58 protein-coding genes (1 of these 58 only partly in view) are annotated in these 54,971 nt (G+C 65.7%); 9 read left to right on the top strand and 49 right to left on the bottom strand.

Going from position 1 to position 54,971, the window contains the following annotated elements; all coding sequences use genetic code 11:
- Positions 1–235 precede the first annotated feature (235 nt).
- Genes BMW90_RS14675 through BMW90_RS14660 form a run of 4 tightly spaced genes read right to left on the bottom strand, consistent with a single transcriptional unit; the run spans position 236 to position 2,735 of the window.
- Entirely contained in the window at positions 236–1,075 is an 840-nt protein-coding gene (locus BMW90_RS14675) for an ATP-binding protein (protein ID WP_074837237.1), read from the bottom strand.
- On the bottom strand, positions 1,075–1,995 hold the full coding sequence (gene tatC / locus BMW90_RS14670) for a twin-arginine translocase subunit TatC (protein ID WP_048532270.1): 921 nt from the start codon (positions 1,993–1,995) through the stop codon (positions 1,075–1,077). Before tatC ends, BMW90_RS14675 begins: the two co-directional genes overlap by 1 nt.
- Positions 1,995–2,504, bottom strand: coding sequence for a Sec-independent protein translocase protein TatB (tatB, locus tag BMW90_RS14665; protein WP_048532271.1), 510 nt, complete (start codon positions 2,502–2,504; stop codon positions 1,995–1,997). The genes tatC and tatB overlap by 1 nt, the downstream gene beginning before the upstream one ends.
- A gap of 6 nt (positions 2,505–2,510) precedes the next feature.
- Positions 2,511–2,735, bottom strand: a complete 225-nt coding sequence (locus tag BMW90_RS14660) for a twin-arginine translocase TatA/TatE family subunit (RefSeq protein ID WP_048532272.1) — start codon at positions 2,733–2,735, stop codon at positions 2,511–2,513.
- A 202-nt stretch (positions 2,736–2,937) separates the two neighbouring features.
- Here BMW90_RS14660 and BMW90_RS14655 point away from each other — a divergent pair, with 202 nt between their 5' ends.
- Complete coding sequence (locus BMW90_RS14655) at positions 2,938–3,600, top strand: helix-turn-helix transcriptional regulator (protein ID WP_048532273.1); 663 nt, start codon at positions 2,938–2,940, stop codon at positions 3,598–3,600.
- Here the strand turns inward: BMW90_RS14655 and BMW90_RS14650 are convergent.
- The 4 genes from BMW90_RS14650 to BMW90_RS14635 form a co-directional block, all read right to left on the bottom strand.
- Positions 3,597–5,660: a DEAD/DEAH box helicase gene (locus BMW90_RS14650; protein ID WP_074837236.1), complete on the bottom strand. Its 2,064-nt coding sequence runs from the start codon at positions 5,658–5,660 to the stop codon at positions 3,597–3,599. The two genes, BMW90_RS14655 and BMW90_RS14650, sit on opposite strands and share 4 nt — an antisense overlap.
- Before the next feature lie 141 nt (positions 5,661–5,801).
- Complete coding sequence (locus BMW90_RS14645; RefSeq protein ID WP_048532275.1) at positions 5,802–6,905, bottom strand: ABC transporter ATP-binding protein; 1,104 nt, start codon at positions 6,903–6,905, stop codon at positions 5,802–5,804.
- A 75-nt stretch (positions 6,906–6,980) separates the two neighbouring features.
- On the bottom strand, positions 6,981–8,102 hold the full coding sequence (locus tag BMW90_RS14640) for a hypothetical protein (RefSeq protein ID WP_074837235.1): 1,122 nt from the start codon (positions 8,100–8,102) through the stop codon (positions 6,981–6,983).
- Entirely contained in the window at positions 8,099–8,878 is a 780-nt protein-coding gene (locus tag BMW90_RS14635; RefSeq protein WP_074837234.1) for an SDR family oxidoreductase, read from the bottom strand. Before BMW90_RS14635 ends, BMW90_RS14640 begins: the two co-directional genes overlap by 4 nt.
- Before the next feature lie 171 nt (positions 8,879–9,049).
- On the opposite strand from BMW90_RS14635, the gene BMW90_RS14630 reads away from it, so the two are divergent.
- Positions 9,050–10,054 (top strand): Hint domain-containing protein, encoded by a 1,005-nt coding sequence (locus tag BMW90_RS14630; protein ID WP_048532278.1) that lies wholly within the window; start codon positions 9,050–9,052, stop codon positions 10,052–10,054.
- Between the two features lie 46 nt (positions 10,055–10,100).
- Here BMW90_RS14630 and BMW90_RS14625 read toward each other — a convergent pair whose 3' ends face one another.
- A complete protein-coding gene (locus BMW90_RS14625; RefSeq protein WP_074837233.1) occupies positions 10,101–10,352 on the bottom strand; it encodes a Rho termination factor N-terminal domain-containing protein in 252 nt (83 codons plus the stop codon).
- 98 nt (positions 10,353–10,450) lie between these two features.
- On the opposite strand from BMW90_RS14625, the gene BMW90_RS14620 reads away from it, so the two are divergent.
- The 4 genes from BMW90_RS14620 (at position 10,451) to BMW90_RS14605 (ending at position 16,579) form a co-directional block, all read left to right on the top strand.
- Positions 10,451–12,058 carry a peptide chain release factor 3 gene (locus BMW90_RS14620; RefSeq protein WP_074837292.1) on the top strand — a complete coding sequence of 536 codons (1,608 nt, stop codon included), beginning with the start codon at positions 10,451–10,453 and terminating at the stop codon, positions 12,056–12,058.
- A gap of 145 nt (positions 12,059–12,203) precedes the next feature.
- Positions 12,204–13,994, top strand: a complete 1,791-nt coding sequence (locus tag BMW90_RS14615; protein WP_074837232.1) for a glycosyltransferase family 2 protein — start codon at positions 12,204–12,206, stop codon at positions 13,992–13,994.
- Positions 13,991–14,935, top strand: coding sequence for a glycosyltransferase family 2 protein (locus BMW90_RS14610; protein ID WP_074837231.1), 945 nt, complete (start codon positions 13,991–13,993; stop codon positions 14,933–14,935). Before BMW90_RS14615 ends, BMW90_RS14610 begins: the two co-directional genes overlap by 4 nt.
- Before the next feature lie 207 nt (positions 14,936–15,142).
- On the top strand, positions 15,143–16,579 hold the full coding sequence (locus BMW90_RS14605; protein ID WP_074837230.1) for a DEAD/DEAH box helicase: 1,437 nt from the start codon (positions 15,143–15,145) through the stop codon (positions 16,577–16,579).
- Between the two features lie 57 nt (positions 16,580–16,636).
- On the opposite strand, the gene BMW90_RS14600 is transcribed toward BMW90_RS14605, so the two are convergent.
- The 38 genes from BMW90_RS14600 to BMW90_RS14420 all read right to left on the bottom strand — a co-directional run bounded on the left by BMW90_RS14600 (position 16,637) and on the right by BMW90_RS14420 (position 49,493).
- Complete coding sequence (locus BMW90_RS14600; protein ID WP_048532283.1) at positions 16,637–17,062, bottom strand: OsmC family protein; 426 nt, start codon at positions 17,060–17,062, stop codon at positions 16,637–16,639.
- 206 nt (positions 17,063–17,268) lie between these two features.
- Complete coding sequence (locus BMW90_RS14595) at positions 17,269–18,936, bottom strand: ribonuclease J (RefSeq protein ID WP_048532284.1); 1,668 nt, start codon at positions 18,934–18,936, stop codon at positions 17,269–17,271.
- A complete protein-coding gene (locus BMW90_RS14590) occupies positions 18,926–19,714 on the bottom strand; it encodes a type III pantothenate kinase (protein WP_048532285.1) in 789 nt (262 codons plus the stop codon). Before BMW90_RS14590 ends, BMW90_RS14595 begins: the two co-directional genes overlap by 11 nt.
- Before the next feature lie 14 nt (positions 19,715–19,728).
- Positions 19,729–20,463 carry a biotin--[acetyl-CoA-carboxylase] ligase gene (locus BMW90_RS14585; protein WP_074837229.1) on the bottom strand — a complete coding sequence of 245 codons (735 nt, stop codon included), beginning with the start codon at positions 20,461–20,463 and terminating at the stop codon, positions 19,729–19,731.
- A 93-nt stretch (positions 20,464–20,556) separates the two neighbouring features.
- A complete protein-coding gene (nuoN, locus tag BMW90_RS14580) occupies positions 20,557–21,996 on the bottom strand; it encodes an NADH-quinone oxidoreductase subunit NuoN (RefSeq protein WP_074837228.1) in 1,440 nt (479 codons plus the stop codon).
- 11 nt (positions 21,997–22,007) lie between these two features.
- Positions 22,008–23,549, bottom strand: a complete 1,542-nt coding sequence (locus BMW90_RS14575) for an NADH-quinone oxidoreductase subunit M (protein ID WP_074837227.1) — start codon at positions 23,547–23,549, stop codon at positions 22,008–22,010.
- Positions 23,549–25,621 (bottom strand): NADH-quinone oxidoreductase subunit L, encoded by a 2,073-nt coding sequence (nuoL, locus tag BMW90_RS14570; protein ID WP_074837226.1) that lies wholly within the window; start codon positions 25,619–25,621, stop codon positions 23,549–23,551. The genes BMW90_RS14575 and nuoL overlap by 1 nt, the downstream gene beginning before the upstream one ends.
- Before the next feature lie 4 nt (positions 25,622–25,625).
- Positions 25,626–25,931, bottom strand: a complete 306-nt coding sequence (gene nuoK, locus BMW90_RS14565; protein ID WP_048532290.1) for an NADH-quinone oxidoreductase subunit NuoK — start codon at positions 25,929–25,931, stop codon at positions 25,626–25,628.
- Between the two features lie 171 nt (positions 25,932–26,102).
- Positions 26,103–26,705 (bottom strand): NADH-quinone oxidoreductase subunit J, encoded by a 603-nt coding sequence (locus BMW90_RS14560; RefSeq protein WP_048532291.1) that lies wholly within the window; start codon positions 26,703–26,705, stop codon positions 26,103–26,105.
- On the bottom strand, positions 26,702–27,109 hold the full coding sequence (locus BMW90_RS14555; RefSeq protein WP_048532292.1) for a carboxymuconolactone decarboxylase family protein: 408 nt from the start codon (positions 27,107–27,109) through the stop codon (positions 26,702–26,704). The genes BMW90_RS14560 and BMW90_RS14555 overlap by 4 nt, the downstream gene beginning before the upstream one ends.
- Entirely contained in the window at positions 27,106–27,600 is a 495-nt protein-coding gene (nuoI, locus tag BMW90_RS14550) for an NADH-quinone oxidoreductase subunit NuoI (RefSeq protein ID WP_048532293.1), read from the bottom strand. Before nuoI ends, BMW90_RS14555 begins: the two co-directional genes overlap by 4 nt.
- Positions 27,600–27,875, bottom strand: a complete 276-nt coding sequence (locus BMW90_RS14545) for a hypothetical protein (RefSeq protein ID WP_074837225.1) — start codon at positions 27,873–27,875, stop codon at positions 27,600–27,602. The genes nuoI and BMW90_RS14545 overlap by 1 nt, the downstream gene beginning before the upstream one ends.
- A gap of 1 nt (position 27,876) precedes the next feature.
- Positions 27,877–28,914, bottom strand: a complete 1,038-nt coding sequence (gene nuoH, locus BMW90_RS14540; protein ID WP_048532295.1) for an NADH-quinone oxidoreductase subunit NuoH — start codon at positions 28,912–28,914, stop codon at positions 27,877–27,879.
- Positions 28,915–28,920: 6 nt separating this feature from the next.
- A complete protein-coding gene (locus BMW90_RS14535; protein WP_048532296.1) occupies positions 28,921–29,328 on the bottom strand; it encodes a hypothetical protein in 408 nt (135 codons plus the stop codon).
- A complete protein-coding gene (gene nuoG, locus BMW90_RS14530) occupies positions 29,325–31,346 on the bottom strand; it encodes an NADH-quinone oxidoreductase subunit NuoG (RefSeq protein WP_074837224.1) in 2,022 nt (673 codons plus the stop codon). Before nuoG ends, BMW90_RS14535 begins: the two co-directional genes overlap by 4 nt.
- 5 nt (positions 31,347–31,351) lie before the next feature.
- Positions 31,352–31,747, bottom strand: a complete 396-nt coding sequence (locus BMW90_RS14525) for a DUF5333 domain-containing protein (protein WP_048532298.1) — start codon at positions 31,745–31,747, stop codon at positions 31,352–31,354.
- Positions 31,744–32,082 (bottom strand): hypothetical protein, encoded by a 339-nt coding sequence (locus tag BMW90_RS14520; protein WP_048532299.1) that lies wholly within the window; start codon positions 32,080–32,082, stop codon positions 31,744–31,746. The genes BMW90_RS14525 and BMW90_RS14520 overlap by 4 nt, the downstream gene beginning before the upstream one ends.
- A gap of 5 nt (positions 32,083–32,087) precedes the next feature.
- Positions 32,088–33,386 carry an NADH-quinone oxidoreductase subunit NuoF gene (nuoF, locus tag BMW90_RS14515; RefSeq protein ID WP_074837223.1) on the bottom strand — a complete coding sequence of 433 codons (1,299 nt, stop codon included), beginning with the start codon at positions 33,384–33,386 and terminating at the stop codon, positions 32,088–32,090.
- Between the two features lie 15 nt (positions 33,387–33,401).
- Complete coding sequence (locus BMW90_RS14510) at positions 33,402–33,620, bottom strand: DUF5337 domain-containing protein (protein ID WP_048532301.1); 219 nt, start codon at positions 33,618–33,620, stop codon at positions 33,402–33,404.
- 16 nt (positions 33,621–33,636) lie between these two features.
- Positions 33,637–34,107 (bottom strand): hypothetical protein, encoded by a 471-nt coding sequence (locus BMW90_RS14505; RefSeq protein ID WP_074837222.1) that lies wholly within the window; start codon positions 34,105–34,107, stop codon positions 33,637–33,639.
- Positions 34,108–34,150: 43 nt separating this feature from the next.
- Positions 34,151–35,458 (bottom strand): NADH-quinone oxidoreductase subunit E, encoded by a 1,308-nt coding sequence (locus tag BMW90_RS14500; RefSeq protein ID WP_074837221.1) that lies wholly within the window; start codon positions 35,456–35,458, stop codon positions 34,151–34,153.
- Positions 35,458–36,012 carry a hypothetical protein gene (locus tag BMW90_RS14495; protein ID WP_048532304.1) on the bottom strand — a complete coding sequence of 185 codons (555 nt, stop codon included), beginning with the start codon at positions 36,010–36,012 and terminating at the stop codon, positions 35,458–35,460. Before BMW90_RS14495 ends, BMW90_RS14500 begins: the two co-directional genes overlap by 1 nt.
- Positions 36,013–36,052: 40 nt before the next feature.
- Positions 36,053–36,343 (bottom strand): hypothetical protein, encoded by a 291-nt coding sequence (locus BMW90_RS14490; RefSeq protein ID WP_244526522.1) that lies wholly within the window; start codon positions 36,341–36,343, stop codon positions 36,053–36,055.
- Positions 36,340–37,569: an NADH-quinone oxidoreductase subunit D gene (locus BMW90_RS14485; RefSeq protein WP_170850553.1), complete on the bottom strand. Its 1,230-nt coding sequence runs from the start codon at positions 37,567–37,569 to the stop codon at positions 36,340–36,342. Before BMW90_RS14485 ends, BMW90_RS14490 begins: the two co-directional genes overlap by 4 nt.
- Positions 37,570–37,571: 2 nt before the next feature.
- The gene (locus BMW90_RS26690; RefSeq protein WP_048532307.1) at positions 37,572–37,745 is read right to left on the bottom strand and encodes a hypothetical protein; all 174 of its coding nucleotides are present in this window, start codon (positions 37,743–37,745) and stop codon (positions 37,572–37,574) included.
- On the bottom strand, positions 37,745–38,356 hold the full coding sequence (locus BMW90_RS14480) for an NADH-quinone oxidoreductase subunit C (protein WP_048532308.1): 612 nt from the start codon (positions 38,354–38,356) through the stop codon (positions 37,745–37,747). The genes BMW90_RS26690 and BMW90_RS14480 overlap by 1 nt, the downstream gene beginning before the upstream one ends.
- A gap of 11 nt (positions 38,357–38,367) precedes the next feature.
- Entirely contained in the window at positions 38,368–38,976 is a 609-nt protein-coding gene (locus BMW90_RS14475) for a NuoB/complex I 20 kDa subunit family protein (RefSeq protein WP_244526521.1), read from the bottom strand.
- Positions 38,967–39,332, bottom strand: a complete 366-nt coding sequence (locus BMW90_RS14470; RefSeq protein WP_048533867.1) for an NADH-quinone oxidoreductase subunit A — start codon at positions 39,330–39,332, stop codon at positions 38,967–38,969. Before BMW90_RS14470 ends, BMW90_RS14475 begins: the two co-directional genes overlap by 10 nt.
- A gap of 297 nt (positions 39,333–39,629) precedes the next feature.
- Positions 39,630–40,409 (bottom strand): crotonase/enoyl-CoA hydratase family protein, encoded by a 780-nt coding sequence (locus BMW90_RS14465; protein ID WP_074837218.1) that lies wholly within the window; start codon positions 40,407–40,409, stop codon positions 39,630–39,632.
- Positions 40,402–41,274, bottom strand: a complete 873-nt coding sequence (locus tag BMW90_RS14460) for a hydroxymethylglutaryl-CoA lyase (RefSeq protein ID WP_074837217.1) — start codon at positions 41,272–41,274, stop codon at positions 40,402–40,404. Before BMW90_RS14460 ends, BMW90_RS14465 begins: the two co-directional genes overlap by 8 nt.
- On the bottom strand, positions 41,271–41,933 hold the full coding sequence (locus BMW90_RS14455; protein WP_074837216.1) for a glutathione S-transferase family protein: 663 nt from the start codon (positions 41,931–41,933) through the stop codon (positions 41,271–41,273). The genes BMW90_RS14460 and BMW90_RS14455 overlap by 4 nt, the downstream gene beginning before the upstream one ends.
- Positions 41,930–43,873 carry an acetyl/propionyl/methylcrotonyl-CoA carboxylase subunit alpha gene (locus tag BMW90_RS14450; protein ID WP_074837215.1) on the bottom strand — a complete coding sequence of 648 codons (1,944 nt, stop codon included), beginning with the start codon at positions 43,871–43,873 and terminating at the stop codon, positions 41,930–41,932. The genes BMW90_RS14455 and BMW90_RS14450 overlap by 4 nt, the downstream gene beginning before the upstream one ends.
- A 66-nt stretch (positions 43,874–43,939) precedes the next feature.
- A complete protein-coding gene (locus tag BMW90_RS14445; protein WP_074837214.1) occupies positions 43,940–45,547 on the bottom strand; it encodes a carboxyl transferase domain-containing protein in 1,608 nt (535 codons plus the stop codon).
- Positions 45,548–45,638: 91 nt separating this feature from the next.
- Positions 45,639–46,235 carry a hypothetical protein gene (locus BMW90_RS26380; protein ID WP_048532314.1) on the bottom strand — a complete coding sequence of 199 codons (597 nt, stop codon included), beginning with the start codon at positions 46,233–46,235 and terminating at the stop codon, positions 45,639–45,641.
- A gap of 1 nt (position 46,236) precedes the next feature.
- Positions 46,237–46,968 (bottom strand): flavodoxin family protein, encoded by a 732-nt coding sequence (locus BMW90_RS14435; RefSeq protein WP_074837213.1) that lies wholly within the window; start codon positions 46,966–46,968, stop codon positions 46,237–46,239.
- Between the two features lie 49 nt (positions 46,969–47,017).
- Positions 47,018–47,422: a DUF1622 domain-containing protein gene (locus tag BMW90_RS14430; RefSeq protein WP_244526520.1), complete on the bottom strand. Its 405-nt coding sequence runs from the start codon at positions 47,420–47,422 to the stop codon at positions 47,018–47,020.
- 61 nt (positions 47,423–47,483) lie between these two features.
- Positions 47,484–48,647: an isovaleryl-CoA dehydrogenase gene (locus tag BMW90_RS14425; RefSeq protein ID WP_074837212.1), complete on the bottom strand. Its 1,164-nt coding sequence runs from the start codon at positions 48,645–48,647 to the stop codon at positions 47,484–47,486.
- 198 nt (positions 48,648–48,845) lie between these two features.
- On the bottom strand, positions 48,846–49,493 hold the full coding sequence (locus tag BMW90_RS14420; RefSeq protein ID WP_048532317.1) for a DUF1236 domain-containing protein: 648 nt from the start codon (positions 49,491–49,493) through the stop codon (positions 48,846–48,848).
- Positions 49,494–49,836: 343 nt separating this feature from the next.
- Here BMW90_RS14420 and BMW90_RS14415 point away from each other — a divergent pair, with 343 nt between their 5' ends.
- The gene (locus tag BMW90_RS14415; RefSeq protein ID WP_048532318.1) at positions 49,837–50,313 is read left to right on the top strand and encodes a CreA family protein; all 477 of its coding nucleotides are present in this window, start codon (positions 49,837–49,839) and stop codon (positions 50,311–50,313) included.
- Here BMW90_RS14415 and BMW90_RS14410 read toward each other — a convergent pair.
- Complete coding sequence (locus BMW90_RS14410; protein WP_074837211.1) at positions 50,289–51,494, bottom strand: DegT/DnrJ/EryC1/StrS family aminotransferase; 1,206 nt, start codon at positions 51,492–51,494, stop codon at positions 50,289–50,291. The two genes, BMW90_RS14415 and BMW90_RS14410, sit on opposite strands and share 25 nt — an antisense overlap.
- Positions 51,495–51,548: 54 nt before the next feature.
- Positions 51,549–52,223, bottom strand: a complete 675-nt coding sequence (locus BMW90_RS14405) for an HAD-IA family hydrolase (protein ID WP_074837210.1) — start codon at positions 52,221–52,223, stop codon at positions 51,549–51,551.
- 109 nt (positions 52,224–52,332) lie between these two features.
- On the opposite strand from BMW90_RS14405, the gene glmU reads away from it, so the two are divergent.
- The gene (gene glmU, locus BMW90_RS14400) at positions 52,333–53,688 is read left to right on the top strand and encodes a bifunctional UDP-N-acetylglucosamine diphosphorylase/glucosamine-1-phosphate N-acetyltransferase GlmU (RefSeq protein WP_074837209.1); all 1,356 of its coding nucleotides are present in this window, start codon (positions 52,333–52,335) and stop codon (positions 53,686–53,688) included.
- Positions 53,688–54,971, top strand: partial view of a glutamine--fructose-6-phosphate transaminase (isomerizing) gene (glmS, locus tag BMW90_RS14395; protein ID WP_074837208.1) — the 5' portion only. 540 nt of this gene lie beyond the right edge of the window; only the first 1,284 of its 1,824 coding nucleotides appear in the window; the start codon lies at positions 53,688–53,690; the stop codon falls past the right edge of the window. The genes glmU and glmS overlap by 1 nt, the downstream gene beginning before the upstream one ends.

Below are 54,971 nucleotides of genomic sequence, written 5' to 3'. Positions count from 1 at the left end.
CCCGCGGGATGCCGCTGCGACGCTGGCAATGGCCACGCTTTATGGCAGCCCAGCCCGTAGAACACCTGATCAATGCACTTGGAGCGGCCAAAGCGGCAGCCCGATGGGGCGGGCCGCCGCTGACCCGGCGGGCTGCGCCCTTGTTCCGGGCCCGGCAGGATGCGAGCGTGTCGAATAGGACTTTGCCGCGCGGTGGTGCCGCCCAATCGGATCCGGCCCAGGCGAGCCGCCAGCCTCAGCTCAGCGCCACACCCCTGCGGCCTGCGAGGTCGGTAAAGAACTGCCAGGCCACCCGGCCGGACCGACCGCCGCGGGTCGCCTGCCATTCGACCGCCTCGGCGCGCAGCTCCGCGCTGTCCATCTCCAGACCATAGGCCGCGCAATAGCCGCCGATCATCGTCAGGTATTCGTCCTGGGTACAGGGATGGAACCCCAGCCAGAGACCAAAGCGGTCCGACAGCGAAACCTTTTCCTCGGTCGCCTCCGACGGGCTGATCGCCGACGACCGTTCGTTCTCGATCATGTCGCGCGGCATCAGGTGGCGGCGGTTCGAGGTGGCGTAGAACACCACATTGTCGGGCCGGCCCTCGATGCCGCCGTCCAGCACCGCCTTGAGCGACTTGTAGTGCTGGTCGTCATGGCTGAACGACAGGTCGTCGCAGAACAGCACAAAGCGCTCCTTGCGGCCGCGCAGGAGCCCCAGCAACCGCCCCACCGACGGCAGGTCCTCGCGTTGCAGCTCGACGATCTTGAGCCCCTCGCCCTGGCGCAGAACCTCGGCGTGCACCGCCTTGACCAGCGAGGATTTCCCCATGCCCCGCGCGCCCCAGAGCAGCGCATTGTTGGCCGGCAGGCCGCGCGCGAACTGCAAGGTATTGGCCAGCAGGGTGTCCCGCGCCCGGTCGACACCGATCAAAAGCGCGATGTCCACCCGGCTGACCTCTGGCACCGGTTGCAGCCGATCCGGCTCCACATGCCAGAGAAAGGCCTCGGCGGCGGTGAAATCAGGCGCGTCCAGAGGTGCGGGCGCCATCCGCTCCAGCGCGGCGGCGATACGTTTCAAAGCTTTACTCATTAACTCTTGTCCGGTTTTCCAAGATCATCTTCGTCCTCGTCGAATTCCGACATCAGCGGATCATCGGCAAGGTCTTCGCTCTCTTCTTCATCCTCGAACCACAGGCCCTGTGCGCGCAGATCGGCCTCGCGCTTGCGGTCGACCCGGCGCACCAGGAAGATCGACACCTCGTAGAGCCCGTACACCACCACGAAAAGGATCACCTGGGTGATCACATCGGGCGGTGTCACCAGCGCTGCCAGCACCAGGATGCCGACAACCGCATATTTGCGCACCGCGCCCAGGCCCTCGGCATTGACCAGCCCGGCCTTGCCCATCAGCGTCAGCAGGACCGGGAGTTGAAAGCAGAGGCCGAAAGCGACGATGAACTTGATCGTCAGGTTCAGGTACTCCTGTGCCGAGCCCTGGAAGACCACCGACAGCCCCTGCTCGATCTCTTCGCCGACCACCGCCTCGCCTTCGGCGCCGAACTGCTGGAAGCCGAGGAAGAAGTCATAGGCCAGCGGCGTCACCACGTAGAAGGCAAAGGCGGCGCCGAGGAAGAACATGAACGGCGAGGCGATCAGGAATGGCAGGAAGGCGCCTTTTTCCGACTTGTAGAGCCCCGGCGCAACAAAGCGCCACAACTGGTTGGCAATAAAGGGAAACCCCAGGATGAAGCCCCCCAGGAACGAGACCTTGATCGCCACGAAGAAACCTTCCTGCGGCGAAATGAAGATCAGGTCGCAATCCTGCCCGCGCTCGGCCAGCACCTGGCAGAGCGGATCGGTCAGGAAGTTGAAGATCGGCGTGGCCACGGTGAAACAGATCACCATGCCGATCAGAAAATAGACCACGCAGCGGATCAGCCGCGTGCGCAGTTCCGCCAGATGCTCGATCAGCGGGGCCGAGCTGTCTTCGATCTCGTCGCTATGGCTCATCAAAGGTCTTTCGTGTCCTTGGCCGGCTGGTCGGCCGCCGCTTCCGCTGCCTCGGCGGCCTTGATCGCCTCATCCGCCTCGCGCCGCTTGCGTTCCGCCGCGGCCCGCGCGGTGGCGGCCTGGATCTTTCTGGCCTGTGCGTCGCGCTTGGCGCTTTCGGCGTCGTCGGGCTTGGGCGCGCTGGACGTATTGTCGCCCTTGGAGCCGCCGGTCTTCTTGCCGTTTTCCAGATCGCCCAGCGGATCGGCCACCTGCCGCGCCGCATCCTTGACCCCGTCCATCGCCGATTTCATCGGGTTGGTCGCGGTGTGGATGGTCTTCTTGATGTCGCTCACCCCGGCTTCGTCGGCGGCCTCGTTCATGGCGCGGCTGAATTCGCGCGCCATGCCGCGGGCGCGGCCCACGAACTCTCCCGCGCGGCGGAACAGCACGGGCAGGTCCTTAGGGCCGACGACGATCAGCGCCACCACCCCGATGACCAGAAGCTCGGTCCAGCCAAGGTCGAACATCTGCGGTTAAACCTTGTCTTTTTCGTCGTTCGGGGTGACGTCCTTGGCGCTGTCGCCGGTCTTGTCATCGAGTTCGTCACTCTCTTCGCTGCCGTCCTTCACGCCTTTCTTGAACGCGGTGATGCCTTTGCCCACCTCGCCCATCAGCGACGAAATCTTGCCGCGCCCGAAAAGCACCAGCACCACGACGGCAATCAGAAGAAGGCCGGGAAGGCCGATATTGTTCAGCATGGGTTCTGTCTCCACATCTCGCGCCCGCGCCAGCCGCGCGGCCTCTCGCTGCCTTGCATAAAGCCTTCGCCCCCGCCCTGAAAGTGGCAAAACACCCTATTCCGGGGCGCGGGGCGTGGCAATTTCGGGCGCATTTTGACATAGGATTGTCAAGTGACAGATTATTGTCAGTAATGGGCAAAAACTGGGGGCGAATCACGCGATGAAACGGGCCGACCGGCTGTACCGGCTGATGGAGCGTCTGAAGGATGGCTCGCTGCACCGCGCCGAAGATCTGGCGCGCGAACTCGGGGTCTCGGTGCGCACGATCTACCGCGACATGGACACGCTGATCGAAAGCGGAGTGCCGGTGATCGGCGAGCGGGGCCTGGGCTATTCGGCGCAGGCGGCGATCACCCTGCCGCCGATCAACCTCACCGATGCCGAGCTCGAGGCGCTTCATCTGGGGCTGGCGGTTGTCGCGCGCTCCGGCGGGGACGGGATGGAAGAGGCCGCCCGCGCGCTGATGGCCAAGATCGACGCGCTGCTGCCCGAGGATCACGCCGCACCGACGCAATTTGCCTTTGCCGCCTACCCCTTCGAGGCGGCGGCGCGCGGCTTTCGCCACATGCCGGCCTTTCGGGCGGCGATCCGCGCCCGGCAGAAGCTGCGGATCACGCTGAGCGACGGCACGCGGCACGACCTGCGGCCGCTGGAGCTGCGTTATTGGGGGCGGATCTGGGCCTGCGTCGGATGGAGCGAGAGCGCAGGTGATTTCACCAGTTTCCGCATCGACCAGATCGAGGCGCTGGCGCCCCTGCCCGGCCTCTTTGTCGAGGAGCCGGGCAAGAGGCTACAGGATTATCACGCGCGTCCGGGCCGTTAGGGCTTGCGACGCGGCGGCTGGTTGCCGCCCTTGCGAGGGCCTGCGGATTTGCCCGGCGGGGTGAAGCGCTTGGAGGTGTCCGAGGCATTGGCGCGCGGCTTGGCCGGCTTGCCCGGCCCTTTGCCGCCGGGAACACGGCCCGCCAAGGCCTTGCCCGGCGCCGGTTTTCCGGCCGGTTTGCCGCCGGGCTTGCCGCCCGGCTTGAACGGTTTTCCCGGCTTGTCGCCACGGTGTTTCGGCGCCTTGTCGAAATCGCGCGGCTTGTCGTCACGGCGCGGCGCATCCGCCGATTTGCCGCGTTTCTTCGCCGGGGCATGGGTTTCGGGATCGACGGGTTTGTAGGGTTTCGGCGCCGGGCGCGGCTTCGGTGCCTCGTCCCGCGTCGGGCGCGGCGCGTCGAAGTCGCGCTTTGGGCGCGGCCCGTCGAAATCGCGTTTCGGGCGCGGTTTGCCCGACCCGCGGTCATCGCGTGGCGGGCGCGGACCTTGCGGCGGCGCCTCGGCCGGACGCACGGTGATATTCTCGTCAAGCACGTTGCCCGCGCCGAGATTGGTCAGGAAGCCGGGTGCCACGGCTTCGGTCAGCTCGACGAAGGTCTCGTTCTGCTGCACCCGGATGGCGCCGATCGCGTCCTTGTCGAGCCCGCCGGCGCGGCAAAGCAGCGGCAGAATCCAGCGCGCCTCGGCCCGGTCATCGCGGCCCACCGAGAGCGCGACCCAGGTGCTGGGACCGAAGGGCTTGCGCTCCTTGCGCTCGGGGCGGGTGTTGGGATCGGAAAGGTCTTCGGGCGCGGAATAGCGCGACCGCGCCAGCCGCAGATAGGCGGCGGCGATCACTTCGGGACTGTGCAGATCCAGCAGGCGGGCGGCGAAATCAGCCTCGTCGGGCTTGATCTCCTCGGCCCAGGTCGGATCGGCCAGAAGCCGCTCTTCGTCGCGGCGCAGGATCTCGTCGGCGCCAGGGGCCTCGGTCCATTCGGCGGTGACCTTGGCCATCTTGAGCAGACGCTCGGCCTTCTTCGTCACCTTCGGCGGCACGATCAGCGCCGAGACGCCCTTGCGCCCGGCGCGGCCGGTGCGGCCCGAGCGGTGCAGCAGGTTTTCGTAGTTCGACGGCAGCTCGGCATGCACCACCAGTTCGAGATTGGGCAGGTCGATGCCGCGCGCCGCCACGTCGGTGGCGACGCAGACCCGGGCCCGCCCGTCCCGCATCGCCTGAAGCGCATGGGTGCGCTCGCTCTGGCTCAGCTCGCCCGACAGGCAGACCACGGAAAAGCCGCGGTTGGCAAAGCGCGCGGTCAGCCGGTTCACCGTGGCGCGGGTATTGGCAAAGACGATGGCGTTCTGGGCGTCGTGATAGCGCAGCACGTTGATGATGGCGTTTTCCGCATCCTGCGGCGCCACCCGCAGCGCCTGATAGGCGATATCGGCGTGCTGGCCCTTTTCCGCCAGGGTGGTGACGCGCACGGCGTCGCGCTGGTAATTCTGCGCCAGCTTGACGATCATCGGCGGCACCGTGGCCGAGAACAGCAACGTGCGGCGCTCTTCCGGCGCCTCGCCCAGCATGAATTCGAGATCCTCGCGGAAGCCGAGGTCGAGCATCTCGTCGGCCTCGTCCAGAACCACCGCGCGCAGGTCGCCCATCTCGAGCGAGCCGCGCTGGATGTGGTCGCGCAGCCGGCCCGGGGTGCCGACGACGATATGCGCGCCGCGCTCCAGCGTGCGGCGTTCGTCGCGCATGTCCATGCCGCCGACACAGGTTGCCATCCGCACACCGGCCTTTTCATACAGCCAGGTCAGCTCGCGGCTGACCTGAAAGGCCAATTCGCGGGTCGGCGCGATGATCAGCGCCAACGGCGCCGCGGCGGGACCAAAGCGGCCCGTCTCGTCCAGCAGCGTCGGACCGATGGCGAGGCCGAAGCCCACCGTCTTGCCCGAGCCGGTCTGGGCCGAAACGAGAAGGTCGGAACTGGCCAGCTCCGGGTCGGTGACTGCCGTCTGCACCGGGGTCAACGTGTCATAGCCACGCTCGGCAAGCGCATCGGACAGGGTCTGGATCATGTGGAAAACCGTTCTGAGTGGCGGGCGGCAGGGTGCCAGCCCATCTGCCCCGAAGGACAGGTTGCGAAGCCGCCCGCCTAGCGCAAAGCGCGGCGGATGTACATGGTCAATTGCCCCTGGCGCGATCTGTCGCAGCGGGGGTCAGCCGACGCGGGGAAAGACGAAACAGCGGTCGCGGCGGATCGTGAGCCAGAGCGGCGTGCCTTTCTTGGGCAGAAAGACATTGGGCACCGTGGCGCGCAGGCTGGTGTCGTCGTGGTCCATGCGGAACTCGACAAGGCTTTCCTTGCCCATGAAGCGGGCGCGTTCCACCACGCCGCGCGCCGCCACGCCCCGTTCGGCGGTGGGATGCGGGCCCTGGCCCGCGCGATCAAAGTCGATGCCGACGTGCTGCGGCCGAAAGACGATCTCGACCTGGGCGCCGTCCGGCAGGCCGGGCGCCAGGAAATCGCCGAACGGCGTATCCACCAAAGCTCCGTGAACTTCGCTCTCGATCACGTTGACATCGCTAAAGAAAGCCACCGCTGCCTTGTCCTTGGGCGCGCGGTAGATATTGTAGGGCGCGCCCTGCTGCACGATCCTGCCGTCGCGCATCAGCGCGATCTCGTCGGCCATGCGCATCGCCTCTTCCGGCTCATGGGTGACCAGCAGGACGGCAGTATCCTCTTCCTTGAGCACCGCCAGGGTTTCGTCGCGGATGCCGTCGCGCAACCGGTTGTCGAGGCCGGAAAACGGCTCGTCCATCAGCATGATCTTGGGCTGCGGGGCCAGCGCGCGGGCCAGCGCCACGCGCTGCTGTTCGCCGCCCGAAAGCTCATGCGGATAGCTGTCGATGAACCGCTCCAGACCGACCTTGGCCAGCATCTCTTCGGCCCGTGCGCGCGCCACCGCGCCGCGCTCGGTCAGGCCGAAAGACACGTTGCGCCCCACCGTCAGATGCGGAAACAGCGCGAAATCCTGAAACATCAGCCCGATCGAGCGGCGTTCGGGCGGCACCCGGAACAGGGTGTCGCAGATCAGCTCGCCGTCGACATAGATCTCGCCCGCGTCCTGCATGTCGACCCCGGCGATCATCCGCAGTGTCGTCGATTTTCCGCAGCCCGACGGCCCGAGCAGGCAGGTCACCTGCCCCGGCTGGATCGAGAGCGAAACATCGTCGACCACCCGGCGCCCCTCGAAATTGCGGACGAGGTTGCGGATTTCCAGGCGCGGCGGAGGGAGGGTCTGCTTGGTCTCGGGCGGCAAGGGGGCCTCTCGCGTTTCCCGATCAAAACAATCGGCTTCGGCGTGAGATAACAACCCCGGCCCCGCCCTGCAAGGTCAGTCCAGCAAGGTGAATTCGGCCTCGGCCACCAGACGGCCATTGACCTGAAGCCCGAGCCGCTGCCCCCCGGGAAAGAGCCGGAAGGTGGTGGCATCCCATTTCAGCCGGTGCCGCTTGCGCAGGGTCAGCGGCGCGCCGGCGGAAAGCGCGGCCTGTTTCAGCTTGAACACCTTGGGCGCGAGCCGGCCATCGGCCTTGCGAAACGAGATCACGTAATCGACCAGCACCGGCACGTCCTCGGGCGCGGTCAGCGAGACGTCGAACTCCAGCGGATCGCCCCGGGCAATCCGCTGGGCCGCCAGCGACAACTGCGCCGTGACCGGCGCATCGGCGCGGTAGCCCAGCAGCTCCAGCGCGCCGGGATGGCCCTGCTTGATCAGCGTGCGCAGGGCATGGCGGGTGATCCAGGTCAGCTCTTTCGGGGTTTGCCGGGCCTCGGCCCGCCAGGCGGCAAGCCGCGCGATCACCACCTCGGGCGCGAGTTTGGCGATGTCGTTCATGTGGTTGGCCACCGAGCGGGTGACATAGCGCGCGGGATCAGCGTGCAGCCTGTCCAGCAGCGGCAGCGGCGCCAGCGGATCGAGCGTGATCGCCCGCGCCCAGGGCAGCCGGGCGCGCGTGCCTTCGCTGACCAGGCGGCGCACATGATAATTGTCGTCCTCCGCCCAGAGCGCGAGCTGCGCCATGGTCTCTTCCGGCCAGCGGTTGAGAAAGGGGCGGATGTAGAACTCCATCGAGAACCGCTGCGTCGCCGCGTAAAGCAGATCAAGCGCGCGGTCGCGGTGATCCTCGAGCCCGTGGCGCACTGCCAGGATGCCGGGAACCGCGTGGATGAAGCGGCCGAAATCGTCATCGCGCAACGCCGGGTCGAGCGGTGGCGGCATGGCGGCGGTGAGCTGATCGGCCATGGTGGGAAAATCGCCGGCGAGCTGCGCCTCGATCCCGTCGGCCAAGGCCTCGAGCCGATGCAGCAGCCCCAGCTCGGGCAGTTGCGGCAGCACCGTCGCCAGAAACCGCTCCGCGTCAAAGCCCGGAACCCCGACGGCGAACTCCTCGGCCAATTGGCCGAGGGTCGCCGCGTTGAACAGATGATCGCGGAGCGAGAAGGCCTCGCTCATAGCGTGGCGTTGACCCCGCCACCGTCGAGCAGCAGGTTCTGGCCAACGATAAAGCCGGCATGGGTCGAGCAGAGGAAGGCGCAGGCGGCGCCGAATTCCTCGGCGGTGCCGTAGCGGCCGGCCGGAATGGTCTTGCAGCGCTGCGCCTTGGCCTCGTCGGTCGAGATGCCCTGTTGCTTGGAAACGCCCTCGTCCAGCGCCTTGGCGCGGTCGGTGGCGTGGATGCCCGGCAGAAGGTTGTTGATCGTCACGCCGCTGCCCGCCACCTGCCGCGAGGTGCCGGCGACAAAACCGGTCAGCCCGGCCCGGGCCGAATTCGACAGCCCCAGCACCGGGATCGGCGCCTTGACCGATTGCGAGGTGATGTTGACGACGCGGCCCCAGCCGCGATCCATCATGCCCGGCACCAGCGCCTGGATCATCGCGATCGGCGCCAGCATGTTGCCGTCGAGCGCCTTGATGAAATCCTCGCGGTCCCAGTCCTGCCACATGCCCGGCGGCGGGCCGCCGGCATTGTTGACCAGGATGTCGGTGTCGCCCGCCGCGTCGAGCACCTTGGCCCGGCCCTCTTCGGTGGTGATGTCGGCGGCCACCGCGGTGACATCGACGCCATGCGCCGCGCGGATCGCCTCGGCGGTGTCCTCCAGCGCCTCCGCGCCCCGTGCGTTGATCACCAGATGCGCGCCCGCCTCGGCCAGCGCCATGGCGCAACCGCGCCCAAGGCCCTTTGAGGCGGCGCAAACCACTGCACGTTTGCCGGCAATGCCCAGATCCATGATATATCTCCTTGTTCTGCTTCGCTTCTGTCCCGGGTTGCCCTAGTATCCTCGATCAGGGGCCCGTGCCGGGAAATCGCCCGCCACTTTTCCCAGTGGTGCCACAATCGGCGGCCAGAGTAAGCCCCAGAACTGGATTTTTCCGCCCGAAACGGGCAATCGGAGAGTGGCATGGCACGCGGCACGACCCAGACGCTATCGGTGTATCAGGCCGGCGACCTGACGGTCGTCGACGGCGCCAATCTGGGCGACGATCTGGGATGTGCCGAGGATCTTCAGCATGACGATGTCTATCACCTGCGCGAAGGGGCCCTGCGATCCGATCTGCGGCTTCGCCAGAGCGGGCCCCGCAGCCTGCAACTGGCCGAAGGCAGCCGACTGGGCCGGGCCGGGTGCAATGTCTTTGTCGATTGCTGCATCACCTTCATGTGCAACGATGGCGACACGCTCGATCTGATCGTGCTGGTCGAGGTGGATGCCGAGGGGCTGGTTGCCGCGACCTATGGCTTGCCGCTGGGCCAGCTCCGCGCCAAGACCGATTACCGCATCATCGGCCTCGATTTCACCACGCCCGAGCGGCGCTTTGCCGAAGTCGCCTGCGTGTCCTTCACCCATGGCACGATGATCACCATGGCCAGCGGCGCCCAGAAGCCGGTCGAGGAGCTGGCCGAGGGCGACATGGTTCTGACCCGCGATGACGGCGCGCAGCCGCTGCGCTGGGTCGGCCAGTCCACCACGCGCGCCACCGGCGAAGGGGCCCCGATCCTGATCCGGGCGGGCACGCTCAACAATGCCGGCGATCTGCTGGTCAGCCCCGATCACCGGCTGTTTGTCTACCAGCGCCACGATCACATGGGTGCCGGCCGCTCCGAGGTTCTGGTCAAGGCGCGCCATCTGATCAATGGCGACAGCGTGCGCCGGATCGAAGGCGGATTTGTCGAGTATTTCCAGCTTTTGTTCGACGATCACCAGATCATCTATGCCGAGGGCATCGCCGCCGAGACGCTGCTGGTCGACACCCGCACCCGCGCCGCGCTGCCGCAGGCGCTGGACGACAAGCTGCGCTCTGCCCTGCCCGCCCACGACAGCCGGCTGCGCAGCGAGTTCGAGCTAAGCGAAAACCTGGCCTGCCGGCCCGACGCTGCCGAACTTCTGCGCCGCGCCTCGACCCGGTAGCCGCAGAAACTATCGCGGCCCGGACTTGATCCGGGGCGCGCGCCGCTTACTTGCGCAGCGCTTCGATCAATTCATCCTTGGTCATGTCGCTGCGACCGTCGATCTCGAGCTCCTGCGCGCGGTCATAGAGCTCTGCCTTGGTCCAGTCCTCGTAGGGCGGCTGCTGGCCGCCTTTCTTCGATGGGTCCTGCTTGTCATTGGCCTGGGCATTGGCGATCCGCGCTGCCTTTTCCTTGGAATGGCCGTCGTCGCGCAGACTTTGATAGGTCTCTTCATCCTTGATGCTCGGGTTGGGCATGATCACGCTCCTTTCACTGGTACAAGTTGACGCGAGGCCAGGGGCCGGGCCGGTTGCGCCATATTGCGCCGGAACCGGCCAGGCTCTATACGCGCGCCATGCTTGACGTGACGCCAAACCGCCCTGACCTGCCCCCGGAAATAGCCCGGCGGCGCACCTTTGCCATCATTTCGCACCCCGATGCCGGCAAGACCACGCTGACGGAAAAATTCCTGCTCTACGGCGGTGCGATCCAGATGGCCGGACAGGTGCGCGCCAAGGGCGAGGCGCGGCGCACGCGCTCGGACTTCATGCAGATGGAAAAGGACCGGGGCATCTCCGTCTCGGCCTCGGCAATGTCGTTCGATTACAAGGACTTCCGCTTCAATCTCGTCGACACCCCCGGGCACTCGGATTTCTCCGAGGACACCTATCGCACGCTCACGGCGGTGGATGCGGCGGTGATGGTGATCGATGGCGCCAAAGGGGTCGAGAGCCAGACCCAGAAGCTATTCGAGGTCTGCCGGCTGCGCGACCTGCCGATCCTGACCTTCTGCAACAAGATGGACCGCGAGAGCCGCGAGACCTTCGAGATCATCGACGAGATCCAGGAAAACCTGGCGATCGACGTGACACCGGCCTCCTGGCCGATCGGCGTTGGCCGCGATTTCATCGGCTGCTACGACCTGATCAACGACCGGCTGGAACTGATGGACCGCGCCGACCGCAACAAGGTGGCGGAATCGATCGAGATCAAGGGCCTGGACGATCCGCTGCTGGCCAAACACGTGCCGGCGGAGCTGCTCGAGCCGTTTCTCGAAGAGGTCGAGATGGCGCGCGAACTGCTGCCCAAACTCGACCCGCAGGCGGTGCTCGAAGGCCATATGACACCGATCTGGTTCGGCTCTGCCATCAACTCCTTTGGCGTCAAGGAGCTGATGGAAGGCATTGGCCACTACGGGCCGGAACCGCAGCCGCAACGCGCCCAGCCGAGAGAAATTTCGCCCGAGGAAACAAAGGTTTCCGGCTTCGTCTTCAAGGTTCAGGCGAACATGGACCCCAAGCACCGCGACCGGGTGGCCTTTCTGCGCATGGCCAGCGGCCATTTCAAGCGCGGCATGAAGCTGACCCATGTGCGCACCAAGAAACCGATGGCGGTGTCGAACCCGGTGCTGTTTCTCGCCTCGGACCGCGAACTGGCCGAAGAGGCCTGGGCCGGCGACATCATCGGCATCCCCAACCACGGCCAGCTGCGCATCGGCGACACGCTGACCGAGGGCGAGGCCTTGCGCGTCTCGGGCATTCCCTCCTTCGCGCCGGAACTGTTGCAGACCTGCCGCGCCGGCGATCCGATGAAGGCCAAACACCTGGAAAAGGCGCTGATGCAGTTTGCCGAGGAAGGCGCGGCCAAGGTGTTCAAACCCTCCTTCGGCTCAGGCTTCATCGTCGGCGTCGTGGGCGCGCTGCAATTCGAGGTTCTGGCCAGCCGGATCGAGCTGGAATACGGGTTGCCGGTGCGCTTTGAGCCGTCGCAATTCACCTCGGCCCGCTGGGTCCAGGGCGACAAGGTGGCGGTGGACAAGTTCATCAATGCCAACAAGCAGCACATCGCCCATGACAACGACGGCGACATTGTCTATCTGACCCGGCTGCAATGGGATATCGACCGGATCGAGCGCGACTATCCCGACGTCAAGCTCACGTCGACCAAGGAAATGATGGTCTGAGCCCGGGCCCGGGTGTCGGCCAGGAGGCCCCGGGTCGCGCCCGGGGCGCGGATCACTTCGGGGTGCCGCGCGGGCGTCGCTTCAAGGGCGTCCGCGCGCGCAGCCGGCAATTGCATTGCCAGCGGGAACGCGGCAAAGTCGCGGCATGACCGATACGCCCAGCCGCCCCGACCGCACATCCACCTATGACAATGGAATCACGGGCGTTCTGTCCCAGATGGAGGCGCGGCGCGAGCCCTTGAGCTTTGCCGCCAATGAGGCGCTGCCGCCGCCGGATGTGGATTTCGGCCCGCTCAAGGCGCATATCGTGCCGCCGCAGGACGACGACCCCCTGCGCCATGCGCCGGTGCGCTCGTCCAATCGCCGCAAGCTGCTGGAAATTCGCGAGGAAATGGCCGGCCGGAGCGAGTTCTGCGCCTTGCACGGGCTGCTTATCGCGCATCTGCGCAAATCGGCGCAACCGGCCCATACCGCCGCGCTGTTTCATCGGATGTGGGCCGAGGAAAGCGACCACCTGCTGGCGCGGCTCGATCCGCGCTGGCTGGTATCGGCGCTCACGACCTTCGGCGATCACGGCCAGACCGAGGTGCAACGCCGGGTCGGTCAGGCGATGACGGTGCTGTTCGGCACGATGAAACTCTACGAGAGCGAACGGCGCTATTCCGGTTTCGCGGCCGACCGGCCGTTTGCCCTGAAAGGCAAGGATCGCGGGCCGCTGCCGCTGGAAATGGATGCCTTTCACCTGCCCGCCGGCGGGCTCGACGTTAATATGCTCGGCCGGCTCTGGGTCGATGCCGAAGAGGACGTGGTGCTGCGCCCCCTGGCGCATCACCTGCTCGACCTGCTGATCCACGATCCGCGCACCGTCTTTCGCCGGCTGCGCATCATGCGCCAGCGCAAGGCCCGCCGCGACGCGGCACAGGCGGCCGAAACCGACACCCCTGAGGAGCCGAAGGTCACCGCCCCCGTCCGCCACGTGCCGCCCCGGCGCGGGCCGCTGCCAAGGTGGGGCGTGGTCTGCACCACCCATGCGCCGCTGGCCGACATCCAGCGCTTTGCCGCGCATTACCTGACCCTCGGCGCCAGCCGCATCACACTCTACCTCGACAATCCCGCGCCCGAGGTCAGCGCCTTTTTCGCCGGGCATGCCGCAGTCGAGGTCATCGCCTGCGACGCGGCCTACTGGCAGGACGCCGGCAAGCCGCGCCCCGCCGCGCATCAATTGCGCCAGGCGCATAATGCGACCCGCGCCTACCGCGCCAGCGATCTCGATTTCCTCGGACATTTTGACACCGACGAATTCCTTCTGCCACAGGTCGAGGTGGCGCGTGGCCTGCGCTTTGTCTCGGAGGACTGCGCCCAGGCCCGCGTGCGCCCGGTCGAGCTTCTGGCGCCGCAGGACGGTCTGCCCCGCCATTTCAAGCGCACCCACCGCCAGGTCGGCGCGAAACGCGGCGTGCTCTCCGAGATCTACCCGCATTACGGCAGCTATCTCACCGGCGGCTTCATCAGCCACACCAGCGGCAAGGTCTTTGCCCGCACCCGGCTCTCGGATGTGCGTTTCGGCATTCACGGGCTGCGGCTGGTTGGCAAGGCGGTGGGCAACGAGGGCGCGCTGCCGCGCATGATGTTGGCGCATTGCCACGCCGCCAGTTTCGAACATTTCCGCGACCGGGTGACATTTCGCCTGACCCGCGGCTCTTATCGCAAGCCCGAGGATGACGATGCCATGCGCCTGGGCGATGTGCTGGATTTCGTGCTGGACACCGAGGGCGAGGCCGGTCTGCGGCATTTCTTCGACGAGGTCTGCACCGACAGCGCCCCGCTGCGCGACAGGCTGGCGCGCCACGACATGCTGGTGACGCAAGAGCTCGATCTCGATGCCCAGGTCCGGACCGTCTTTGGCCCGCGCGCGGCGGATGCGGGCGCCGCATGACCCGCTGGGGCATCGTCTCGACTGTCAAGGCAGACGCGCGCGACATCCTGAACTTTGCCGCCTATCACCTCGAGCGCGGCGCGCATCGGCTTTATCTCTATCTCGACGCGCCCGACCCCGCGGTGTTCGACCGGCTTGCGGCGCATCCCAAGATCAAGGTGGTGGCCTGCGACGACAACTGGTGGGCCAAACGCCGGGGCCGACCCGAGAAACACCAGTCGCGACAGTTCCTCAACGCCCGCCACGCCTATAACCGCAGGGTCGAGGTCGACTGGCTGGCGCATATCGACGTCGACGAATTCCTCTGGCCCGCCCGCCCCCTGGCCGCGCAGCTGGCCGACCTGCCCCAGGACTGCCTCTGCGCCCGCGTCCGCCCGATCGAGGCACTGGCCCCCGCCCCGGGCAGCAGCGGCCCCGAAACCACCTTCAAGGCCTTTCACCTGGCCCCGGCAGAGCGCCAGCGCGCCGCCGAGCGGGTGTTTCCCACCTATGGCCGGCATCTCAGCGGCGGCTTTCTCAGCCATGTGGCGGGCAAGCTTGTCTACCGCACTGGCATCGACGGGCTGCGGGCAAAAATCCACAATATCGAGGTCGACGGCCGCCAGAACCCCGGCGAACAGCCCCTGCCCGAGACCGAGCTTTGCCACATGCATGCGCAAAGCTGGGAAGACTGGCAAAGCAGCTATCGCTATCGCATGGCCAGAGGCTCCTACCGCCCGGACCTCAAGCCGCAGGTCAACCGGCACTCCGGCGGGCTGAGCCTGCACGAGCTGTTTTCGCGACTCGAATCCGAGGCGGGCGTCGCCGGCCTGCGCCGGTTTTACGACGAGATCTGCCTCGCCACCCCGGCGCTTTGCGACCGTCTCGCCGCCGAGGGCCTGCTGCGCCGGCACGACCTGAACCTCGACGCAGCCCGCGTCAGGCAGTTTCCCGGCACTTGAAACGCCGGAAATGCTTCCCATTTGTCACAATACAGCGACAAACGGTCAGATTCAGGCCGTTTGTTTACGCTGCAATGCAGCATGATTGACCGCGCGCGCTTGGCAGGTTAGAAGCCCGCGCGGGGATCATGCTGCGAAAACGCAGGGCCATACGGGCCTCCCCCAAAATACGTACGGGCCAGAGGTGTCCGTAAACATCGGACACACATGACGAAATTTTCTGATCTCGACCTGAACCCCAAAGTCCTGAAAGCCGTCGAAGAAGCCGGTTACGAGACGCCGACGCCGATTCAGGCCGGCGCCATTCCGGCCGCGCTTCAGGGCCGCGATGTGTTGGGCATTGCCCAGACCGGCACCGGCAAGACCGCCAGCTTCACCCTGCCGATGATCCACATGCTGGCGCGCGGCCGCGCCCGCGCCAGGATGCCGCGCAGCCTGGTGCTCTGCCCGACCCGCGAACTGGCCGCGCAGGTGGCCGAGAACTTCGACACCTATGCCAAGCACGTCAAGCTGACCAAGGCGCTGCTGATCGGCGGCGTCTCGTTCAAGGAGCAGGACCTCCTGATCGACAAGGGCGTCGACGTGCTGATCGCCACCCCCGGCCGGCTGCTCGACCATTTCGAGCGCGGCAAGCTGCTGCTGACCGGCGTGCAGGTCATGGTGGTGGACGAGGCCGACCGGATGCTCGACATGGGGTTCATTCCCGACATCGAGCGCATCTTCTCGCTCACCCCCTTCACCCGCCAGACGCTGTTCTTCTCGGCCACCATGGCGCCCGAGATCGAGCGGATCACCAACACCTTCCTGTCGGCGCCCGAGCGCATCGAAGTGGCCCGCCAGGCCACCGCCTCGGAAACCATCGAACAGGGTGTGGTGATGTTCAAGGCCTCGCGCCGCGATCGCGAAGGCAGCGAGAAACGCAAGGTGCTGCGCGCGCTGATCGAGGGTGAGGGCGAGAAATGCACCAACGCCATCGTCTTCTGCAACCGCAAGACCGATGTGGACATCACCGCGAAATCGCTGAAGAAATACGGCATGGACGCGGCGCCGATCCACGGTGACCTCGACCAGTCGCAGCGCACCCGCACGCTCGAGGCCTTCCGCAATGGCGAGCTCAAGGTGTTGGTGGCCTCCGATGTCGCCGCCCGCGGCCTCGATGTGCCCTCGGTGAGCCATGTGTTCAACTTCGACGTACCCAGCCATGCCGAGGATTACGTCCACCGCATCGGCCGCACCGGCCGCGCCGGGCGCGATGGCAAGGCGCTGATGATCTGCGTGCCGAAGGACGAAAAGAACTTCGACGCCATCGAAAAGCTGATCCAGAAAGAGATCCCCCGCGTCGAAAACCCGGTCAAGACCGAGGACAAGCCGCGCCGCGGCAAATCCGAAAAAGCCGAAGAGACCCCCGAGGCCGAAACCGCCGCCAAGCCCGACCGCCGCAGCCGGGGCGAACGCCCCGAGCGCAAGGAGGCCGCACCCGAGCGCCAGGAGCGCAACGACCGCACCGACACCAAGCCGCAGGACAAGCCGTCCCGCGGCCGGGGCGGCCGCCGCACCGGCGGGGGCGACAACAAGGTGGTCGGCATGGGCGATCACATGCCCCAGTTCATCGCGCTGAGCTTCGACGAACGCCGCGCCGGCTGACAAAAAAGGCGGGGCCGCAACCGACCCCGCCGCATCTGTTCGCCCTGATGTGCCGCCTCAGGCCAGCTTGGCGTCCAGGGTGATCTCGGCATTCAGAAGCTTCGAGATCGGGCAGCCTTCCTTGGCGGCATTGGCGGCCTTCATGAAATCCTCTTCGCTTGCGCCGGGCACCTTGGCCTCGAGCACCAGATGCGATTTGGTCACCGCGAAGCCGCCGTCCTTCTGCTCCAGCGAGACCGTGGCCGAGGTGGCGATGTCATCGGCGGTTAACCCGGCCTCGCCGAGAATCATCGACAGCGCCATCGAAAAACAGCTCGCATGCGCCGCGGCGATCAGTTCTTCCGGGTTGCTGCCCGCCTCGCCTTCGAACCGCTTGTTGAAACCGTAGTTGACCTTGTCCAGCACGCCCGACTCGGTCGAAACCGTGCCGCTGCCGTCCTTCAGGCCACCCTTCCAATTGGCGGAACCGGATTTCTTGATCATGGGTACACTCCGTTGTCTGATTGCACGGCCCTGCGGCCGCTCCCTCCAGACAATAGGGCGTTGCGCCGCGCTTGCACCCTGGAACCGCGATTAATTTCCCTCCGGCGCAAGTCCTGCGCCGCTCCGCCGCTTCTTCTGGCCGGAAATATCCCGGGGGTCCGGGGGCAGAGCCCCCGGCGCTCTCGGCACGCGCAAGCGTGGCGACCTCAACTCAGCCGGCTGACAATCACCGTGACTTCCGGTTTCTTGCCGATCTCGTTCATCGTCGAATTGCGCGCGATCCGCCGCATGTCCTCGTCAAGCTTGTCGTCGTCGGTCAAGGTCCGGTCGCCGGCGCGTCCGAGGTATTGCGCCAGATCCTCTTCCAGCACATCGACCAGCGGCGCCTGGCTGCGGCCGATCTCCGGCAGCCCCATGACCTCGCACCAGGGGTTGCCCAGGGGCTCGTCGTCCTCGTCGAGGATCACCGTCACGATCACATGGCCGTTCAGCGCCATGCGAATCCGGTCGCGGATGATGCCGTCCAGCGCGCCGATCTGGATCGCACCGTCCAGATAGACCCGGCCGGTCTCGACAAAACCCGCCACCTCGGGGCGGTCGCCCGTGAGGTCGAGCATGGTGCCATTGATTGCCAGCGCCGCCGCCCGGCCCTTGCGCTGGGTCAGCTTCACATGCTCGCGCAGGTGCCGATGCTCGCCATGCATCGGGATCACCATCTGCGGCTGCACGATGTCCTGCATCCGCTCCAGATCGGGCCGGTTGGCGTGGCCCGACACGTGGTAGAGCCCGGAGGAATCGTCCACCACATCCACCCCCTTTTCCGAGAGCTGGTTCATGATGCGGATCACGCCCTTCTCGTTGCCCGGAATGGTCTTGGAGGAAAACAGAAAGAGATCGCCCTCCTTCAGCTCCAGCCCGTTGTACTTGCCCCGCGCCAGCTGCGCCGAGGCCGCGCGGCGTTCGCCCTGCGAGCCGGTCACCAGCAGCATCAGGTTCTCGCGCGGAATGCTGCCCGCATCCTCGGGCGAGACCACCTTGGGGAAATCCGTGAGCACCCCAGTCTCGATCGCCGCCTCGATCATCCGCCGCATCGCCCGGCCCAGCAGCACGATCGACCGCCCGGCCCGCTGCCCGGCCTCCGCCAGAGTCTTCACCCGCGCCACGTTCGAGGCGAAGGTCGTGGCACAGACCAGCCCGGAAGCACCGGCCACCAGGGTTTCGATCTCCGGGCCCACGGTCACCTCGGACCGGCCGGCATGCTGCGAAAAGACATTGGTCGAATCGCAGACCAGCGCCTTGATGCCCGGGGTCGCCACCTCCGCCCAGAGCGCCGGGTCGAAGGCCTCGCCCACCACCGGCGTCTCGTCGAGCTTGAAGTCACCGGTGTGCACCAGCCGGCCCGCCGGCGTGTCGATCACCAGCGCCGAACTTTCCGGGATCGAATGCGAGATCGGCAGGAACCCCACGGAAAAGGGCCCGGCCTCGACCGTCTCGGGCCAGGCCGAGACGGTCTTGACCGTGGTCTCGGGCAGGCCCTTCTCGTCCATCTTGCGCCGGGCGATATTGGCGGTGAAGGCCCGGGCATAAACCGGCGCGCCGAGCCGCTCCCAGAACTGGTGCACCGCGCCCACATGGTCTTCATGCGCATGGGTGATGAAGATCGCATCGAGCCGGTCGCGCCGCTCGATCAGCCAGGTCATGTCGGGAAAGATCAGGTCGACCCCCGGTGTGCCGTCCATGTCAGGGAAGGTCACCCCCAGATCGACCAGGATCAGGCGTTCGTTGTCCTCCGGCCCGTAACCGTAGACATAGGCATTCATGCCGATTTCGCCTGCCCCGCCAAGCGGCAGGTAGATGATGCGTTCACTGCTCATGGGCAATCCCGTTTTCCTTGTTGTAGGCATGGATCACCGTCAGCCCATGCATCGTCAGATCGTCTTCGATGGTGTCAAATAACATGTCACCCTGTGCGAACAAGGGCGCAAGCCCGCCTGTGCCGATGATCCGCATCGGACGGGCATATTCCTTGCGGATCCGCTCGGTAATGCCGGTGACAAGGCCGACATATCCCCAGAACACGCCGGACTGGATACATTGCACCGTATTGGTGCCGATCACCTTGTCCGGGCGCGAGATGTCCACATGCGGCAGCGCGGCGGCGCCCATGTGCAGCGCCTCGAGGCTGAGGTTGACGCCGGGGGCGATCACCCCGCCGACATAGGCCCCGTCTTCGGCCACCACGTCAAAGGTGGTGGCGGTGCCGAAATCCACCACGATCAGATCTCCGCCATGGCGGTCGAAGGCGCCGGCGGAATTGACCAGCCGGTCCGGCCCCACCGCGGTGCCGGCATCGACCCGCGCCTGGATCGGCAACAGGCACTCGGGCCGCCCCACCACCATCGGTCGGCACCCGAAGAACCGGTCGGAAAAGACCCGCAGATTGAACACCACCCGCGGCACGGTCGACGAGATGATCACATCGGTGATGTCGGTGTCGATGCCGTAATGTTTGATCAGCGTCGAATACCAGGTGAAATAGGCATCCGCCGTGCGCGCGTGATGGGTCGAGGTGCGCAGGGTGCAGAGGAATTCGCGGCCATCCCAGATCGAAAACACGGTATTGGTATTGCCGCAGTCAATGCAGAGCAGCATTGCGCGCCTCCCTTTCAGAAAAACACATCCGCCGCCGGAATGGCGACGCGGGATTTCGCGGTCTGCAACACCAGGTTGCCGGTCGCATCCACATCCACGAAGGTGCCGGTGGTCTCGGTCTTGCCGGTGCGCGCGGTGATCACCTCGCCCAGCCGCGCCGCCCGCGCCAGCCAGGCCTCGCGGACCGGGGCAAAGCCGTAGGTGGCGAAACCGGCGTCGTGGCGGGCAAAGGCCACGGCCAGCGGCGTCAGGAATTCCTCCGCCGTCACCGCCACCCCGGTTTCCGACAGCAGCGACACCGGCCGCAGCGCCCGCGCCTCCACCGCCGCCACCGGCGGCGCCTGGGTCAGGTTGACGCCGATGCCGATGGCCAGCAGGCCCGGCCGCGGGCTCTCCAGCAGAATGCCGGCCACCTTGCCACCGTTCAGCAGCACGTCATTGGGCCATTTCAGCGCAAAGCTCCCGGCCCGCCCGGTGACCGCGACAAAGGCGTCGTAAAGCGCCAGAGAGGCCACGAAAGAGCGCAGCGCCGCCGTCTGCGGCGCGCCCTGCGGCCGCATCACCAGGGTGGCCGAGAAATTGCCGTCGGGATCGGCCCAGGGCCGGCCGCGCCGGCCACGCCCGGCGGTTTGCCGCAGGCCGAGGATCCACTCGGGGCCGCTCAGCCCCTCGGCGACCCGCGCGGCTTCGGCATTGGTGCTGTCGACCTCGGGCAGAACCCGGCGCCCATACCCCTCAGGCCAGTGCATCACGTGGTCCTTCTTCTCTTGTCAAATACGCCCGTGCCGGAACGGCACCGGGCCGCGCGGGGCTCGATGCCCTGCGCGGCCCGGCCGGTCCGGTCAGTTGACAAGCGTTGCCGCCGCAGCCTCTGCCACGGTCTCGATGCCGAAGAAATTGACCACGCCGATCAGCATCACCGCCGCCGAGGCCATCAGGAACCCGTAGAGGATCGGTGATCCGCCCCTGTCGAGCGCCTCGTCGGTCTCCTGGCCGAAATACATGTAGAAAACGATCCGCAGGTAATAGAATGCGCCGATCACCGAGGCGATGACACCGGCCACCGCCAGCCAGACCAGATCGCCCTCGACCGCCGCGCGCAGCACATAGAGCTTGCCGAAGAACCCCAGGAACGGCGGCACACCGGCCAACGAGAACAGCAGGAAGAGCATCGCCAGCGCCTTGCCCGGTTCGCGGCGGGAATAGAGATGCAGGCTGTCGATCGACACCACCGGCGCGCCGTCCTTCGACATCGACATGATAAAGGCGAAGGTGCCGACGTTCATCGTCACGTAGATCGCCATATAGAGCAGCATCGCCTGCACGCCGAACACCGTGCCCGAGGCCAGCCCCATCAGCGCATACCCCATATGGGCAATCGAGGAATAGGCCATCAGGCGCTTGATGTTGGTCTGGCCGATCGCCGCAACCGCGCCGAGAAACATCGACAGCACCGACAGGAGCGCGATGATCTGTTGCCAGTCACCAGTGACCCCGCCGAAGGCATCGTGCAGCACCCGGGCAAAGAGCGCCATGGCCGCCACCTTGGGCGCGGTGGCAAAGAAGGCGGTGACCGGCGTCGGCGAGCCCTCGTAGACATCCGGCGTCCACATGTGGAACGGCACCGCCGAGACCTTAAACGCCAGCCCCGAGATCAGGAAGACGAGACCGAAGAGCAGACCGAGCGAGGTCTCGCCCGAGGCCGCTAGGATCACGCCGGCGAACTGCGTGGTGCCGGCAAAGCCGTAAACCAGCGAGGCGCCATAGAGCAGCAGGCCCGAGGAGAGCGCGCCGAGAACGAAGTACTTGAGGCCCGCCTCGGTGGATTTCACGCTGTCGCGACGCAGGGCCGCCACCACGTAAAGCGCCAGCGATTGCAGCTCGAGCCCCATGTAGAGCGCCATCAGGTCGCCGGCCGAGACCATCATCATCATGCCGACGGTGGCCAGGGCGATCAGCAGCGGATATTCGAATTTCAGAAGGCCCCGCGCCGCGAGATAGCCCTGGCTCATCGCCAGTACCGCCGCCGCCGAAAGCAGGATCATCACCTTGGCAAACCGGGCAAAGCCGTCGTCGATGAACATGCCGCCAAAGGCCGTCACCGTGGTGCCGCCGCTGGTGGCGATATAGAAGGCCAGCGCCGCGAACACCCCGGCGGTGATCCATGTCAGCAGCCCGGCCAGCTCGTCCTTGGCGGTATAGACGGCCGCCAGAAGCGCCAGCATGGCATAGACCGACAGCACGATCTCGGGAAGGATGACGTTCAGATCAGCCTGAATCATGTTCCGGCTCCTTAATGCCCGGCAACCTGGACCGCATCACCCGATGCGGCCAGCGCCGTCTGATAGTTGGATACAAGCGCCTCGACCGAGGGCCCGATGATATCGGTGACCAGCGCCGGATAGACGCCCAGCAGGATCGTCATCACGACAAGCGGCGCAAAGATCGCGCGTTCGCGGCGGGTCATGTCGGTGATCGTGCGCAGGCTCTCCTTGATCAGATCGCCGAACACCACCCGGCGATACAGCCAGAGCGCATAGCCCGCCGAGAGGATCACCCCCGAGGTGGCCACCGCCGCGACCCAGGTGTTGGCCTGGAAAATGCCCACCAGCGTCAGGAATTCACCGACAAACCCGCTGGTGCCCGGCAGGCCGACATTGGCCATGGTGAAGAGCATGAAGATCAGCGCATAGGCCGGCATCCGGTTCACCAGCCCGCCATAGGCGTCGATCTCGCGGGTGTGCATCCGGTCATAGATCACCCCCACGCAAAGGAAGAGCGCGCCGGAGATGAAACCGTGCGAGATCATCTGGAAGATCGCGCCGTCGATGCCCTGCTGGTTGGCGGCAAAGATACCCGCCGTGACATAGCCCATGTGCGCCACCGAGGAATAGGCGATGAGCTTCTTCATGTCCTCCTGCACCAGCGCCACCAGCGAGGTGTAGACAATGGCGATGGCCGAGAGCCAGAGCACCAGCGGCGCCATCACCTCCGAGCCGACCGGGAACATCGGCAGCGAGAAGCGCAGGAAGCCGTAGCCCCCCATCTTCAGCAGGATCGCCGCCAGCACGACAGAGCCCGCGGTCGGCGCTTGCACGTGGGCGTCGGGCAGCCAGGTGTGCACCGGCCACATCGGCATCTTGACCGCGAAACTGGCAAAGAAGGCCAGGAACATCAGCGTCTGCGCCCCGCCGACGATCTGGACGCCCAGAAGCGAGAAGCTCTCGGAGCCGAACTCGTGGTTCATCAGCGTCGGGATGTCGGTGGTGCCGGCCTGGGTATACATCACCACCAGCGCCACCAGCATCAGCACCGAGCCGATGAAGGTGTAGAGGAAGAACTTGAAGCTGGCATAGATCCGGTTCTTGCCGCCCCAGATGCCGATGATCAGGAACATCGGGATCAGACCGGCCTCGAAGAACAGGTAGAACAGCACGATGTCGAGCGCCATGAAGACGCCGAGCATCAGCGTTTCGAGCACCAGGAAGGCGATCATGTATTCCTTGACCCGCACCTTGATGTCCCAGCTCGCGGCGATGCAGAGCGGCATGATGAAGGTGGTCAGCAGGACAAAGAGTACCGAGATGCCATCAACGCCCATCTTGTACTTGAGCCCGAGCAGCCAGTCGGCCTCTTCGACAAACTGGAAGCCGGTGTCATTGGGATCGAACTGCGCCAGGATGAACAGAGAGATCAGAAAGGTCGCCCCGGTGGCGATCAGCGCCAGCCATTTGGCGTTGCGGTTCGCCGCCTCGTCCTCGCCGCGCAGGAAGACGCCGAGGATCAGCGCCCCGAGGGCGGGAATGAAGGTGACAATGGAAAGCAGGTTGTCCATCAGTGCGCTCCTCCGCCGATGGTCATCCAGGTGATCAGAAGCGCGAGGCCGATCACCATGGCAAAGGCATAGCTGAAGATGTAGCCGGACTGGAAGCGCCCGGCGAGACGGGTGAAGAACGGGATCACGCCCATCGAGACGCCGTTGATCGTGCCGTCGATCGTGCCTTCGTCGCCGCGCTTCCACAGGAAGCGGCCGATCGCCTTGGCCGGTTGCACGAAGAGGAAGTCATAAGCCTCGTCAAAGTACCACTTGTTGAGCAGGAAGAGGTAGAGCGGGCGCTGCTGCTCGGCCAGCCGCTTCGGCAGGCCCGGGTTGACGATGTAGAACCAGAAGGCGGTGCCGAAACCGATCAGCATGGCAATGAACGGCGACAGCTTGACCCAGGTGGGCACATAATGCGCCTCGTGCAGCACGGTGTTCTCGGGCGCCATGTAGATCGCCGCCTCGCCCGGCGCGCTTTCCATCACGTAGTGCAGTTCCGATGCCTTGGGGCTGCGCTCCTTGACCGCTTCGACCAGTTCGGCCGAGGGTTCGCCATAGGTGCCGCCAAAGTATTTCACCACCTCGTTGGGCTTGCCGAAGAACGAGCTGTACCAGATCATCCCGGCAAATACCGAGCCGACCGCCAGAACGCCCAGCGGCACCAGCATGGTCATGGGGCTTTCATGCGCGTGCTCATGCGTGTGCTTGTCGCCGCGCTGCTTGCCGTAGAAGGTCATGAACATCAGCCGCCAGGAATAGAAGCTGGTGAACAGCGCCGCCACCACCAGCGCCCAAAAAGCAAAGCCGCCGGCGGTCCCGACATAGGCGCTTTCGATGACCGCATCCTTCGACGCGAAACCGGCAAAGCCGATCCAGCCGGTCAGCGGGATGCCGACGCCGGTGATTGCCAGCGTACCGATCATCATCGCCCAGAAGGTATAGGGGATCTTCTTGCGCAGGTTGCCATAGTTCCGCATGTCCTGCTCGTGGTGCATCGCGTGGATCACCGAGCCGGCGCCGAGGAACAACATCGCCTTGAAGAATGCATGGGTCAGCAGGTGGAACATCGCCACCGAGTAGACGCCGACGCCCGCCGCCACGAACATGTAGCCCAGCTGCGACATGGTCGAATAGGCGATCACCCGTTTGATGTCGTTCTGAACTAGGCCGATGGTCGCCGCGACAAAGGCGGTGGCCGCGCCGAGGAAGGTGATGAAGGCGGTGGCTTCGGGCGCAAATTCCATCAGCGGTGACATGCGGCTGACAAGGAAGACACCCGCCGTCACCATCGTCGCGGCGTGGATCAGCGCCGAGACCGGCGTCGGGCCTTCCATCGCATCGGGCAGCCAGGTGTGCAGGAAGAGCTGGGCCGATTTGCCCATCGCGCCGATGAACAGCAGGATGGCGATCAGGTTGGCGGCATTCCACTCTGTCCAGAGGAAGGTGAGCTGCGTCGTCGCCAGCTCGGGCGCGGCGGCAAAGATATCGTCGAAGCGGATCGAGTCGGTCAGGAAGAATAGACCGAAGATGCCGAGCGCAAAGCCGAAGTCGCCGACCCGGTTGACCACGAAGGCCTTGATCGCGGCGGCATTGGCCGAGGGCTTGCGATAGTAGAAGCCGATCAGCAGGTAAGAGGCGACGCCGACGCCTTCCCAGCCAAAGAACATCTGCACCAGGTTGTCGGCGGTCACCAGCATCAGCATCGCGAAGGTGAAGAACGACAGATAGGCAAAAAAGCGCGGCTTATAGGTCTCGCCCTTTTTCCACTGCGGGTCGTGGGCCATGTAGCCGAAGCTGTAGAGATGCACGAGCGCCGAGACCGTCGTCACCACGACCAGCATGACCGAAGTCAGCCGGTCGAGCCGGATCGACCAGTCGGTCGAGAGCGAGCCGCTCTCGATCCAGCGCATGATCTGGATGTGCTGGGTTTCCGGCCCGTGGGTCAGGAAAACGATCCAGGAAAAGGCGCAGGCGACAAACAGCAGCCCGGTGGTGATCCACATGGCGCCGCGTTCGCCGATCAGCTTCCAGCCGAAGCCGCCGATGATCGCGCCGACGAGCGGGGCAAAGAGGATGATGCTTTCCATGGGCCTACCCCTTCATCACGTTGATGTCTTCCACGGCGATGGTGCCGCGGTTGCGGAAGAAGCAGACGAGGATGGCAAGCCCGATGGCCGCCTCCGCCGCCGCCACGGTCAGGACAAAGAGGGTGAAGACCTGCCCCACCAGATCGCCGAGATGGGCGGAAAAGGCGACGAGGTTGATATTGACCGCGAGAAGCATCAGCTCGATCGACATCAGCAGGATGATCACGTTCTTGCGGTTCAGGAAAAGGCCGAAGATGCCGATGACAAACAGCACCGCGGCCACCGTCAGATAATGTTCAAGTCCGATCATGTCGTCCCTCTGGGCCTCTGGCCCGTTTCGTCTTGTCCGTCCCGGGGCGCGCCCGGGTTTGTCTTGTCGCGTCCCGGGCTGTCGCCGGTCCCCGTCCCGGACCTGCTCCGGGACCTCATCGTCTGCCCTGGCCCGGAGGCCCCGGATCGCGTCCGGGGCCGGGTCAGGGTCTCACAGCCCCTGCCCCGGCTTCACGTCTTTCAGTTCCATCGCCTTGGCCGGATCGCGGTACATCTGCGCCAGCACGTTCTGACGCTTGACGTCCTGGCGATGCCGCAGGGTCAGAACGATGGCGCCGATCATCGCTACCAGCAGGATCAGGCCGGCCAGCTGGAACAGCAGGAAGTAATCGTCATAGAGGATCACCCCCAGCGCATGGGTATTGTGCACATCGACCGGCGTGACCTGGGCGCGCAGCCCCTCGGCCACCTCTGCGGTCTGCCAGGCGCCGACCGCCATGCCGAACTGCATCACCAGGATCACCCCGATCAAGAGCGCCAGCGGCATGTATTGCGCCATCTCGGCCTTGAGCTCGGCGAAATCCACGTCGAGCATCATCACCACGAAGAGGAACAGCACCGCCACCGCGCCGACGTAGACGATGATCAGCAGCATTGCCACGAACTCCGCCCCCAGGAGCACAAACAGCCCGGCGGAGGACAGGAAGGCGAGGATCAGCCAGAGCACCGAATGCACCGGGTTGCGGGCGATCACGGTGAACAGCCCCCCGGCCAGGGTGCTGAGGGCAAAGAGGTAAAAGGCGAAGACGGTCATTGTTCGTCATCCTCTTGGTCGTCCATGACGTCGCGGGCCAGCTCCATGGCCCGGTTCATCGCGGGAAGGCCGGCGAACATCGACATCTGGGCGATGGTCTCGGCGATTTCATCCTTGGTGGCGCCGGCCTCCATGGCATGGCGCACGGTCATGCGAAACGGCGTTTCCGCCTGCGCGCCCTGCATGGTCAGCCCGGCAATGGTCAGCAGCAGCCGCGTCTTGGCGTCCAGCCCCTCTTTCGAGATGCCGCGGCCGAAGGCCATCTCCATCATCTCCTTGGGCATGGTCGGCCAGAGCGCCTCGTACCCCTTGGGCGAGAACGTCTCGAGCGCCGGGTTGAAGGCCTTGGCCATCTCCTGCGCCTGCTCCATCATCAGCTCGAACGGGGTTTTTCCAGCACTCATCTGTAGGGCGCGTCCACGGCGAGATTGGCGGCGATCTCGGCTTCCCAGCGGTCGCCGTTTTCCAGCAGCTTGGCCTTGTCGTAGAACAGCTCTTCGCGGGTTTCGGTGGCAAACTCGAAGTTCGGTCCCTCGACGATGGCATCGACCGGGCAGGCCTCCTGGCAGAAGCCGCAATAGATGCATTTGGTCATGTCAATGTCATAGCGCGTGGTGCGGCGGCTGCCGTCCTCGCGCGGCTCGGCGTCGATGGTGATCGCCTGCGCCGGGCAGATCGCCTCGCAAAGCTTGCAGGCGATGCAACGTTCCTCACCATTGGGATAGCGCCGCAACACGTGCTCGCCGCGAAAGCGCGGCGACAGCGGGCCCTTCTCGTGCGGATAGTTCAGCGTCGCCTTGGGGGCAAAGAAGTACTTCAGCCCGAGCTTGAAACCCTGGATGAAATCGGTGAGCAGGAAGTACTTGGCCGCCCGGCCATAGTCGATATCAGCCATCAGTCGTCCCCTTCGCCGGCATCTTTTTCCGGCAGTTTGCCGATGTTGGGCCAGTTGCGCCTGGTGTCGCCCGCCGGCGCCTCGGAGGCGGCCTCGGCTGCCGACCCCTGCTTGGCCGCCCAGCGAAAGATCGCGGCGGCGATCTCGTTCTGCTGCGGCAGCGGGTTGCCGTCGTCGTCGTAGTCGGGCAGCCCGCAGTCCTGCACCACGAAATCCGCCAGCGACACCATGTCGATGTATTTCGCGTCAAGAATTGCGTTTTTCAGATCGGTCATCTCAGCCTCCCACGGCCCAGCGGGCATAAGCGCCCCAGAACCAGTCGAATTTGGCGGCAAAGGCCACGAAGACCACCCAGACCAGGCTGAACGGAAGGAAGACCTTCCAGCCCAGCCGCATCAGCTGGTCGTAGCGATACCGCGGGGTGATCGCCTTCACCATCGCGAAGATGAAGAAGAAGAACGCCATCTTCAGCACCATCCAGATCACCCCGTCAGGCAGGCCCGGGATCGGCGACAGCCAGCCGCCGAAGAACAGCAGCGCGGTCAGCGCGCACATCAGGAAGATGGCGATATATTCGCCGGCCATGAACAGCAGGAAGGGCGTCGCGGAATATTCCACCTGGTAGCCCGCCACCAGTTCCGATTCCGCTTCCGGCAGGTCGAAGGGCGGGCGGTTGGTCTCGGCCAGACAGGAGATGAAGAACAGGAACACCATCGGGAAATGCGGCAGCCAGTACCACGAGAAGAACCCGAAGCGGCCGTCCTGCGATTGCACGATGTCGCCAAAGTTCATCGAGCCGGTCGAGATGATCACGCCGATGATGATCAGGCCGATCGAAACCTCGTAGGAGATCATCTGCGCCGCCGAACGCAGCGAGCCGAGGAACGGGTATTTCGAGTTCGACGCCCAGCCGCCCATGATGACGCCGTACACCTCGAGCGAGGACATGGCGAAGACATAGAGAATGGCCACGTTGATGTCTGACAGGACCCAGCCATCGGCAAAGGGGATCACCGCCCAGGCGATCACCGCCAGCACGAAACTGAGCATCGGCGCCAGGAAGAACACCGGCTTGTCGGCGCCGGCCGGCACCACCACTTCCTTGACCACGTATTTCAGCGCGTCGGCCACCGATTGCAGCAGGCCGAAGGCCCCCACCACGTTGGGGCCGCGGCGCATCTGGACGGCGGCCCAGATCTTGCGGTCGCCATAGACGAGGAACAGCAGCGAGACCATCACGAAGCCCAGCACCGCCAGGCATTGCGCAAGGATCGTGATGCCGATCCCGAGCGGGGTAGTAAAGAATTCAGCCATGGTCCCTCACACAGTCGGAATGCGTCTTTCGCGGCAGTTGGCCACCGCCACTTCGGCATCTATCGTCTTCAATCCGTCGGGCAGCGCTGGCGAGATGGTGTAAACCGCATCCCCCCGCCAAAGGCCAGCCTCAACTTCGCTTGTCGTCCGCACGTGGCGGGCAAATCCGTAGCCCCGGATCAGCGCATATTGCGCCGCGGCGCATTCGGCGTAATCGGCCAGGTCCTGCACATCACGCGCACCGGTCATCTTCACGTGAAAATTGACCAGATCGCCCTCGAGTAGGCGGGTCTCGATGCCCCGGTATTCGGGCTCGAACGGGATATCCTGCGCGGTCTCAGACACCTCGCACCCCGCAAGCGCCATCGCGGGCAGCAACGCCGCCCGGAGCCATATCGAGATATGCCGGATCATTCAGCCGCAATTCGCTTCTCCGTCCGGGCCTTCTGGGCGGCGCTGAGCTCGGCCATCAGGGCGCTGGCGCGGGCAATCGGGTTGGTCAGGTAGAAATCCGACACCGCGTTGCGGAAATCCGCCTTGCCCAGCTTGCCGGCCGCAAGCGGCTGCCAGTCGTTCTCGACCACGGTGTCGATCTTGGCCAGATGCGGCACCGCCTTGACCAGTGCCTGCCGCAGTTGCGCCAGACTGTCATAGGGCAGCTTGGCCTCCAACTCACCCGAGAGCGCCCGCAGGATCGCCCAGTTTTCCTTGGCCTCGCCCGGCGCAAAGCCGGCGCGCAGGGCCAGCTGCGGGCGGCCTTCGGTGTTGACGAAAAGCCCGTTTTCTTCCGTATAGGCCGCGCCCGGCAGGATCACGTCGGCGCGATGCGCACCCCGGTCGCCATGGCTGCCCTGATAGATCACGAAAGCGCCGTCGCCGATCTCGATCTCGTCGGCGCCGAGGTTGTAGACCACATCGGCCCCCTCCATCGCCGCCGCCAGACCGCCTTCGGTCACCGCGCCCACGTCCATCGCGCCAACCCGGGAGGCGGCCGAATGCAGCACGAGGAACTTGCTCTCGGTATGGTCGGCGAATGCCATCGCCTTGGCCAGCACCGCCGCGCCATCGGCCTCGCGGATCGCACCCTGGCCGAGGATCACCAGCGTCTCGCGGCTCAGCGCGTCGGAATTGTCGCCTGCGACCAGCTTGTCGAGTGCGGCCCGGTCGCTGCCGAGGTGGAAATACTCGTAGGTCAGATCGACCGCCTCGCCGACAACGCCGACCTTGGCGCCGCGGCTCCAGGCGCCGCGAATACGGGCGTTGAGCACCGGTGCCTCGAGCGCCGGGTTGCAGCCGATCAGCATGATCGCACCGGCGCTGTCGATATCGGCGATGCTCGCGGTGCCGACATAGCCGGACCGGTTGCCCGCCGGCAAATGCGCGCCGTCGGTGCGGCATTCGACGCTGCCGCCCTGCCCTTCGATCAGCTCTTTGAGCGCAAAGGCCGCCTCGACCGGGGCCAGATCCCCGACCAGACCGACCGGTTTCTCGGCGCCCTTGATCGCCTCTGCGGCCTTGTCCAGGGCTTCCGGCCAGCTCGCCGGGCGCAGCTTGCCATTTTCGCGCACGTATGGCCGGTCCAGCCGCTGACGGCGCAGCCCGTCCCAGACAAACCGGGTCTTGTCGGAAATCCATTCCTCGTTCACGCCGTCATTGTTGCGCGGCAGGATGCGCATCACTTCACGGCCCTTGGTATCGACCCGGATGTTCGACCCCAGCGCATCCATCACGTCGATGGTCTCGGTCTTGGTCAGCTCCCAGGGACGGGCGGTAAAGGCGTAGGGCTTCGACACCAGCGCGCCCACCGGGCAAAGATCGATGATATTGCCCTGAAGGTTCGAATCCAGCGTCTCGCCAAGATAAGCGGTGATCTCGGCATCCTCGCCACGGCCGGTCTGCCCCATCTGGGTGATGCCCGCCACTTCGGTGGTGAAACGCACGCAGCGGGTGCAGGAGATGCAGCGGGTCATGTGGGTCTCGACCAGCGGCCCGAGGTCGAGATCGTCCACCGCGCGTTTGGGTTCGCGGAAGCGCGAAAAATCGACGCCATAGGCCATCGCCTGGTCTTGCAGATCGCATTCGCCACCCTGATCGCAGATCGGGCAGTCCAGCGGGTGGTTGATGAGCAGGAACTCCATCACCCCCTCGCGCGCCTTCTTGACCATCGGAGAATTGGTCTTGACCACCGGCGGCTGGCCTTCGGGGCCGGGGCGCAGATCGCGCACCTGCATGGCGCAGGAAGCGGCGGGTTTCGGCGGGCCGCCCACCACCTCGACAAGGCACATGCGGCAGTTGCCGGCAATCGACAGGCGTTCGTGATAGCAGAAGCGCGGCACCTCGATGCCAGCGATCTCGCAGGCCTGGATCAGGGTCATCGCCCCGTCCACTTCCACTTCCTTGCCGTCGATGATGATCTTTTTCAGGTCGCTCATGGCTCTCACTTCACTCTCAGAAAGGCACCGATCTGGCTGCCCTTCTCAATCTCTTCGCGCCCCAGCGCGCAATAGGTCTCGGGCTGGCCGCCCACCACGCCGCCCGCCTTCATATAGGCCGCCGCCTCGCCCTCGAGGCGCTTGCGCTGGGCCGAGCTTTCGACAAATTCCTCGATCTGCCCGGCACTGTAGCCCATGTCGCGCGCCTGCGCCTCGAGCGAGCGGATAAAGGACCAGCCGGCAATCATCCGCGCCGCGATACTGGGGCAGGCAATGCGGATCTGATCGGCGATCATCACCGCGCGCAGCCCGTCATTGATCGGCTTGACGGTGGCCAGCGGCGGCAGCGCCAGCGCCGGTGTGGCCAGGGCCAGGGCGATCAGAAATCCAAGACGTTTCATTCCAGACACCGTCCTTTCAGCACGATCCTGTCATTCTCCATCGGCAGCTCTTCTGCCTCGGGCGAGATCTCCCATGCGATGTCCGAGACGCCGAAGTTCAGGATGCAATAGCGCGTCCCCTGATACTGCACCGCCTCGCGCGCGCCGACCATGCTGCGCGACGCCGGGCCGACGGTGGCGACGAAATCGCGCCTGTCCGCCTTGTTCGCCGCAGCGGCCTTGCCCCGGAACGACACGCCGTCGAAGGTCACGCTCTTGCTGGTGAAGGTTTCGACCACATTGCCGCAGGCGGCAAGGCCGAGGCCGGCAACAAGGGGGAGGATCAGGCGCTTCATTCCGTTCACTCCGCCGCCATCGCGCCCATGCGACCGGTTTTCTGGGCCTTGATCCTGTCTTCGATCTCTTCACGGAAGTTGCGGATCAGGCCCTGGATCGGCCAGGCCGCCGCATCGCCAAGCGCACAGATGGTATGGCCCTCGACCTGCTTGGTCACGTCGAAGAGCATGTCGATCTCCTCGACCTCGGCCTCGCCCTTCACCAGACGGTCCATCACCCGCATCATCCAGCCGGTGCCTTCGCGGCAGGGCGTGCACTGGCCGCAGCTTTCGTGCTTGTAGAACTTCGACAGCCGCCAGATCGCCTTGATGATGTCGGTCTGCTTGTCCATCACGATCACCGCCGCCGTACCCAGACCCGAGCCCAGCTCATTGCGCAGATAGTCGAAATCCATCACCGCATCGCGCATCTTCTCGCCGCGCACGCAGGGCACCGAAGAGCCACCGGGGATCACCGCCAGAAGATTGTCCCAGCCGCCCCGGATGCCGCCGCAGTGCTTGTCGATCAGCTCTTCGAAAGAGATCGACATCGCTTCTTCGACGACGCAGGGGTTTTCCACGTGGCCGGAGACGGCAAAGAGCTTGGTGCCGGCATTGTTGGCGCGGCCGAAGCCGGCAAACCAGTCCGGCCCGCGGCGCAGGATGGTCGGCACCACGGCGATCGACTCGACGTTGTTCACGGTGGTCGGGCAGCCGTAAAGCCCGGCGCCGGCCGGGAACGGCGGCTTCATCCGGGGCATGCCCTTCTTGCCTTCGAGGCTCTCGATCAGGGCGGTTTCCTCGCCGCAGATATAGGCGCCCGCGCCATGGGTCAGGTAGATGTCGAAATCCCAGCCCGAGCCGGCGGCATCGCGCCCCACCAGGCCTGCGTCATAGGCCTCGTCGATGGCGATTTGCAGCGCCTCGCGTTCGCGAATGTATTCGCCGCGGATGTAGATGTAGCAGGCATGCGCCTGCATCGCGAAACTGGCGATCAGGCAACCTTCGATCAGCGTATGCGGATCATGGCGCATGATCTCGCGGTCCTTGCAGGTGCCGGGCTCGGATTCATCGGCGTTGACCACGAGATACGCCGGCCGCCCGTCGCTTTCCTTGGGCATGAAGGACCATTTCAACCCGGTGGGAAAGCCCGCGCCGCCACGGCCGCGCAGCCCGCTGGCCTTCATCTGGTCGATGATCCAGTCGCGGCCCTTCGCGAGGATGCCGGCGGTGCCGTCCCAATGGCCGCGCTTCTTGGCGCCGTCCAGCGTCCGGTCCTGCATCCCGTAGATGTTGGTAAAGATCCGGTCCTGATCCTTGAGCATGTGCGATGCCACCTTTTAATTGCCCTGACGCTTGCGCCAGATCTGATAGATATTGACGAACGCCCAGATGAACGCCGCCAGAGCCAGAAGATCAATCAGCAGCGCATAGCGCCCCGCCAGACCGATCCTCGGCCCGATAAACTGGGCCGCGAGCCAGATCAGCATGGTGCCGGCAATCACCAGCGCCGTCACGCGCCCCTGCCGTGCAATCTGCTCTTCGCTCTCGCGTGCCATGGCCTCGTCCCTGTCCTTATTTCCCGCCGGGCTCATAGCGCCAGCTGCCCTTGCGTGCGCTCAGCTCGGCCTCGCCGGCCAGAACGGCCGACGGTTTGACCAAGGGCCGGGTCGCGACTTTGGGCGCCTCAGCCTCGGGCGTGGGAGCTGTCGCTTCCGCCGCGGCGTCTGGCTCGGTCTCGGGCTCCGGCTCGGGCCGCGGCGCCGGCTGCGGTGTCGGTGCGACGGCCGCAGCGGCCGGCGAGGCGGCCGTGCTGGTGCTGGCCGAAGCGGCGCTCTGGCTGACCGAGGCGCTTTCTGCGGTGTCGCCGCAGACCATCCTCGACAGCGTCAACCCAAGCCCGCCGTAGAACACCAAGCCGATCAGCAAGGCCGAGAAAAAGCCGAAACCCGCGGTGAGAAACAAGATCACGAACAACAGCGCGCCCGCCGCGGCGGCGCCCTTCCAGCAGGTGCTCCTGCATTTTCCGGTGTTGGTCTCTGTCATGGTCTTGTCTCCCGTTTCTACTGTGTCGATGTCCTAAAACACCTCACTCTTTATCACGGGAGGAGAATTCCGTCTCTCCACCTTCGGCCAGGACTTTGGCTTGAGACATCCAGTCGTCGCGCGTCACCCGGCCCTTGAAGCCTTCGAGGTTCTGGTCGACCCAGGCGACCTCGTCTTCGGTCCAGGCGGCGATCTGGTCGAAATGGTAGAAGCCGAGGCTGTGGCACAGCTCTTCCAGCTTGGGGCCAATGCCCTTGATCTTCTTGAGATCGTCAGCCTTGCCGCCGCGCGGCGCGTCAAGCGCCTGGGGGCGCTGGCCCACGTCGGCGGTTTCCGCCTTGGCGGTCTCGGTCTTGGCCTTTTTCTTGGTGGATTTGGCCTTGGGCTTCTTGGCTGCCTTGCCTTTCGACGCGGTGGCGGCGTCCTTGTCGCCATCGGCGGTCATGTTCTTGACGTCTTCGGTGGGATGGCCTGCCGCCTCGGCATCGGTCTCGGGCGAGCTCGACGAAATCGGATGGCCCTTGGTGGTGGCATGGGCCTCGCGGGTGTCGATGCCGGTTTCATCCGCCGGATCCCCCTTGGAAGGCCGTGGCTGATGGGTCATGGGCGCGGTCACGCTGGCCGGCTTGTCGCCATGGTTGGCGCCTTTCTGCCAGGGCGCACTCAGCGCAACCTCGCTGCCGTCGATCCGCTTGATCGTGTCGCCGAGGTCGGTCGCCAGCTGGGCCGAGGCGTTGTACTGGTGACGGTCATCGTTGCCTTCGGCGAGGCTGGTCAGACCGGCGGCCGGCTCGGACGTGTAGCGGCCGTTTTGCGGCCCCGGCACCGGCAGCTGGCCTGCGGCCATCTCGTCGATGATCTCGGCCAGACGCGCGGCAGTCAGGTCTTCGTAGTAATCCTTGCCGATCTGCGCCATCGGCGCATTGGCACAGGCGCCCAGGCATTCCACCTCTTCCCAGGAAAACCGGCCATCCTCGGACAGCTGATGCGCCGCCGGGGCGATCTTGTCACGACAGACGCCGATCAGGTCCTCGGCGCCGCAGATCATGCAGGAGGTGGTGCCGCACACCTGGATATGGGCAACGGAGCCAACCGGTTGCAGCTGAAACATGAAGTAGAACGAGGCCACTTCGAGCACCCGGATATAGGCCATGCCCAGCATGTCGGCGACATGTTCGATGGCCGGCCGGGTCAGCCAGCCCTCCTGCTCCTGCGCACGCCACAGCAGCGGGATCACCGCGCTGGCCTGACGGCCCTCGGGATATTTCGTGACCTGCGCTTCGGCCCAGGCCAGATTGGCCTCGGTGAAAGCAAAGCTTTCAGGTTGATCGGGATACAGACGTCGCAGCATCAGGCTTTTCCTTCCGCAACCAGGCGGCAACCGGTCAGGACCTGGTACTGACCACCCAGAAATTCGCTCAGCGCGGCAAAGACCGCTTGTGTGTCCTTGTTCTCGGGGCTCAGATCGCCCGGCGAGACATCCATCAGCCGCTTCGAGAGGCCGCGGATTTTCTGGGCCAGATAGGCCCGGTACTTGTCGAGACTTTCCAGAACGCCGGCCTTGGTCAGACCGGCATCCAGCGCATCGAGTTTCGGCACCACCTCGCGGTGGAACCGCGCCAGCCGCTCCGGTGTCGTCACCGCGATCTGCGGCGGCCAGACCTCCTGCGCCGCCATTTCCGGCACCGCGGCGCGCAGCTCGATGTCAAGCTGGGCGGCGGCGTCGAAATTCTCGAAGCAGATGTCGAGCTTGCGCTCGAGGAATCGGGTCTCGGAGGCCTCGACAAAGGACGTCCGGGCATACCACGCCTGCACGGCGACAAAAAGCGCTGCCACCAGCGTCGAGGCCGCCAGCACGATGGTCGAGGCATCGCGCGCAGGCCGGGAGGTGCCGGGCCCTCTCATGCGCCCTGCCCCGCAAGGCCATATGCGCCCCGCGTCAATCTCATGCCGCGCAGCTCCCCGAGGTCAGCCGAACGCCACCGTCTGCCAGCCGCACCGCCTCGTCACGGGCCAGCCGCTGTTCGGTGATCGCTATCGCCTGGGCGCGGGTCAGCCCGGCCTGAAATTCGACCACGCCGTAATCGGCCTCGCTGACCAACTGGCAGCCGAGCGTGCCCACCGCGGCGTCATAGGCCGCCAGGTCCTCGACGGTGGTCCCGTCTGGCGGCAGATCCATGCACCCGGAAAGGGCCGCAACCGGCGTGAGGAAAAGACCGTAACGCACTGGGGTCACCGGTCGATCTCCCCGAAGACCACGTCCATCGTGCCGATGATCGCCGCCACATCGGCCAGCTGGTGGCCACCCGCGACGTAATCCATCGCCTGCAAATGCAGGAACCCCGGCGCCCGCAGTTTGGCGCGATAGGGCTTGTTGGTGCCATCCGCCACGAGATAGACGCCAAATTCGCCCTTGGGCGCCTCGACCGCGGCATAGACTTCGCCGGCGGGCACGTGGAAGCCTTCGGTATAAAGCTTGAAGTGATGGATCAGCGCCTCCATCGAGGTCTTCATCTCGCGGCGCGATGGCGGCGTGATCTTGCCCCGGGCAAGGATTTCGCCCTGCCCCTCGGGCGCGCGCAATTTCTCGATCGCCTGATGGATGATCTTCAGCGACTGGCGCATTTCCTCCATGCGGACGAGATAGCGGTCATAGCAATCGCCGTTCTTGCCCACAGGGATCTGGAAGTCGAATTCGTTATAACATTCATAGGGTTGCGCCCGTCGCAAATCCCATGCCAGGCCCGAGCCGCGCACCATCACGCCGGAAAAGCCCCATTGCTGGATGTCCTCTTCGCTGACCACGCCGATATCGGCGTTGCGCTGCTTGAAGATGCGGTTTTCGGTCAGCAACCCGTCGATGTCGTCGATCACCTTGGGGAATTCATGCGCCCAGGTCTCGATATCGTCGATCAGGTCGGGCGGCAGATCCTGGTGCACGCCGCCGGGCCGGAAATAGGCCGCGTGCAGCCGCGCGCCACAGGCCCGCTCGTAGAACACCATCAGCTTTTCGCGTTCCTCGAAGCCCCAGAGCGGCGGGGTCAGCGCGCCCACGTCCATCGCTTGGGTGGTGACGTTCAGCAGGTGGTTCAGGATACGGCCGATCTCGGAATAGAGCACCCGGATCAGCGAGGCGCGGCGCGGCACCTGCACGCCGGTCAGCTTTTCGATGGCCAGACACCAGGCATGTTCCTGGTTCATCGGCGCGACGTAATCGAGCCGGTCGAAATACGGCAGGTTTTGCAGGTAGGTCCGGCTCTCCATCAGCTTTTCGGTGCCACGGTGCAGCAGGCCGATATGCGGGTCGCAGCGCTCGACGATCTCGCCGTCAAGCTCGAGCACCAGCCGGAGAACCCCGTGCGCCGCAGGGTGTTGCGGGCCGAAGTTGATGTTGAAGTTGCGAATTTTCTGCTCGCCCGACAGCGCGTCGGTGCTGCCGTCGTCGAACTTGGAGCCGTCCATCATCAGCGTTTCTCCAATTCCTGTAGCTTGGTGGCCATCAGCCACAGCAGGATCAAGGTTCCCAGCGGGATCACACAGGCCAGCGCCCAGAGCTTGTCATACCCGAAATGCGGCAACAGCTTCATCATCGGAATGATGGTGAGCACCGACATGATGATCCAGATCAGCGTGCCCATCACTTGGCCTCCGCGTCGGGTTTCTCATCGCCGGGCAGGATGTATTCCGCGCCCTCCCAGGGCGACATGAAATCGAACTGCCGATATTCCTGCACCAGGTTCACCGGCTCATAGACCACCCGTTTCTGCGCCTCGTCGTAACGCACCTCGGTATAGCCGGTGGTCGGGAAATCCTTGCGCAGCGGATAGCCGCGAAAGCCGTAATCGGTCAGGATGCGGCGCAGGTCGGGGTGCCCCGAGAACAGGATGCCGAACATGTCGAAGACTTCGCGCTCGAACCAGTTGGCCGAAGGGTGGATCGCGGTGATCGAGGGCACCATCGCCTCTTCCCGGATCGACACCCGCAGGCGGATGCGGTGGTTCTGATACATCGACAGGAAGTGATAGACCACGTCAAAGCGTTTCTGACGCTCGGGGTAATCCACCGCCGTGATGTCGACCAGCGACGAGAACTGGCAATTCGGGTCGCTGCGCAGGAATTCCACCAGCCCGGTGAGGTTCGTCGGCGCCACATTGACGTTGAGCTCGCCGTGATCGACCGAATAGCTCAACACGCAATCCGGCCGTTTCAGCTCGATATGCGCGCCAAGCTCGTTGAGTGCTGCGGTCATCGCCTGCCCCCTTACCTTGTGATCGTGCCGGTGCGGCGGATCTTGCGTTGCAGCTGCATCAGACCGTAGAGCAGCGCCTCGGCGGTCGGCGGGCAGCCCGGCACGTAAATGTCGACCGGCACGATCCGGTCACAGCCGCGCACCACGGAATAGCTGTAGTGGTAATAGCCGCCGCCATTGGCGCAGGAGCCCATCGAGATCACGTAGCGCGGCTCCGGCATCTGGTCATAGACCTTGCGCAGCGCCGGGGCCATCTTGTTGGTCAGCGTGCCGGCGACGATCATCACGTCGGACTGGCGCGGCGAGGCGCGCGGCGCGATGCCGAACCGCTCGGCGTCATAACGCGGCATTGAGGTGTGCATCATCTCGACCGCGCAGCAGGCCAGGCCAAAGGTCATCCAGTGCAGCGAGCCGGTGCGCGCCCAGTTGATGATGTCCTCGGTCGAAGTCAGCAGGAAGCCTTTGTCCTGCAATTCGGCATTCAGCGCCTCCGCGCCGGCCGGCAGCCCCGCCGTTTCGATCGGTGCCTGGGCGGAGGCGCCGGATTTCACCCGCTCATGCTGCGGGCCCATGCCCTGCACTTCGGTGACATCGGGTTCGGGCGTTTGGTTCACTGCCATTCCAGGGCCCCCTTCTTCCATTCATAGGCAAAGCCGATGGTGAGCACGGCCAGGAAGACCATCATCGACCAGAAACCGACCATCGAGATATCCCGGAAGCCGACGGCCCAGGGAAACAGGAAGGCGATCTCGAGATCGAAGATGATGAAGAGGATCGAAACGAGGTAGAACCGCACGTCGAACTTCATCCGCGCGTCGTCGAAGGCGTTGAACCCGCATTCATAGGCCGAGACCTTCTCGGGGTCCGGATTGCGGACGGCGAGGATCACGGCGGCCAGGATGAGGACAATGCCAAGTCCGACGGCGACGGCGAGAAAGACGAGAATGGGAAGATATTCCCTGAGCATCTCTTCCACGGGGCAGGCTCCTTTCAGCACGCGCATCGCACGTGCGCTCAATTGGCTCGCTGGGCTTGTCCCGGGTTTATCGCCGCCGCCCAAGGGGGTCAATCCACCCATCACATATTCGCGAGAATTGATGACCTCGGTAATCGCCCGGAAATTAGGGACTTCCGGGCGAAATTTCCGGCCCGTCGCGCCCGGGTGCGTCGCACTCTGTTGTGCGCTAACAGCGCCGGCCCCACGCGGCCCCCGCCCCGGGCCCGATCCGGGGCCCCACGGCCTGCCCGGCGCGACCGCGCCAGGCCGCCGGTGTCACGCCCAGCCGGGCTTGCGCTTGTCGAAGAAGGCGGCGATGCCCTCCTGTGCCTCGGCGCTTTCCCAGCGTTCGGCCAGCGCCCCGGCGGCAAAATCCATCTCGTCCTGGCTGACGCCGCCGCCCAGCGCGCGGATCAGCGCCTTGGCCTCGGCCACCGCGCCCGGCGCGCAGGCCAGATAGGGCGCCACTTCCGCCGCGACCGCCGCATCCAGATCGGCCGCCGGCACCGCCCGCGCCACCAACCCAAGCGCCATCGCCTCGGCGGCATCGAAAATCCGCGCCGACATGAAGACCCGCCGTGCCATCGCCGGCCCCATGCGTTTCAGCGCGAACGGCCCGATATTGGCCGGGATCAGCCCCAGCCGGGTCTCGGTAAAGCCGAATTTCGCCCCCTCCTCGGCAATCACCACGTCACAGACTGACATCAGCCCCATACCGCCGCCAAAGGCATTGCCCTGCACCCGCCCGATCAACGGTTTCGCCAGGGTATCAAGCGCCTGCAACATGGTCGAGAGCTTGGCACTCTCGCGCTTGCGCGTCGCCGCGTCCATCTCGAACTGCGCCCGCATCCAGGCCAGATCGCCACCGGCGCAAAAGCTCTTGCCCTCGGCCGCCAGCACCACCACCCGCACGCGGTCATCCGCGTCCAGCGCCTTGGCCGCCGCCACCAGATCGGCCAGCATCTGCGCCGACATGGCATTGTGTTTCTCGCTCCGCGCCAGCCAGAGCGTCGCCACGCCGCGGGCGTCGGTCTCTGTTCTTACAGTCTCATACATCATCCGTCTCCCGCGGCACGCGCATCGCGCGCGCCATCTCTGCCGCCGTGGCGATCACCCCCCGGTCGAGGCCGGTCTCATAACCCAGCGCTTCCAGCCGTGCGGCCACCGCCTCGGTCGCCACATTGCCCGCCGCGCCCGGCGCGTAGGGACAGCCCCCCAGACCGCCCACCGCCGCGTCGAAGACCCGCAGGCCCCGCTCCAGCGACACCTCGATATTGTCCAGCGCCCGCCCGCCGGTGTCATGGTAATGCCCCGCCAGCCGCGCCGCCGGCACCTGCGCGGTCACCGCCTCCAGCATCGCGGCGATGCCCTCCGGCGTGGCCCGCCCCACGGTATCGCCCAACGAGATCTCGTAGCAGCCCATGTCCAGCAGGGCCCGCGCCACCCGCGCAACCGCATCCGGCGCCACCGGCCCGTCGTAGGGGCATTCCACCACGCAGGAGACATAGCCCCTGACCGGCAGCCCCGCCGCCCGGGCCGCCTCGGCCACCGGGCGGAAGCGTGCCAGGCTCTCGGCGATGCTGGCGTTGATATTGGCCTTGGAAAACCCTTCGGAGGCCGAGCCGAAGATCGCCACCTCGTCGGCGCGCGCCGCAAGCGCCCCCTCCAGCCCGCGCAGGTTCGGGGTCAGCGCGGCATAAGACACCCCCTCGGCCCGGTCGATCCCGGCCAGCACCGCCCCGGAATCCGCCATCTGCGGCACCCATTTCGGCGAAACGAAACTGGCGCATTCAATGCGGCGAAACCCGGCGCCACTCAGGCAGTCGACCAGCGCGATCTTTTCCGCCGTCGGGATTCGGCGTTTTTCGTTCTGCAAGCCGTCGCGCGGGCCGACCTCGAAAATCTCGACCTTCGCGCTCATGTCCCGACCTCCTCCAGCGGATAGAAGTCGCGATCATAGAGATCCTGCTCACCGTCGCGCGCCTTGGCCCGCTGATAGCCGGGGCGCGCCTTCAGCCGATCCCAATAGGCCGAGAGCCGGGGAAATTCGTCGAACCGCACGTAATAACGCGCCAGTTCGAACCCGTAGGAAAACATGATATCGGCCGCCGAAAACCCCGAGGCCAGGCAATGGTCGTGCTGCCACCGGGCCTCCATCGCGCCCAGCGCCGCCCGCAGCCGTGCGGTCAGCAGCTTGATCACCACCGGCGAGGCATCCGCCGGATCCCGCAGGAACACCCGGTTGAGATTGAGGTTCTCCACCAGACAGCCGATGGTCTCGGAATAGGCGATGAACTCGAGATAGCGCGCCCGTTCGGCCGTGCCCGGAGCCGGATGAAGCCCGGGCTCGGGATGCTGTTCGCAGAGCCATTGCAGGATCGCCCCGCTCTCGAACAGCACCTCGTCGCCATATTCCAGCGCCGGCACCCGGCCGGCCGGCGACAACGCCTTGAACTCCGGCCGCCGCAGGGAACCGTCGCGGATCGAATAGGGCACCACCTCGAAATCGAGCCCCAGCTCCTCCATCAGCCAGAGCACCCGGAACGAGCGCGCCAGCGGCACATGGTGCAGACGGATCATGCCGCCGCCTCCCCGTCCTCGGCCAGCCGGATCAGCGCCGCCCCGGCCTCGACCTGGGCCCCGGCCGGCACCAGCACCTCGGCCACCACGCCATCGCGCGGCGCGGTCAGGGCATGTTCCATCTTCATCGCCTCGAGCACCGCCAGCCGGTCGCCGGCCTGCACCTCCTGCCCGGCCTGCACGTCGATCTTCTGCACCAGCCCCGGCATCGGCGCCTCGATCACCGAGGCATCGCTGGCCGCCCCCGCCGCCCGGTCGAGCGCCCGGATCACCCGGTAGGCCCTTCCGTAATCGGCAAAGACGGTCACCACATCGCCGGCCACCGCAAAGGGCCAGGCCGCGCGGCCATCCAACGTCCAGCCGCCGGGGCCGCGCCGGGCTTCGATCACCCGATCGCCGATCTCGACGTCGCAGGCGCCCGGCCCGCGCACCCGCAGCCGCAGCTCGTGCCGGCTCTCGCCCTCGTCGAGTACCAGTGTCCGCGCCAGCGGCTGCCAGAGGGTGAAACCTGTCGCCCAACCGTCGCCCTGCCAGAGCCCGGCCTCGACCAGCGCCGCCTGCGCCAGCGCCGCGGCATTCTCTTCCGTCACGGCGGTCAGCGCTGTGATCTCGCGGCCGATCAGCCCGGTGTCCACCTCGCCACGGCCAAAGCCCTCATGCGCCGCCAGCGCCCCGAGAAAGGCCAGGTTGGTCACCGATCCCGCCACCTCGGTGCGTCCCAGCGCCTGGCGCAGCCGTTTCAGGGCGATCTCCCGGGTCGGCCCATGGGTGATCAGCTTGGCGATCATCGGGTCGTACCACGGGCTGATCTCATCGCCGCCGCGCACCCCGGTATCGGCGCGCGCGCCCTCGGGGAACGACAGATGCGTCAGCGTCCCGGTGGCCGGCAGGAACCCCGCCGGCACATCCTCGGCATAAAGCCGCGCCTCGAAGGCATGGCCGGTGATCGTCAGCGCCTCCTGCCGCGCCGGCAGGCTTTCGCCGGCCGCCACCCGGAGCTGCCATTCCACCAGGTCGACGCCAGTGATCATCTCGGTGACCGGATGTTCGACCTGCAAACGGGTGTTCATCTCCATGAACCAGAACCCGTCCGGCCGCAGCCCCTGCGAGCCATCGACGATGAACTCCACCGTCCCCGCGCCCTTGTAGCCGATCGCCTCGGCCGCGCGCACCGCCGCCTGCCCCATGGCCGCGCGCATCTCCTCGGTCATGCCGGGCGCCGGTGCCTCCTCGATCACCTTCTGATGGCGCCGTTGCAGCGAGCAATCGCGCTCGAAGAGATGCACCGCCCGGTCGCGATCGCCAAAGACCTGGACCTCGATATGGCGCGGCTGGGTGACGAATTTCTCGATCAGCACCGCGTCATTGCCAAAGGCGGTGCGCGCCTCGGCCCGCGCGCTCTCCAGCGCCCGCTCGAACTCGGCCGGCCGTTCCACCAGCCGCATGCCCTTGCCGCCGCCTCCGGCGACCGCCTTGATCAGCACCGGATAGCCTATCTCTTCGGCCCGCGCCGCCAGCCCCTCCTGCGAGGCGCCGTGATAGCCCGGCACCACCGGCACACCGGCCTCCTGCATCAGGGCCTTGGCGGCATCCTTCAGCCCCATCGCCCGGATCGCCTTGGCCGACGGGCCGATAAAGGTCAGGCCGGCCGCCTCCACCGCCTCGACGAACTCGGGGTTCTCGCTGAGAAAGCCATAGCCCGGGTGGATCGCCTGCGCCCCCTCGGCCAGCGCCACCTCGATGATCCGGTCACCCTTGAGATAGCTCTCGGCCACCGCCGCCGGGCCGATGCAGCGCGCCACATCGGCCATTGCCACATGCGCCGCCCCGGCATCGGCCTCGGAATAGACCGCCACGCAGCGCACGCCCAAGCTCTGCGCCGTCTTCATCACCCGACAGGCGATCTCGCCCCGGTTGGCAATCAGGATCGTGTCAAACATCGGGCTTCCCTTCGCTGGTCCGCATCTTCTTCTCTTTGCAAATACGCCTCATGCCGCCTGCCCCGATCACATCCGGAAGACGCCGAAGCGCGTGTCCTCGATCGGCGCATTGAGCGCCGCCGACAGCGACAGGGCCAGCACCTCGTGCGACTTGCGCGGATCGATGATGCCGTCGTCCCAGAGCCGCGCGCTGGCATAAAGCGGGTGGCTCTGCTTCTCGAACATCTCGATCGTCGGCCGCTTGAACTCGGCCTCTTCCGCTTCGCTCCAGCTGCCGCCGCCGCGTTCGATGGCATCGCGTTTCACCGTCGCCAGCACGCCGGCCGCCTGCGCCCCGCCCATCACCGAGATGCGGCTGTTGGGCCAGGTCCAGAGAAAGCGTGGCTGATAGGCGCGGCCCGACATGCCGTAGTTACCGGCCCCGAAGGAGCCACCGACCAGCATGGTGATCTTCGGCACCGAGGTGGTGGCCACCGCAGTCACCATCTTGGCGCCATGGCGGGCAATGCCCTCGTTTTCGTATTTCCGCCCGACCATGAAGCCGGTAATGTTTTGCAGGAAGACCAGCGGCGTCTTGCGCTGCGAGCACAATTCCACGAAATGCGCGCCTTTCTGTGCCGCTTCGGAAAACAGCACCCCATTGTTGGCCACGATCCCCACCGGGCAGCCGTTCACCTCGGCAAAGCCGGTCACCAGCGTCTCGCCGAAGCGCGGCTTGAACTCGTCGAAATACGAGCCGTCCACCAGCCGCGCGATCACCTCGCGAATGTCATATGGTGTGCGCAGATCGCCCGGCACGACGTCAAAGAGCTCGTCCGGGTCGTACGCCGGCGCCGCCCCCGTAGGGTGGGTTTGCAACCCACCGCCCCCGTGGCCGCCCAGCGCGCCCACCGCCCGCCGCGCCAGCGCCAGCGCGTGGCTGTCGTCTTCGGCCAGGTAATCCGCCACGCCCGAAAGCCGCGTATGCACATCGCCACCGCCAAGATCCTCGGCGCTCACCACCTCGCCGGTCGCCGCCTTCACCAGCGGCGGCCCGGCGAGAAAGATCGTGCCCTGTTCCTTGACGATAATGGTCACGTCCGACATCGCCGGCACATAGGCGCCGCCCGCCGTGCAGGAGCCCATCACCACGGCGATCTGCGCGATCCCCTTGGCCGACATCCGCGCCTGATTGTAGAAGATCCGGCCAAAGTGGTCGCGGTCCGGAAACACCTCGTCCTGGTTCGGCAGGTTCGCCCCACCTGAATCCACCAGGTAGATGCAGGGCAGATGGTTCTCCTCGGCGATCTCCTGCGCGCGCAGGTGTTTCTTGACGGTCATCGGGTAATAGGTGCCGCCCTTCACCGTGGCGTCGTTGCAGACCACCATGACCTCGCGGCCCATCACCCGGCCGATGCCGGCAATGGCGCCGGCGGCAGGCGCCGCGCCGTCGTACATGCCATGCGCCGCGGTGGCGCCGATCTCGAGGAAGGGCGAACCGGGATCGAGCAGGTTGGCCACCCGCTCGCGCGGCAGCATCTTGCCACGCGCCACATGGCGCTCGCGGGATTTCGCCCCGCCGCCGGCGGCCGCGGCCTCGGCCGCCTCCTGCACCACGCGCAGCGCCTCTTCATGGGCGGCGCGATTGGCTTTTGCCGCGTCCGATCCGGTCACCAGCTTCGATGTCAGCTTCATGTTCCGCGCCTCCTGCGCAATCCCGGCCCTCCGGCGAGGGCCCTTCGTCCTGTCATTCGTCTCGGTCTTTTCGCCCCGGGCCGGGCCTTCCTCATCGCCCGGGTCGCGCCTTGGGCCGGGGCGGCGGCGGCGGATCGGCCCAGCCGGTTGTCACCGCCGGCGCCGCCAGCCCCAGGTATCGCCCCACCTGCCAGGCAAGCACGGCGCTTTTCAGCCGCAGATTGGCCTCGCGCGCGGTGCACCAGGTGGCCATGACCTCGCCCGCCCCGGCGCAGTCCGGCCCCGCCGAAATGTCACGCGCAAGGTGCCAGGCCGTATGATAAAGCCGCGTCGGCAGCCCCTGCCCCTCGCCCGGCGGCGGCGGGTCCGGCAGCGCCGCCATGATATGGCCGTGCAGCACATGCTGGTCGCCGGCCAGCGCCTTCTGGCAGGCCAGCGGCGCCGCCGAGCGGTCGCAGCGGGTGACGCCGATATTGCCGCAGTATTCCACCCCGCGCACATCCCAGAGATCGAAATCCGCCGCATCGAGCGCCCGGTCGCGATGGACCCGAAGCCGCCATTCGTAGCGCGCGACCTCGGCATCGATGCAGGCCGAGAACTCCGGCAGCGTCTCCTCCGACCGGGCCGCCCCGGCCAGGCCCACCAGGGCCGCGACGGCCCCGCCGATGATCTGCGCCCCGCAGCCCATCTCAGGCGCGATAGTCCGGGTTTTCGTAGTCGAAGCGACAGCCCGCCTCGAACGCCTTGCGGTCGTTGCCCTCGTTCGGATAGCCGCCGGCGTCGCGCAGCATCCGGGCGGCATGCATCAGGTTCCAGGTCATGATCGTGGTGTTGCGGCGGGTAAAATCATTGTCGAAGCCGACCGGCGTGTCACCCTCCTGCGGATCGCCATAAGACGGCCCCGGCCCGGCCTCGCCGATCCAGCCGCAATCGGCCTGCGGCGGGATGGTATAGCCCAGGTGGCTCAGCGCGAACCCGAGGGTCATCGCCACATGTTTGACGCCATCCTCGTTGCCGGTGATGACGCTGCCCCCGACCTTGCCGTAGTAGATCGACTGGCCCTTGTCGTTGAGTTCGCCCGACATGCCGTACAGCCGCTCGATCAGCACCCGGCAGACCGAGCTTTCCTCGCCCAGCCAGATCGGCGTGCCGACCACCAGAATATCGGCCGCCTTGACCTTGTCCCAGAGCTTGGGCCAGTCGTCGCTGTCCCAGCCATGTTCGGTCATGTCGGGAAAGATGCCGGGCGGCACCTGGTAATCGAGCAGATGCAGATGTTCGACGTCGACGCCGTTTTTTTTCATGATGTCGGCCGAGGCCCCCATCAACAGCCTTGTGTGGCTCTTGCTGCCGTCTTTCTTCAGCGAGGTGTTGATAAAGAGCGCCTTGAGTCCTGCGAATGTCTGTTTGCCATCGGTCATTGTCATCCTCCATGGGTGGGGTCAGCCTAGCACGCGTGCCATGCCCGGCCTATTCACCTAGGTCCTTCTTCAATTGCTCCAACTCGCGATCGAGAAAGAACGACGTGATCGACCGGATCACCACCAGCAGGCCGAGGAACATCAGATCCGAGAATGCCAGGCTCAGCGCGGTGTGGATGATGTCCGACACGATGAAGAGTTCGAGCGAGGCCAGGATATAACGGCCCAGCTCGATGCGTTCGCGGTTGGTCCGGTTGACGCGCTCGGAGCCGCGCCCGAAGATCTCGGCCCCGCTCACCCCGATGATGAAGCGCACCGCCCCCAGCAAAATCAGCACCACGGCGGCGATATCGACAATGGCGGCGGCCCATTCCAGCAGTTCGACCAGCCAGGAAAACTGGCCATGCAGAATGCCGCCCTCAAGTTCCAGATCGACAAGACTTCCCAAGATCACACACCTCCGTTCCGGGTTCCGGATCGTACGCCCAATCCGGCCGCCGAAGTCGCGGTTCCGTTCAGCCCATCTTCGCCATCATCTCGCGGCCGATCAGCATGCGACGGATTTCCGACGTGCCGGCGCCGATCTCCATCAGCTTGGCATCGCGGAAGATGCGGGCCACCGGGGTTTCGTTCATGAAGCCCGCGCCCCCCATCGCCTGCACTGCCTGATGCGCCACCACCATGGCCTCTTCGCTGGCATAGAGGCAGCAGGCCGCGGCGTCCTGACGGGTGACCTCACCGCGATCGCAGGCCTTGGCCACCTCGTAGACATAGGCGCGGGCGGAGTTCATCTTGGTGTAGATGTCGGCCAGCTTGCCCTGCATCAGCTGGAAGTTTCCGATCGGCTGTCCGAACTGCTTGCGCTCGGCCATGTAGGGCATGATCTCGTCGAGACAGGCGGCCATGATGCCGGTGCCGATGCCGGCCAACACGACGCGTTCATAGTCCAGCCCCGACATTAGAACGCGCACGCCCTTGCCCTCTTCGCCGAGGATGTTGTCGAACGGCACTTCGACGTCCTCGAACACCAGCTCGGCGGTGTTCGAGCCGCGCATCCCCAGCTTGTCGAAATGCTTCGAGGTGGAAAAGCCCTTCATTTCCTTCTCGATCAGAAAGGCGGTGATGCCTTTCGACCCGGCGTCCGGGTCGGTCTTGGCATAGACCACCAACGTATCGGCATCGGGGCCATTGGTGATCCAGAACTTGTTGCCGTTGAGCCGGTAGTGATCGTTGCGCTTTTCGGCGCGCAGCTTCATCGACACCACGTCCGAGCCGGCACCGGCCTCGGACATCGCCAGCGCACCGACATGTTCACCCGAGACGAGGCGCGGCAGGTATTTCTGCTTTTGCTCCTCGGAGCCGTTCAGCTTGATCTGGTTGACGCAGAGGTTGGAATGCGCGCCGTAAGACAGCGACACCGAGGCCGAGGCCCGCGCGATTTCCTCGACCGCGATGACATGGGCGAGATAACCCATGCCCGCGCCGCCGTATTCCTCGGGCACGGTCACGCCCAGCAGGCCCAGCTCGCCCATCTCCTGCCAGAGCTCGTTGGGGAACGCGTTCTTGGCGTCGATCTCCGCCGCCATCGGCCGGACCCGGTCCTGCGCCCAGCGGTGCACCATCTCGCGCAGCGCGTTTACATCTTCGCCCAGATCAAACGCCATCACCGCGTTGAACATGACCTTGCCTCCCAATTAATGAACAAGTGTTCAATAAATCCATACCAGCAGGTTTCGAGTCGGTCAATGGCCAGTTGCCCCACCCGCCCCGGCCCCCGCGCCGGGGCCTCTCGGCCGAAAGTGCGACCCCGAGCCTACCACGAAAAAGGGCGGCCCATCCGGGCCGCCCGTGACACTGGTTACCGAACGTCGGGAAACTTAGCGCACGACGTAGACGATGGTGCGCTGTTCCGGCTCCACGAGGACCGGCTGGCCGTTGATGTAGACATAGCGCAGCTCGGCATCCGGGATTTCGACCAGCTCCACGCTCTCGGGCACCACGGCGCCGCGCACCACTTCGCCTTCGAGATAGATCGGATCGAGCGTGTTGGTGCGCACATAGGTCACCACGCGTTCGTCAGGCTGGGCATAGGCGCCGGCCGACCCGGCCAGCAGACCACCGGCAACGGCACCGATCGGCCCGGCGACAAGCGCACCGGCCACGGCACCCACGGTCCCGGCACCGGCAAAGGCCTCGCCGTCCTTGGATGAGTCATAGGTGACCGTGCCGACGGTCACTTCCGGGGCGATCACGGCGGTCGGGGTCTCTTCGACCATGGCGGTCAGATAGTTGCCATAGGCCCAGCCCTCTTGGCCGTCATACGTCACCTTGCACCAGTTCGATTCCTCGATGCAGCCGTCAACGCTGGCCTTGGCCTCGGCATCGATCACGCCGATGATCTCATACTGGGGGCCGGGGCCGGCACGCAGGTTGAGGTCGGTCACGGCGGTGGCCGAGGTCGCGGCGGCGGCCGAACCGGCGGCAAAAATGGCGGTCGAGGCGGTCAGGATAGCTTTGCGAAACATGGGTAGACTCCTTCTCACTTTGCTTTGAAGCGGCGCATGTTGCGCGGCGTTCGGGGGTCCAATCGCCAGCCGATGAGGTTTGTTCCGCGCTGTCGTGCAAACTTGCGGCGCTTTGCGCAAGGCCCTCGGTCCCTTGGCAAAATCCCGCCCAAAACCTCCAAAAAGCCCGGCGTTTCCGTGCCGATGCGCGATAACGTGATGCAACCTTTTCAACGCACCGGCATTGGCGCGCGCCGCCGCGCGGGAACCGAGGACGCGAGGGCTGCGTTGCACCTTGACCGGTCGCCGCGACCGGGATCATGTCTGGTGGGCGCCTTACGCCCGACGCATTCAGGAGTTCGCCATGCCCGCCACCCTCGCCCGCCTCTGCGCCACCGCCACCTTCTGCCTCGGCCTTGCTGGCGCTGCCGGCGCCGAACAGGTCGGCGAGATCGATGTCGACTGGGTGGGCAACGACATTCTCATCGAGGCCATCGCCGACCCCAAGGTCGAGGGTGTCACCTGTCATATCGCCTATTTCGAACGCGGCCTGTTCGACCGGCTGTCCAAGGGCAACTGGTTCGAAGATCCCTCGAACGCCTCGATCGCCTGCCGCCAGACCGGGCCGCTAAAGGTCGGCGACATCGACCTGGACGAAGACGGCGAGGACGTGTTCCGCACCTCGCGGTCGATCATCCTGAAATCGCTGCGGGTCAAACGCATTTTCGACGAGGCCAATCAGACGCTGATCTATGTCGCCCATGCCGCCGAATTGACCGATGGCTCGGCCAAGGTCTCGATGTCGACGGTGCCGCTCTATGGCGCCCGGTTGCAGGATTGATGAACCGCGCTCACCTCGGCCCGAATGATCCGCGCGATCAACGCGCAATCCTCGAGGCTGAAGGTCAGCGGCAGGCGCATGTCCACGATGCCCTTCAGAACCCGGTCGGTGGCCGGCATCGCCTCTGACGGCGCATAACGCCAGCTGTCGTAGCGCGAGGTAAAGGCCACCGGCTCGGCGCCACCGAACCACTTGAGCTCGACCCCCCGGTCGGCACAGCGGCGCAGCGCCTCGGCAATCGCTGCCTCACCCCAGTCGAGCAGCAGAAACTGGATCGACGAGCCGACAAAGGCCTCGCCCTCGCGCCGCGCCACCACATGCAGCCCGGGCGTGTCGCGCAGCCCCTCTTCGACCACGCTGTACCGCGCGTTCCAGCGCGCGATCTGCCGGTCGAGCGCCCGCAGTTGCGGGCGCAGGATCGCCGCGCGCAGATGATCCATCCGCCCCGAGACATTGGGCGTGTCGTATTTCACCCGCTCGAACACCTCTGACCCCGGCGCCGCCAGATGCCGGCCGTAAAGCATGTAGGAACCGGAAAGCATCACCGCCCGCGCCGCCACCTCTTCGTCATCGGTGATCAGCAAGCCGCCCTCGCCGGAGTTCACATGTTTGTAGGTCTGGCAGGAGTAACAGCCCAGAACCCCATGCCGCCCCGAGGGCAGTCCGCGCCAGGCGGCGCCCATGGTATGGGCACAATCCTCGATCACACGGACGTTCGCCGCGTCGCAGATCGCCATCAGCCGGTCCATGTCGCAGATGTGCCCGCGCATGTGGCTCAGCATCAGCACCTCGGCCTGATCCGCCTTGGCCGCCAGGTCGTCGAGATCGATCACCAGCCCCTCGGTCACGCCGACAAACACCGGCACCGCACCGACCGAGGCGATGGCGCCGGGCACCGGCGCCAGGGTGAAAGCATTGGTCAGCACCCGGTCGCCCGGCCGGACCCCGATCGCCCGCAGCCCGCAGGCCATGGCATAGCCGCCCGAGGCCACCGCGAGGCAGTATTTCGCCCCGACCCGGGCGGCGAATTCCTGCTCTAGCAACGCCACTTCGCCAGCCTCGTCCGGGGCCAGGTTGTAGCGATGCAGCCGCCCCGAGCGCAAAACCGCCAGCGCCGCCTCGATCCCCTCTTCGGGGATTGGCTCCTGCTGGGTGAAACTGCCGTGAAATCTCTCGTTCATGCGCCAGTCTTGCGGCGGGCTCAGGCCGAGGTCAACCACCTGCCGGCCGCCGTTCTAGAGCGCGCTGCGCCCCAGCGCCAAATCCACCACGCCCGGCAGATCGCCATAGGCTTGCAACAGATGTTCCGGCTCGAGCGCCGCCATGTCGTCGCCCGAGGGGCCGAAGGTCACCAGCACGCTGGGCACGCCGGCCGCCCGCGCGGTCTCGCGGTCGGTCACGCTGTCGCCCACCAGCAGCGAACGCTCGACCGCGCCGCCGGCCCGTTCGACCGAGGCGCGGTACGGCGCGGCATCGGGTTTGCGCACCGGCAGCGTATCGGCCCCGACCAGCGAGCCAAACAGATCACGCACGCCAAGCGCCACCAGCAGCTTGTGTGCCAGGCGCTCGGGCTTGTTGGTGCAGATGCCGGTACGGATGTCGGCGCCCTGCAAGGTGCCGATCGCCTCGACCGCGCCGGGATAGAGCACCGTGGTGTGATGCAGCGCCGCGTCATATTCCTCGAGCAGCCGCGGATACCAGGCGTCGATGGTGGCGAAATCATCCGCCCGGCCCAGCCGCTGCATCCCCAGAAGCAGCATCGCCCGCCCGCCGCGCAGCGCCGTGCCGGCATCCCCGGGGCCCAGCAGGTCGCCCTCGCCCATCGCCCGGAAACAGGCGTTGGCGGCGGCCAGCAGATCGCCACTGGTGTCGGCCAGGGTGCCGTCGAGGTCAAAAATCACGGTGCGCATCGGCGTGCCTTTCCTGACACAGACGGAAATCCAATGTGAGCGGCGCGTCCTTGCGGCGCGCGCCTCAGCGGATAAAACGGGACCGACCTAATTACAAAGAGAATCTGTTATGAGCATCGCACTCGTCATCCTTGCCGCCGGCAAAGGCACAAGGATGCGCTCCGACCTGCCGAAAGTCCTTCACAAGGTGGCCGGCGCGCCGCTGCTGGCCCATGCGATGGCCTCCGGCGCCAGCCTCTCACCCGAACGCACGGTGATTGTCACCGGTCACGGCGCTGAGCAGGTGAAGGCCGCTGCGCGTGAGATCGACGAGACGGCGACCTGCGTGCTGCAATCGGAGCAATTGGGCACCGGCCATGCGGTGCTTCAGGCACGCCCGGCGCTCGAAGGCTTCAGCGGCGATGTCATCGTGCTTTATGGCGACACGCCCTTTATCCGTCCCGAAACGCTCGAGGCCATGGCCGAGGCGCGCAGGAGCCATGATGTGGTGGTGCTGGGCTTTACCGCCGCAGATCCGGGCAAATACGGCCGGCTGGTGATGGAAGGCGACGCGCTTATGCAGATCGTCGAATTCAAGGATGCCGGCCTGCGCGAACGGGCAATCGATTTCTGCAATTCCGGCGTGATCTCGGCCAGCGCGGATACGTTCTTTGCCTTGCTCGACCGGGTCGGCAACGACAATGCCTCTGGCGAATACTACCTGACCGACATCGTGGCACTGGCACGCGAGGCCGGGCTTTCGGCCACGGCCGTCTCTTGCGACGAGGCCGAGACCATGGGCGTGAATTCGCGCGTCGACCTGGCCGCTGCCGAGGCCGGGTTCCAGTCGCGCAAACGCGCCGAGGCGCTGATCGAGGGCGTGACGATGACCGCGCCCGAGACCGTCTGGTTTGCCCATGACACCTGGATCGGCCCGGATTGCGAGATCGAGCCCAACGTCGTCTTCGGCCCCGGTGTGACGATCGAGAACGGCGCCCATATCCGGGCATTTTCGCATCTCGAGGGATGCCATGTGTCGCGCGGCGCCGTCGTCGGCCCCTATGCCCGTCTGCGCCCCGGCGCGGAACTGGCCGAAGATGTCCGGGTGGGCAATTTCGTCGAGATCAAGAACGCGGTGCTGGACGAAGGCGCCAAGGTCAATCACCTGACCTATATCGGCGACGCCCATATCGGCGAAAAGACCAACATCGGCGCCGGCACCATCACCTGCAATTACGACGGGGTCTTCAAGCACCGGACCGAGATCGGGGCGCGGGCCTTCATCGGCTCGAACACCATGCTGGTGGCGCCGGTCAAGGTGGGGGCCGAAGCGATGACCGCGAGCGGTGCGGTAATCACCAAGGAGGTGCCCGAGGGCGCGCTGGCGATTTCCCGCGCCGATCAGGTCAACAAACTTGGACTGGCCCGAAAATTGTTCGAAATGTTAAAATCCAAAAAGGCAAGTCAGGCGGGGAGCAAGGGATAATGTGCGGTATTGTCGGGTACCTTGGAAACCACGAGGCCGCGCCGATCCTTGTCGACGCGCTGAAACGGCTGGAATATCGCGGCTATGACAGCGCCGGCATCGCCACGGTGCACGGTGGCCGTCTCGAACGGCGGCGCGCCGTCGGCAAGCTGGTCAACCTCTCCGACCGGCTGGTGCATGAGCCGCTGGCCGGAAAATCCGGCATCGGCCACACCCGCTGGGCCACCCATGGCGCGCCCTCCGAGGTCAATGCGCATCCGCATTACACCGGTCGCGTGGCGGTGGTGCACAATGGCATCATTGAGAATTTTCGCGCGCTGCGCGAAGAGCTGGCCGCCGCCGGCATCGCCACCGAGACCGACACCGACACCGAGACCGTGGCGCTGCTGACCCATCACCACATGAGCCAGGGCAAGTCCCCGGTCGAGGCCGCCCATGCCGCGCTCGACCGGCTCGAAGGCGCCTTTGCCCTGGCCTTTCTCTTTGACGGCGAAGAAGACCTGATGGTCGCCGCCCGCAAGGGCAGCCCGCTGGCCATCGGTCATGGCGAGGGCGAGATGTACGTCGGCTCCGACGCCATCGCGCTGGCGCCGCTGACCGACAAGATCACCTACCTCGAGGAAGGCGACCGCGCCGTTCTGACCCGCACCAGCCTCGAGATCCGCGACCACCAGGGCCGCCTGGCCAACCGCCCCACCAAGACCGTGGCGCTGGATGCCACCAACGTCGACAAGGCCGGTTACAAACACTTCATGGCCAAGGAAATCGCCGAACAGCCGGCGGTGATCCAGAACGCCATCACCAAATATCTCGACGAGGCCGGCACCGGCCTCAATTGGCCCGAGACCCTGCCGGATTTCTCGCAGGTCGACCGGCTGACCATGGTGGCCTGCGGCACCGCCTCTTACGCCTGTTTCACCGCCAAATACTGGTTCGAACGCATCGCCCGCCTGCCGGTCGAGGTCGATATCGCCTCGGAATTCCGCTACCGCGAACCGCCGGTCACGCCGCGCACCGCCGCGCTGTTTGTCAGCCAGTCGGGCGAGACCGCCGACACCCTGGCGGCGCTGCGCTATGTTCGCGACAAGGCCGATCACGTGATCTCGGTGGTCAATGTCCCCGAAAGCTCGATCGCCCGCGAGAGCGACACCGCCCTGCCGATCCATGCCGGGGTCGAGGTCGGCGTGGCTTCGACCAAGGCCTTCACCTGCCAGCTCACCGTGCTGTTCCTGCTGGCGCTCAAAGCGGCCCACGACCGGGACCAGATCACCACCGAGCAGCTT

Origin of the sequence: Marinovum algicola, from assembly GCF_900109145.1 — a bacterium.
Taxonomy (GTDB): domain Bacteria; phylum Pseudomonadota; class Alphaproteobacteria; order Rhodobacterales; family Rhodobacteraceae; genus Marinovum; species Marinovum algicola.
This window is presented reverse-complemented; position numbering and strand designations above follow the sequence as displayed.

Bases quoted from the DNA above. Each gene is read 5' to 3' on its own strand.
- BMW90_RS14610 (WP_074837231.1), top strand. From the start codon at position 13,991: ATGACCCGCTGGGGCATCGTCTCGACTGTCAAGGCAGACGCGCGCGAC.
- BMW90_RS14590 (WP_048532285.1), bottom strand. From the start codon at position 19,714: ATGCTGCTCTGCATTGACTGCGGCAATACCAATACCGTGTTTTCGATC.
- BMW90_RS14575 (WP_074837227.1), bottom strand. From the start codon at position 23,549: ATGGACAACCTGCTTTCCATTGTCACCTTCATTCCCGCCCTCGGGGCG.
- BMW90_RS14485 (WP_170850553.1), bottom strand. From the start codon at position 37,569: ATGGACGGCTCCAAGTTCGACGACGGCAGCACCGACGCGCTGTCGGGC.
- BMW90_RS14675 (WP_074837237.1), bottom strand. From the start codon at position 1,075: ATGAGTAAAGCTTTGAAACGTATCGCCGCCGCGCTGGAGCGGATGGCG.
- BMW90_RS14525 (WP_048532298.1), bottom strand. From the start codon at position 31,747: ATGAAACGTCTTGGATTTCTGATCGCCCTGGCCCTGGCCACACCGGCG.
- BMW90_RS14620 (WP_074837292.1), top strand. From the start codon at position 10,451: ATGCTTGACGTGACGCCAAACCGCCCTGACCTGCCCCCGGAAATAGCC.
- BMW90_RS14460 (WP_074837217.1), bottom strand. From the start codon at position 41,274: ATGAGCGCGAAGGTCGAGATTTTCGAGGTCGGCCCGCGCGACGGCTTG.
- BMW90_RS14505 (WP_074837222.1), bottom strand. From the start codon at position 34,107: ATGACAGAGACCAACACCGGAAAATGCAGGAGCACCTGCTGGAAGGGC.
- BMW90_RS14510 (WP_048532301.1), bottom strand. From the start codon at position 33,620: ATGGCACGCGAGAGCGAAGAGCAGATTGCACGGCAGGGGCGCGTGACG.
- BMW90_RS14650 (WP_074837236.1), bottom strand. From the start codon at position 5,660: ATGATCCAGACCCTGTCCGATGCGCTTGCCGAGCGTGGCTATGACACG.
- BMW90_RS14500 (WP_074837221.1), bottom strand. From the start codon at position 35,458: ATGCTGCGACGTCTGTATCCCGATCAACCTGAAAGCTTTGCTTTCACC.
- BMW90_RS14425 (WP_074837212.1), bottom strand. From the start codon at position 48,647: ATGTTCAACGCGGTGATGGCGTTTGATCTGGGCGAAGATGTAAACGCG.
- BMW90_RS14585 (WP_074837229.1), bottom strand. From the start codon at position 20,463: ATGCACTGGCCTGAGGGGTATGGGCGCCGGGTTCTGCCCGAGGTCGAC.
- BMW90_RS14640 (WP_074837235.1), bottom strand. From the start codon at position 8,102: ATGAGCGAGGCCTTCTCGCTCCGCGATCATCTGTTCAACGCGGCGACC.
- BMW90_RS26380 (WP_048532314.1), bottom strand. From the start codon at position 46,235: ATGGGCTGCGGGGCGCAGATCATCGGCGGGGCCGTCGCGGCCCTGGTG.
- BMW90_RS14405 (WP_074837210.1), bottom strand. From the start codon at position 52,223: ATGCGCACCGTGATTTTTGACCTCGACGGCACCCTGGCCGACACCAGT.
- tatC (WP_048532270.1), bottom strand. From the start codon at position 1,995: ATGAGCCATAGCGACGAGATCGAAGACAGCTCGGCCCCGCTGATCGAG.
- BMW90_RS14450 (WP_074837215.1), bottom strand. From the start codon at position 43,873: ATGTTTGACACGATCCTGATTGCCAACCGGGGCGAGATCGCCTGTCGG.
- BMW90_RS14475 (WP_244526521.1), bottom strand. From the start codon at position 38,976: ATGGCAGTGAACCAAACGCCCGAACCCGATGTCACCGAAGTGCAGGGC.
- BMW90_RS14535 (WP_048532296.1), bottom strand. From the start codon at position 29,328: ATGATCCGGCATATCTCGATATGGCTCCGGGCGGCGTTGCTGCCCGCG.
- BMW90_RS14615 (WP_074837232.1), top strand. From the start codon at position 12,204: ATGACCGATACGCCCAGCCGCCCCGACCGCACATCCACCTATGACAAT.
- nuoH (WP_048532295.1), bottom strand. From the start codon at position 28,914: ATGGCTGAATTCTTTACTACCCCGCTCGGGATCGGCATCACGATCCTT.
- BMW90_RS14600 (WP_048532283.1), bottom strand. From the start codon at position 17,062: ATGATCAAGAAATCCGGTTCCGCCAATTGGAAGGGTGGCCTGAAGGAC.
- tatB (WP_048532271.1), bottom strand. From the start codon at position 2,504: ATGTTCGACCTTGGCTGGACCGAGCTTCTGGTCATCGGGGTGGTGGCG.
- BMW90_RS14455 (WP_074837216.1), bottom strand. From the start codon at position 41,933: ATGATCCGTCTGCACCATGTGCCGCTGGCGCGCTCGTTCCGGGTGCTC.
- BMW90_RS14415 (WP_048532318.1), top strand. From the start codon at position 49,837: ATGCCCGCCACCCTCGCCCGCCTCTGCGCCACCGCCACCTTCTGCCTC.
- BMW90_RS14595 (WP_048532284.1), bottom strand. From the start codon at position 18,936: ATGAGCAGTGAACGCATCATCTACCTGCCGCTTGGCGGGGCAGGCGAA.
- BMW90_RS14480 (WP_048532308.1), bottom strand. From the start codon at position 38,356: ATGACCGCAGCACTCAACGAGCTTGGCGCGCATATCGAGCTGAAACGG.
- BMW90_RS14655 (WP_048532273.1), top strand. From the start codon at position 2,938: ATGAAACGGGCCGACCGGCTGTACCGGCTGATGGAGCGTCTGAAGGAT.
- BMW90_RS14625 (WP_074837233.1), bottom strand. From the start codon at position 10,352: ATGCCCAACCCGAGCATCAAGGATGAAGAGACCTATCAAAGTCTGCGC.
- BMW90_RS26690 (WP_048532307.1), bottom strand. From the start codon at position 37,745: ATGGGCACGCTGATCTGGATCATCATGTCGGTGCTCACCATCATTCCG.
- nuoK (WP_048532290.1), bottom strand. From the start codon at position 25,931: ATGATCGGACTTGAACATTATCTGACGGTGGCCGCGGTGCTGTTTGTC.
- BMW90_RS14465 (WP_074837218.1), bottom strand. From the start codon at position 40,409: ATGTATGAGACTGTAAGAACAGAGACCGACGCCCGCGGCGTGGCGACG.
- nuoG (WP_074837224.1), bottom strand. From the start codon at position 31,346: ATGAGCGACCTGAAAAAGATCATCATCGACGGCAAGGAAGTGGAAGTG.
- BMW90_RS14545 (WP_074837225.1), bottom strand. From the start codon at position 27,875: ATGACCGATCTGAAAAACGCAATTCTTGACGCGAAATACATCGACATG.
- BMW90_RS14435 (WP_074837213.1), bottom strand. From the start codon at position 46,968: ATGACCGATGGCAAACAGACATTCGCAGGACTCAAGGCGCTCTTTATC.
- BMW90_RS14420 (WP_048532317.1), bottom strand. From the start codon at position 49,493: ATGTTTCGCAAAGCTATCCTGACCGCCTCGACCGCCATTTTTGCCGCC.
- nuoN (WP_074837228.1), bottom strand. From the start codon at position 21,996: ATGATTCAGGCTGATCTGAACGTCATCCTTCCCGAGATCGTGCTGTCG.
- BMW90_RS14520 (WP_048532299.1), bottom strand. From the start codon at position 32,082: ATGAAGCGCCTGATCCTCCCCCTTGTTGCCGGCCTCGGCCTTGCCGCC.
- BMW90_RS14445 (WP_074837214.1), bottom strand. From the start codon at position 45,547: ATGAAGCTGACATCGAAGCTGGTGACCGGATCGGACGCGGCAAAAGCC.
- nuoI (WP_048532293.1), bottom strand. From the start codon at position 27,600: ATGGCTGATATCGACTATGGCCGGGCGGCCAAGTACTTCCTGCTCACC.
- glmU (WP_074837209.1), top strand. From the start codon at position 52,333: ATGAGCATCGCACTCGTCATCCTTGCCGCCGGCAAAGGCACAAGGATG.
- nuoF (WP_074837223.1), bottom strand. From the start codon at position 33,386: ATGCTCAAGGATCAGGACCGGATCTTTACCAACATCTACGGGATGCAG.
- BMW90_RS14555 (WP_048532292.1), bottom strand. From the start codon at position 27,109: ATGAGTGCTGGAAAAACCCCGTTCGAGCTGATGATGGAGCAGGCGCAG.
- BMW90_RS14660 (WP_048532272.1), bottom strand. From the start codon at position 2,735: ATGCTGAACAATATCGGCCTTCCCGGCCTTCTTCTGATTGCCGTCGTG.
- nuoL (WP_074837226.1), bottom strand. From the start codon at position 25,621: ATGGAAAGCATCATCCTCTTTGCCCCGCTCGTCGGCGCGATCATCGGC.
- BMW90_RS14495 (WP_048532304.1), bottom strand. From the start codon at position 36,012: ATGAGAGGGCCCGGCACCTCCCGGCCTGCGCGCGATGCCTCGACCATC.
- BMW90_RS14630 (WP_048532278.1), top strand. From the start codon at position 9,050: ATGGCACGCGGCACGACCCAGACGCTATCGGTGTATCAGGCCGGCGAC.
- BMW90_RS14560 (WP_048532291.1), bottom strand. From the start codon at position 26,705: ATGACCGTCTTCGCCTTTTACCTCTTTGCCCTCAGCACCCTGGCCGGG.
- BMW90_RS14605 (WP_074837230.1), top strand. From the start codon at position 15,143: ATGACGAAATTTTCTGATCTCGACCTGAACCCCAAAGTCCTGAAAGCC.
- BMW90_RS14410 (WP_074837211.1), bottom strand. From the start codon at position 51,494: ATGAACGAGAGATTTCACGGCAGTTTCACCCAGCAGGAGCCAATCCCC.
- BMW90_RS14635 (WP_074837234.1), bottom strand. From the start codon at position 8,878: ATGGATCTGGGCATTGCCGGCAAACGTGCAGTGGTTTGCGCCGCCTCA.